This window comes from Solibacillus cecembensis (genome assembly GCF_050272495.1).
GTDB lineage: Bacteria > Bacillota > Bacilli > Bacillales_A > Planococcaceae > Solibacillus > Solibacillus cecembensis.
Window position 1 is genome coordinate 1 of the sequence record NZ_JBNNMF010000012.1, and the last position, 57,485, is coordinate 57,485.

The window sequence follows — 57,485 nt, forward strand, 5'->3', positions numbered from 1 at the left end:
GGCAAAATTAAAAGGCATGAGCCCGATACACTATCGAACTCATACCCAATTAGCTGCCTGAAATAACCGTGTCTAACTTTAAGGGGTCACTTCAAAAGTGTATCGGGAAGTGGTTTATCTATACTACTATAATTCATTAACGACAGAAGAAATCGCCAAAGTGTTAGATATTCCAGTGAATACAGTGAAAACTAGATTGAGAAGAGCAAAACAAAGGTTAGAGCCGATGATAAAGGAGGCAGAACTTGATGGAAGATAAGCGATTAAAAGATGCATTTTCTAATGAGTCGGACCAAGAACTACAATTTACGAAAGAGGATCGTCATAAAGTCTTTGAACAGATTCGTAAAATAGATAAGGAACCTCATAAACGAAAGCAGCAACTTATTTTTGTGAAAAAGCTGGCACCCGTAACCGTGTCTTTATTAATAGTAGGCTTATGTTTATTTTTGTTTATGCCATCCGTTCTCCCTGGAACCTTGAATAACGAACCGAACAGCGGTAATGCAAATGGACAAATAGTTGAAGAAGCTGATATTTCTACTACTTTAATTACGGTGAAGTCGAAGGAGATGGATGATCGAGCCTATCTAAATCTTCTACTTACTTATAGTAAAGATAAAAAGATAATGAAAGTTGCATCGCTCCCTAATGCCTCGTATGTGCCGGTAGCGGATAACGATGATGGGACTATTGAATACGATAAATTATTATTTGCATATAATTTTGGTGGTGCAGAAAGTGTAAGAACAGCCGTTTCAAAACTATTAGATTTGCCAATTGATTATTATACCGTGATCGATTTAGAAACCTTTTCAACGCTAATTGATTCGGTGAATGGGATTGAGTACGAATTGCCGGAAGATATGCGAGTAAGAGCGATAACACAAGTGGCATTTGATTTTGAAAAAGGGCAGAAACGTTTGAATGGCGAAGAAGTTGTGGCCTTAATGATGGCTGCTACAGTGAAAGAGGGAATCGGTTTGGATGAAGAGGACCTATTAAATTTAATGAATGCTGTTATGAATAAAACAAAAGATGAAATTTCACCAGGACAATTAAAAGAACTGTTTACTCAAATAGAAGCCAATGTATCGCTTGATTCGTTATTAGACAATCAAATCAAAATGGATTCTATCAAATCAGTTTCTTTAAGTGATGGAATGATAGCAGATCACATACCATTAAGTAGTACAACTGGCAAACACTTTTACCGATTTGAGGAGGATTTTTTAAATTCTGTTACAAAAGAGTTAACCACATTTAATTAAAATAAAATCATCTTTCCTAGGGATTTCTTAATGGAAAGATGATTTTTTGTTGTCTAGCATTATTGAAGTTGTGAAGAAATATACTAAAACTAGTGGCGCAAAATAGTTGAAGTAATCATTTGGTGATAAAATGAAAAAACGATAAGAAAATCAAATTTTTATCACAAACAAATGAAGGGAGAGTTTATATGGAAAATGATTGGGACAAAGCGATAGACTCTCTTTCAAAAATTAATGTTTCTTCAAATAAAAATAACAAGTCTGTAACGATAAGTGAAGTCCCTAATGATTTGAAGTGTATCGGTGTTGGGACAGATGCGGCTGTTTTTCAGTCTATTTCCACACCAGCATATGCGTTTAAAGTTTATGCCAAGGACAAAGTAAATAAAGTAAAAGTTGAAGCGAATGTTTATGAAATATTAGGGGTTTCACCTTTCTTTCCAACATGTTTTGCCTCATATGATGATTTCCTCGTATTAAGTTACGAAGAGGGAAAAACGCTCTTTGACTGCCTAGTACAAGGTATACACATTCCAGAAACAGTTGTAAATGAGGTGGAAGAAGCAAGGGAATATGCTCGGGAGAAGGGCTTAAACCCACGTGATATTCATTTGAAAAATATATTATTACAAAATGGCAGAGCCAAAATAATTGATGTCTCTGAATATGCACTTCCAGGTAATGATTTCAGGTGGGAGCATTTAAAAAAGGGATATGAGCAATACTATCATTTAATAGATGGAAATTCCGTTCCGTTGTGGTTAGTAGAAACGATTCGAAAGTTGTATAACGAGCAGGGGAAGCATTCTTCATATGAAGAATTTACAAAGAAGATTTCAAAGTTTTTTATTAAAAGCAATTGAATAAATCGGGACTTCGGAATTAAGTTATAGCCTCATGAAACGCTAAAAAAGAGCTCCAACCTTTGGCGAAATCAGGTTTACGTAACCTGGATCAACCAATGGAAGGAGCACGATGTTCATACCCATAAAATGTTTGGCCGTGCTGTACTTCAGTATGCGTAAAATATTTGTTATCAACTGCTTGTTTATCTACATTATCATTTGCCGCAAAAGCACCACCTACACCAACTGCTAAAAGACCTGCCGATAAAACCCCTGTAAATACCTTAGTCATCATCATAATAAATTACCTCCTTGTTTTTGTATCCTTAGATTACATGCGCATTGTGAAACGTATATGAAATGGCTTATTTCTTCAGAGTAATTTTAAAATCTTTTTTAAACATGACAAAATCGCGATTAGCGCTTCTTATTCTAAAGACCGTTTGTCAAATTAAGTGCAACAGTTCTTCCCGAAACGCCTCGTATGCAGTTTTCCAGCCAAGGCATTTCCTTGGCCGATTGTTAATGAAATGGAGTGCTTGGTTCATATCATCTAGTGTCACATGATCGAAATTTGTTTTCTTAGGGAAGAACTCGCGCAGTAAGCCGTTTCCGTTTTCATTACTTCCACGTTGCCAGGAAGAATAAGCATTCGCAAAATAGACTTGGATGTTTAGTTCTTTTTCAAGCACGTTGTAACAGCTAAATTCTTTTCCACGATCGGTTGTCGCCGTTTGGATTGCACCTTTGGGCAATTGTTGGTGTAACTGTTTGACGGCTGTTTCCATTGAGTTTGCGGAACGGTCTGGAATCAAAATACCTGTGTACCAGCGGGTTTTACGTTCAATAAATGTAGCCACGCAACCTTTAGCTTGTCCACGTCCAGAAACGACTGTATCTAACTCCCAATGTCCAAATTTTTCACGTTTACGGACTTCTTTTGGACGTTTTGAAATGGGCGTACCAATATTGAAACGCCCTCTTGTTTCACGAGGTTTCTGGCGTTTTCCTTTTTGGCGAAGAACTGTTAAAGGCATTTCTAATAAGCCGTTATAAATCCAACGGTAGATGCTTTTAAAGCTCAGTTTCCCCTGATACAAGCGGCCGACAATCTGTTCAGGTGACCACGTTTCGCCCAACTTTTTTTGAACAGCTTCTTTTAAATCTGGTGTTAGTTTTAGCTTCGCACCACAGTTCTTTTTATTCGTTTGATAGTGATTGTGTGCTACTTCGGCTGACCAATTTGTATGGCGATTCAGCTCTCTTGAAATGGTCGAGGGACTGCGTTTTAGCTGCTTCGCAATTTTTCGTTTGGAATAACCTAATTCAAGATAGGTTTCTATTTTAGCGCGTTCAGATATGGTAAGATGAGTATAGCTCATAACGATTTCTCCTTTAAATGTTGGTGTGGTAACTACATTTTATACGAGGTCGTTATGGGCTTCTTTTATTTTGTCTTCAAAGTGTTGCGCTTAATATTACAATTCATCTAAAAAAAAAAAGACGCCATCCAAAATACATTGGATAGCGTCTTGATATTTCGATTCGTTCTATGAAGGGTTTGTCGACCAAAGTCCCGCATGTTTTAATACAACACGTGGATGAAGTTTTAGCTGTGCAACCATTAAGTCTGCTAAATTTTCTGCTTGCATCACTTTTTCTGGATTGCCGTCTGTTAAATTGAGCTCGACAGCCATATCAGTTGCAACGGTACTCGGTGTTAATGTTGTAACGCGAATGTTTTTCTTACGTACTTCAAGCATTAATGACTCGCTTAGTCCGATAACTGCAGCTTTTGAAGCTGAGTATGCACTTGTAATTGGTGCACCTTTTTGACCAGCAGTTGATGAGATATTAATAATATCGCCTGTGTTACGCTCGATCATTTCCGGTAATACTGCACGTGTTGTGTAGTAAACCCCTTTTACGTTGACATCGATAATATTTGTCCATTCTTCAGGCGTTAAGTCCATGAAGCTACCGAATTTTGAAATGCCGGCATTATTTACTAAAATATCGATCGCACCAAGCTCGCCTCGGATTGATTCAACTGCTGCTGTGATAGAGTCTAAATCCGCTACATTTGCAGCCGCCATTGCTACCTTTACATTATACTGTTTAAGCTCCTCTGCAACTTGTTGTAAATTTTCAAACGTACGTCCAACAAGGCCTACGTGAACACCTTCTTGTGCAAAAGCTATTGCTGTTGCACACCCAATTCCACGCCCTGCTCCTGTAATTAATGCCACTTTTCCTGTAATTGTTTGCATATTTTTTGCTCCTTTAGATAAGATAGATTTATTATTATATGAAATAATGTGTAATAAACTAAAAAAATAATTGAGTAAGGTGCGTTTGATAAACCTGTTCTGATCACATAATTAATTACGCTGTTTTACTCCGAAATGATTCGTCTTTAAGACTAACTTCATTCTAGCTACAGTTTGCACTCTTGTGAAGAACGCACTTTTTTGTGCGGAGGTTACCAAATGGTTACTACTATAAGTAAAGGAGTAAATGTCCATGTCGGATACATTAAGAAAAGAGATTCAAGAAAGAATATTAAATCAAGATTATCATTGTGAAAAAGAACTTACCTTATCGATTATTAGTGGAAAATGGAAAGTTGTTATTTTGTGGCATTTAGGTGTAGAAGGGACGCATCGATTTAGCGAACTTCAAAAGCTTTTCCCGAAAATATCTCATAAAATATTATCAAATCAATTACGTGAACTGATTGAAGACGGGATTGTCCATAGAGAAGTGATTCCAGAAGTTCCTCCCAAAGTCGAATATTCAATGACTGAGCTTGGGATGACGTTATTACCAATCGTTGAGATGATGTATGAATGGGGGAAAAACCGAATAGATCAAATTAAACAAGAGAGATAGAACATCTAATTTAAAGGGTGGTATAAAATATGAAAATCCATAGAATAGATCATATAGGTATAACCGTCAATGATCTTCCTGCCGTGAAAGCATTTTTCCTTAATTTTGGTCTTGAAATACTAGGGCAAGGAAAAATTGAAGGCGAATGGGTGAAGCGGATGGAGCGGATAATCGGGCTTCAAGATGTTAAAGAGGAAGATGGACTGTTGCGAACGTCAGATATTGACGCAAATATAGAACTAGTAGTTTTGCGAACGCCAGATGGTAGCACAAATATAGAACTAGTTAAATTTCATACGCCTTCAAATGAAAATGGTATACAGCATCCTTTAGCAAATACTCTTGGAATTCGGCATATTGCTTTTGCCGTTGAAGATATTGAAGCCATTGTTACCAAAATGACAAAGAACGGTGCAGAGCTTATTGGTGAGATACAAAACTACGAAAATGTTCAGAAATTGTGCTTCGTTCGTGGCCCTGAAGGAATTATTTTGGAGCTGGCTGAGGAAATCAAATAAAGATATTAAGGAAACCTCGATCTATTGGACGTAGATCGAGGTTTTTCTTAATCAAAATATCGGTAGCAATAAAACACGAAATCCTTCTGTTAAGGGCAGAGTCAAATTTGATATACCTGTATAATTCTTTTATTTTACACCTCTTTATTTTGCTCTGAAAGCATTTCAAAAACTTGTTCAACGTCTTTATCCCCACGTCCCGATAAGTTGACGATTAGTATGTCGTCTTTCGATAATGTAGGGGCTAATTTCAATGTGTACGCAATGGCATGGGCGCTCTCAAGTGCTGGAATAATCCCTTCGCTTTGAGAAAGTACTTGGAAAGCAGCAAGTGTTTCAGCTCCTGTCACCGTTACATATTCTGCTCGACCAGTTACTTTTAAATGAGAATGTTCAGGACCAACCCCAGGATAATCCAACCCGGCTGCAATGGAATACGTTGGTTGGGGATTTCCTTCTTCATCTAAAAGCGTCAAACATTTAAAGCCATGAATGACCGCTGGAACACCTTCTGTTAATGAAGGAGCTTCTGCTGGCTCAACACCGATTAAGCGTATTTTTTCCTCTGCAAGGTAATGGGCAAACGCACCTATAGCATTACTTCCACCACCTGTACATGCAATCACTGCTGTTGGCAACTGGCCTTCCTTTTCGAGAATTTGGCGTTTTGATTCCTCACTAATGATAGATTGGAAATGCTTCACCATCGTTGGAAATGGGTGTGGTCCAACTACTGAACCCATTAAATAAAACGTATTTTCATAGTTTTCCACTAAGTCGTCTAAGGCTTCATCTACTGCATCTTTCAAGCGACCTTGCCCTTTATCAACTGCTACTACCGTTGCCCCTAACAACTCCATACGGAATACGTTTAAGGCTTGTCGTTCTGTATCTAATTTCCCCATATAAATCGTACAAGGGATACCGAATAATGCACATGCAGTCGCAGTCGCAACACCATGTTGTCCAGCCCCTGTCTCTGCAATAATACGCGTAGCTCCCATACGTTTTGCAAGTAAGATTTGTCCGATTACGTTATTGATTTTATGAGCGCCTGTATGGTTTAGATCCTCACGTTTTAAATAAATTTTTGCACCACCTAACTTTTCCGTTAAATTGGCCGCAAAAGTCAGTGGATTTTCTCGACCTACAAACTCTTTCAGATAATACTTGTATTCTGCTACAAATTCCTCGTCGTCTTTATAATGGTTGAATTGCTCCGTTAAGACATTTAATACGTTTTGTAATGCAGGAGGTACGAAACTACCACCGAACTCTCCAAAAAAACCCTCTTGTTGTTCTACTTTTTGTTCTAAACTCATACTAATCAAGTCTCCTTTTCTAATAAACGATATAGTGTATTTATATTCTTAAAAAGATTTCTATATTCTATATAGACAAAATTAGTTAAAATATTACATTTATACCGATTTTAAAATTCTCAATCCATGAAAAGTGGGTCGTTTTTTTATCTCAAATGTAGCAGTTGTTGAAGTTAGAAATCCTTTTATACGTATCAAGTTATTTAGTTATTTCATCTAATAGTTACTGGGTATTATACCCACCTAATTGATATTGACAATCATTCTCAGTTAGGATACGATATTTTAGGATATTAGAGGAGGAAAGAAATGAGTAAATATAAATTAATATTGCCTAGTATAGTAGGGATTGTGGCATTAAGTTTAGTCGGTTGCCAAAGTGCTGATGGTGACCAGAAGAGTAAGGAAAGTGAATCTGAAGGCAGTGCAGCAGTAACTATTGTTGACGGTAGGGGTAAAGACGTTGTTCTTGAGGACGGATATGCAAAAAATTTCGTGCTGTTTCCAAATGAGGGAACTGAGGTATTCTCAATAACTCAATCAACTGAGCCTTTCTTAGGTATGAGAAAAAGCGATCAAGATTCGAATATTGCAGGTGGTGTTGTTGCAAAATATTATCCTGAACTTTTAGAGGTGAATTCTAACATCGTTGATGCAGAAGGAGATATGCCAAATGTTGAGGAAGTTTTAACTATGGCTCCTGATGTTGTTTATCAATGGAAATCGAGAGAGGCTTCAATTAAACCACTTGAAGATGTTGGTATTGATGTTGTTGCTTTAAACTGGGGTACTTATGAAGATGATATTGAAAGATATACATTATATGGTGAGGCTCTAGGAATGCAAGATAGAGTAGAAACGGTTTTTGCACACCATGACAAAACAAAACAAGCTGTTCTTAAGGTAACTGAAAATCTAACAGAAGAAGAGCAACAAAATCACGTTTTTGTAAGTCATATGAATGAAAATCAAATCAATGTTTGGGGAACAGAACTCCCTCACACTGCTGTGCATAAAGTGGAAAATGTTGCCTATACAAAAGGTAATATCACTGACACAGGTGCTGATATAAATGCAGAGACCTTGCTTGAATGGAATCCAGATATGATCGTTATTGGAGAGTGGGCATCGGATATTACACCCGACTTTTTCTATAATCATCCTGTCCTTAAAAATTTGACAGCAGTTAAAGAAAAAAGAGTTTACAAAAGTCCTACAGCGTCATTACTTGATAATCCAGGAATTAGCTGGTACTTCTATGCTTCTTTAGCGAATCCCGACAAATTTAAAGATTTTGATATGCGTAAGCAAGTACGTGACGATTATAAACTGCTATATAATGTCGACGTAACTGAAGAAGATATTGATAAAATTTTAAATGTTGAGGAAAACAAAAATAGTAAATACTTTGAAATGTTCATGCAGTAAGGAGGGGCTATAATGGTAAAAGACAGACGAAAAATTCAAAAGAACTTTTACATATTATCCTCTATTACATTGACTGTATTAATGATAGCTGCGATTTGTATAGGAAGATATACAATTTCTCCATTAGATGTTTTTTATTCACTAATAAACCCAACGTCTTTCTCAGACGCTACGATTCCAGTAGTTGTACAAGAAGTTAGAATTCCTCGTGTACTATTAGCTGTAGTTGTAGGAGCGGGCATTGCAGCTGCTGGTGCTGCATTGCAGGCGATTTTTGGAAACCCGCTTGTAAGTGAACATATTTTAGGCGTCTCATCTGGAGCAAGCTTTGGAGCAGCACTAGGAATTTTAACAATCGGTACAACGTTTGGTATTCAGACTTTGGCCGTACTGTTTGGATTTTTAGCGATGTACCTTACGTATAAAATCGCAAGAAGACGTGGGCGTATTACAGTTCTTATGCTAGTTCTTGCGGGAGTTATAACAAGCTCCGTATTCGGTTCGGGAGTTTCCTTGTTAAAGTATTTTGCAGATGCAAGAAATGAACTTCCTGCTATCACCTTTTGGTTAATGGGATCGCTTGCTAGTCCGTCTAAGGAAACGATTATTAGAACTATGCCTAGTATTTTGATTTCTTTAATTTTCTTATATAAATACAGATGGCAGTTAAATCTACTTTCTTTAGATGAGGAAGAGGCAATTTCCTTAGGCGTAAATGTAAAAAGAATGCGTATAGTTATCATATTTTTCACAACGGTTATTGTTGCGGCAATCGTATCTATTGCGGGTGTTATTAGTTTTGTAGGGCTTATTATACCGCATTTTACTCGAATGATAGTAGGAACAGACAATAAGCATTTATTACCTGCCTCTATGATTATGGGAGCTATATTTATGCTGATTACAGATACACTCGCAAGGTCTCTAACAGGTTCAGAAATTCCACTATCTATTTTAAGCTCACTACTTGGTGTGCCGTTCTTTATATATCTGCTAAGAAGAACAGGAGGAATTTGGGATGATTAAAGTGGAAAACCTTAATTTTCAATACCCTAACTCAGATAGACAGATCTTTGAAGATTTATCCTTTAACGTAAAAAAAGGAGAAACATTGGCTATTTTAGGAGCAAACGGGATTGGAAAGACAACATTTGTAAAATGCTTATTGGGATTTTTAGAATATAAATCAGGGAATATTTTAATAAATGATGAATCTATTAAACAAATGTCTGCAAGTAAGTATTGGAAACTAGTAGCCTATGTTCCACAATCTAAAAGAATGGCATTTGGATTTACAGGGCTTGAAATGACCGTGATGGGTTTATCTCCACATGTAAAAATGGGGAAACTCCCTAAAAAGGAGGATTACGACAAAGCTTATGAGCAATTAAAAAAGTTAGGTATTGAGCATTTGAGTGAACAAAACTGCAACAAAATGAGCGGTGGCGAGCTACAAATGGTTTTAATAGCAAGAGCCCTTATCAAGAACCCTAAAATACTAATAATGGACGAGCCTGAGTCTCATCTAGACTTGCGAAATCAACTAAAAATATTGAATATTATCGAAGAGTTAAATGGACTAGGTGAATATTCTATTATAATAAATACACATTTCCCGCATCATGCTTTTCGTATAGCACAATCAACATTGCTTTTAGGTAAAGAGGGGTATATTTTCGATAAAACTGAAAATGTTGTTAACACAAAAAATTTAAGAGATTATTTTGGTATTAATTCTGAAATATTGTCGTATGAACATGCAGAGAAATCTTATTCAGCAATATTACCAATAGATCTACACAAATTTTAATGAGGTGAGGTGTAAAAATGAAAAAAATCGCTTATGTTACAACAGGAACAAGCGCGCAGTTAATAAGCTATTGGGATTATGCTCATTACATGGATCAATTAATTTATGCGGATGACCTTCCTAACTTTAACCTAGAAGAATTTGATGCAGTAATTCTTTCTTGTCATTGTCAAAGTGACCGCATTCTTCCGCATAAAAAACAACTTAACAATTATGTTAAAAATGGAGGCTTTCTCTTAATTTTTGCACTTAACCATGTTGATCAACTTTTAGATGTTGTAAATATAGAATGCGTCAATTCAAAAATAAAGGATTGGCTTTGGTGGACTAAGCCAGATGGTAAAATAGAGCTGTTTGTTCCGGAAAATACAAATCACTCCTTTTTTGAATATATGAAGCCTGAGCATTTACGATGGCACTGGCATGGGGCATTCAAGGGCAATCATAAAGGGACAACATTGCTTGCAGTAGAAGATACGGATGAGTCAGTTATCGTTGATTTTAAGGATTTAGAAGGTGGGGGTAGAGTTTTTATCACAACACTAGACCCACATAGTCATAACGGTCAACGATTTATGCCAGTAACTACGAAACTGCTTCAAGAGTTTTACCCTTGGATTAATAACGAGCTTGGTATTGATAGAAATAACATAAAACCGTTTAAAGTGGCTTATTTACAAACAACGGGGATAGACTCGGAGAATACTCGTCCATTCCTATCGAATACCTTTAAAGGTACTAACGGGCAAATAGACTACTTCGGTGTACGTCCTATTCCAGATGAAGTTTGGGAATGTGACATCATCTATATCCCTAGTATTTGTGACCAAATATTAATGCAACAATATTCGGATAAAATTATGGACTATGTTAAAAATGGCGGACAACTAATACTAAATATTGAAGTGGCTATATGCTGGCTTCCATTTTTAAAGCCATTCCGAACTGTACCTCCAGTGCCATATACTAATTTAAAAGTAAAGGTAGAAAATGATCCATTTGAATTTTTTAAGAATATGCCAGATGACTTTGATGGTTGGAGCGGTATAGTAGGTCAGTATTCAAGAGGATTTACTGAATTACCTGATTATGCTTTAGGTCTCACATCTATAGGGGCGGAAAATGCAAAATACTCATCGGATTATATATGGCAATATCCTTCATTAGATGGTAGTGGTGGAAAGGTGTTCGTACATAACGGTGATAATATGGTGCGTTATCCTGATCATGGAGAACATAAAGAATGCCTTGTTCGTGACATTTGTGTAGGGCTAATGAAATATCGCAAAGCAGTTGTGCCATTTGCTGGAGTGCAAGTACAAGGATAATTTATACATTTAACTTTTTTAGGCGTTTTTTATCTATTAGCAATCTATTTAGAATTCTACATGAATTATCAGGACTTAACCCACGAATTTTGATCAATCTTTGTTCAAAATACGCGGGTTTTTTCTATTGTGAAATCAATGTTCTTTTATCGAATTTTATTCAAAATAAAATTAGATTGTAAAGCTTACTTGACATGGGAATTGATGTAAAGTAAGCTTTACTTATTAAGGAATGTACAGTTTACTTTACATTAAGTTAGGAGGAACTATGAAAAACCGAATTCGTGAATTAAGGAAAGTGAAGCAGATTACACAGGAAGAATTGTCTAAACAAGTTGGTGTTTCAAGGCAGTCGATCATTGCAATTGAATCGGGGAAATTCAATCCATCTATTGAGCTTGCATACAACATTTCCAAGGTTTTCAACTGCACGATTGAAGAAGTGTTTATATTCGAAGAGGAGGGAATGTAATTATGGAAATTTCTATCGGTGGCATGATTGGATTATACGGAGGGATGCTTTGCGGGCTTCTTGGCTGGTGGTTTGGACGAAAAAAGGCTAGAGAGAACAGAGGGTTAGATGAGTTATATTATCATATTTGGCAAAGGGCAAGATCGTATGCATGGTATGCGACATTAGGAGCAATTTATATTTTCTTTTCACTCATCATGTTTGGGGTTGAATTAAGCGCGGCAATGGTTTTAGCTCTTATTTTATTAATACACTTAGGCAGTTGGGCAATAATCGGGATGATTTTGACAATCAATATGACCGTTTCCCCATCTAAACAACTTTCTCGTGTGGCAATTGCCTGGATTGTCGTTGCTTGTTCATTTACTTTATTTACAGTCCTCTCTATTGTGACAGGTAACTGGCTATTTTTATTGTGGAGTATTTTGCCTAATGTAGTTGCACTGACTACTGTTGCACTGGCTACTAGAATAAAACCGGTACAAAAGAATATTGAATAAACTTCTATTAAAGAGGTTGTCCCTGAAATGTTGAAAACAATTTTAGGAACAACCTCTTTAAAATTTTACTGTGAAAATGCGTCTGAATAATGGACGACACCTTGTACATTTTTAAGCGAGTTTTCAGCTAATTCTAAAGACATAAAAACTTCAGAAGGTACTTCAAATGGCGCCCGTATATTCCAGCTACTAGCTTGTTTAAAGCCGAACTTTGGATAGTAATCTTTATGTCCTAAAACAATGACCGATTGATAACCAAGCTCTTTTGCCATCTTTAATGCTTCCTGAATTAATTGGCTGCCAATACCTTTTTTCTGATGCTCAGGTGCAACACAAACTGGGGCAAGTGCTAAAGAATCTGCAATGTTTTCTCCATTTACAATTGTAATTTTAGATAAAAGAATGTGACCAATGATTTCATTGTCTTGATCTATTGCTACTAATGAAAGTTCAGGAATAAATGCATCTGATTGTCTAATTCGATTTACGAGTAGGTGTTCTTTTTGATCGCTATATTCTTCATCTAAGAAAGCTTTTCTAATAACTTCTTCAGTCGTGCTATACTCTTCCGTGCGCTCTGACCTAATTAAAATTTCCATGTGTAGTCTCCAATTATTTTAATAAATTTCTTTATATTTATTTTTTAAATCATACTTACCATATTGCATTATCCACTTTCTTAATTCAACTTTCAACCTTTAAATCATACGTTTTAATACATCCGCATAAGCCTATCATTTTATTTTAACTTTCCTTTATTACGGCAAATACGCCTGTGGTTAAAGTACATTTCATTACAAACCTTATAGTGAACGTAGCATAAATAACCACATATGAAGCAAGAGATGCCTCTTATCTAATTAAAAAAACCTCTTGTCACAGAATTTACATTGTTAGGAAATGGATATGGTAAAGTTATGGTAATGGGGGAATGCTCGGATGAAAATTCACTTAGTAATTAACAATGAGCTTGAAGAAACTGAAATTCATATTCATGCAAAAGAATACAATGAGCAAATTGAGCAATTGATGAGGCAATTACGATCAACACAAGTTTCAAAGATGATTGACGGTTATTTAAAACAAGAAATCCACATGCTCAAGATCGATGAAATTTATTCAATCTATGCGGATGGACCCAAAGTTTACTTACAAACAGAGGAGCAGGAGTTTGAGGCAAAGAAGAAATTGTATGAGCTTGAAGAACAATTTGCGAAGGATTTTGTTCGTGTGAATAAATCGACATTGATTAACCTGAATAAAATTGCCTCAATTCAATTAGCGACGATTGGAACGACACAAGTTCTTTTAGATAATGGTGTTTCAATCCATATTAGCCGGAAATATTTAAAAGAATTGAAAGTACAATTAGGAATTGGAAGGGGGTACTAACATGCGATATTTTCGTATTTTAATAATTAGTGTACTCATTTCACTAAGTTGCTCTTATATCATCATGTCATTAAGTATTTTCGCATCTAATGAAGTCATGACTGGACAGCAATTAGTAGAAGAAGTCATTATCGCAATCGTATTGGGGATAGCAATTAGCGTTATATCGCAAATTTTCGAAGTTGAACGAATTCCATTTATAGGTCAATTATTAGTGCACATTTTAGGGATTTTATTTTGTGTATTCACTGCGGGGTATTTTGGAAATTGGTATGATGTTTCGAATGTATCGACAATTATAGTTGTACTGATCGCTACAATTATCATTTACATTGGTACTTGGTGGGTTATACAAAACTTAATAAAAAAAGATATAGATGAACTGAATCAAACGATTAAAAAGAGACGTGGTGAACTGAAATGAAGAGCATTATACAGGTGGAAAATTTGCACAAAGCATATGGTCAGCATAAAGCTGTAAAAGGAATTTCATTTACAGTTGAAGAAGGTACGCTCTTTGCATTTTTAGGAACAAACGGTGCTGGTAAATCTACTACGATCGAAATTTTATGTACATTATTGCAAAAAACGAGTGGTACGGTTCGTATTAATGGCTATGATGTAGATGAAAATAATCAGGCGAACATTCGAAAGTCAATCGGCGTTGTTTTTCAACAAAGCTTGTTAGATGATAAATTAACTGTTCAGGAAAATATTTTACATCGAGGGAAAATGTATAGTTTATCGAAAGATCAATTACAGCAAAACTATCAATTTGTTTCTACCTATTTACAATTGGCTGATATTGAACAGAAAAAATACAGTGCATTATCAGGTGGTCAAAGGAGACGGGCTGATATTGCAAGAGCATTAATTCATCGCCCCGGGATTTTATTTTTAGATGAGCCCACTACTGGGTTAGATCCTCAAACGCGCCAATTTGTTTGGCAGGCCATAAAAAGATTGCAACAGGAGACAAATATGACGGTGTTTTTAACAACACATTATATGGAGGAAGCAGCCGTTGCAAATCAGATTGTTATTTTAAAAAATGGAGAAATTGTTGCTGAAGGGACACCGGATGCATTAAAAACAAAGTATGCCTATGACCAGCTAGAAGTTGTTTTTCAAAATATAGCTGAAGGGGAAAAGTGGCTACAACAAAATGAGTTAACCTTTACTGTGCGAAACGGTATTTATTCGATTCGAGTTACTTCTACTATGCATGCTTTGACAGTATTAAAACAAGTTGAACCATTGCTCGCATCATTTGAGGTAATTAAAGGCACGATGGATGACGTATTTATTCATATTATGCATGTAGGAGAGGCGGTTTAATGGAAGCATTAATTAGTTTAGTAGCTAGGAATAATAAAATGTTTCGCAGAGATAAAACACAAGTATTCTTTTCATTATTATCTATCATCATTGTGATTGCTTTATACGGTATCTTTCTACAAAAGATGCAAGTTGATGCCATCGAACAGGTGACAAAAGCTACTCCAGAAACAATAACAATGGTAAATGAATGGTTAGTTGCGGGTTTATTATCAATGATTGCTGTTACAACGACACTTGGTGCATTTGGAATCGCTATACAGGATCTTGAATCTAAATCCGCAGCCGATTTTTTGACTGCACCTATTTCTAGAGCAAAAATTCAACTTAGTTATGTATTAAATGCTTTTATCATCGGATTTATCCTTTCATTCATAGCCTTTATTGCATGCGAAGTTTTTATTGTTGCAACAGGTGGTCAGCTATTAAATGTTACGGAAATGATGAAAGTAATAGGACTATTAATATTATCTGTCTTACTAGCAAGTACATTGAATATGTTTCTTGTATTATTTGTTCACTCGCAAAATGCGTATTCGACATTAACTACATTTGTTGGAACATTAATAGGCTTTCTCTGTGGTGTGTATGTTCCTTTTGGTGTATTGCCTAGTTTTGCACAAAATCTAATTATGTATTTTCCTATCAGTCACACAACAGTTCTTTTACGCGAGGCATTTATGCAAAATTCGATTCAAACGGTTTTTGCGGGTGCTCCAAACAAACTAGTAGAAGAATATAAAATCAACTTTGGCGTCGTTTATGAAATGAATGGCAATTTACTAGCTTCTTCAACGAGTTTACTTATTATAGTAGGAACAACAATCGTACTTGCAGCGTTATCCATCCTTCTATTTAAAAAGAGAAAATATAAATAATTATATATAAAAAATAAGGTCGCTCTGTGATGGGCGGTCTTATTTTGTATATAAACGGTTATCTAAATAATGACTTTCATCCACAGTATTTCCCTATATTTAAAAAATAGTGAACCTTTTCCAAGAGTCACTTGTTTATAATGTATAACGTGAAGAAAGGGGTGCCTCGAATTGACCGAACGAGAATTATTCGATGCATATAACAAAGACGTATACCGCACCTGCTATTACATGCTGCGGAACAAACAAGATGCAGAGGATATTTGCCATGACGTGTTTATCACGATTTTTCGTCAAGATTGGAAAGATGTTGAGCATACACGGGCATGGATTATGCGCATTGCGATGAATCATTGCTTAAATTTACTGAAAAAGAATCAAACCCAGCGTGAAAAACAGGAGCAGATTCAATGGTCCCATGAACAAACTACGGCAACAATTAAATCGGTAGACACAATCCTATTAGAGAAGACTGTTGCAGCGGAATGGGAGGAACTTTTGAAGCAACTTCCAGATAAATTAATGGCCGTTGTTACCCTCCGCTATATCGGTGAGTTATCGATGGTGGAAATCGCTGAAATTTTAACAATACCTGTAGGCACAGTGAAGTCGAGGCTTCATAAGGCATTGAAGATTTTGCGTAAAAAGCTTGAATCGAATAACAACTCATGGTTGAAGGGGGAGAATCAATTTGGAACGCTTTGAAAAGAAGATTAAAAATGAAATGAAGAACTCGGATAATATATCTTATCCAGATTTTGATCAAATGTGGAACGATATTCAGCAGGATGAATTGAAAACAAATGGAGGCAAACCAGTTGTAATTGTTCCTCGAAAACGAAAACGATTTGCTTTAATAGCGGGTTTAACCGTTGCATTATTGGCGACACCTGTTTATGGAGCACTAACTTATGACTGGTCCAACATACTTTCCTATAGAGAAGGGATTCAGACAGCATTAGAACAAGGATTTGGACAAACAATCGAGCAATCCATAACAAAGAACGATATTACGCTAACCGTGCATACAGCATCTATAGATGATAATCGAACGTTTTTATTGTATAGCATAAAACCTAATGCGTCATGGAGTGGAAAGGGTATTAGATTTGAACAAATTGGATTGAAAGATCAAAATGGTAATTTAATTGAAGGGAATTATGTGCACGAGTGGAACGATGAACTCGGTGTGTTCCAAGGTTTTTTTGAAACGGACTGGATAGCGAAAGAGAAGACTACGAATGTTGAGTTTGTGATAGAGAATATTAAGTTCATAGGCGATACAAGTCGACCAATTAACTATGATCCTAACAATTCCGATACGCAGTTTTTCAAAATTCAGCAGGATGGAATTGATAGTGTGACATTGCAAGCTTTTGAGCAACCTGAAGAAAAAACACTCCTTCGAACATCCATCATGTTTACAGATAATAAAATGGCAAGTGAAAGTTGGACCCATATTGAAGTAATGGATGACATGAATCAACCGATTGAAAAAGCTGGAATCTCCATTTCTGGAACCCCTGGAGCAAAAGGAGAATACTTAACCCAGCAAGTATTTAAAACGGACAGCTTACGTGCAGAAAATGCTAAATTTCAGTTAACTTATGATCAAACACTAGAAACTACTAATGGCATTTGGAATATAAATTTAAATTTAGAAAAAAACCAATTGAAAAATGCATCATTTAAAGAAGTATTAAATATTCCAATGGACAATATGCCGATGGAAAGAAAAATTCGCGAGATGACGGTAACACCAACTCAAGTTCGCCTCATCATTGAAGGTAGAGGTAGATATTACACTTTCCCTTACACAGATTATCAACTGGATATAGGGGGAACTCTGTTACCTGGGTATATGCTAGATCTAGATAAAAGGATGGGTCCTAACGAGATGGAACTACGCTTTGAAATTGCTGGGATTGATGCGATGTCCTTAGCAAATCAACCGATGACGTTTATCGCCAAGCACCGTATCAATGAAGCTGAAGGCGACAACAATCCGATACGTTTGACGGATATATCAGCGGAACCTCAAAGTTTAACAACCCATATTGCGGGATATCCGATTTCATGGACTTATTATATGAAGGATAATAACCTCTATGTGGAATCTTTAAGTTCAGACACAATATTCGGTGGAGTTGTTCAAACCTATTATCTCGACGGTAGAGAGCGACAATATGGAATGCCCGCTATTCAGGGGATATTTGGCAGTGAGAATAATAAAAGAATGGACGTGTATGAGAATTTTGACAAGACCGAGCTCGACATTTTCATTTCGAATTATACAACCCATGATCACGATGATGTACTACGAGTTCCGCTTAAGGCTGTGCTTGAGTAAAGAGTCGGCAATGTAATAGATTTTCATTTCTGATTACGATGAAGAACCAATTGAATAGTTGCTGAAATATTTTTACAACTCGAATCCGTTTGCTTATAATCGAAATAAGCGAACGGATGTTTTTGTTCACGGGATGTTATTCTTAAAATTAAATGTAAGTAAAAAGTAGATAGCTTATTTACTATTGGGGGAAACGCATTTGAAACAAATTATTTACTTATTTAGACATGGAGAAACTGAATTAAATTTAAAAGGGCGTTATCAAGGAGAAATTGATTCAGCTTTAACACCAGATGGTATTGAACAAGTAACGAAGAATGCAAAGTTATTAAAAATGCTTATAGAAAAACCTGAAGAATGGACGTTTATTTCTAGTCCTTTAGGAAGAGCCGAACAAAGTATGAATATACTATGTGATGTTTTAGGTATCGACAAAAGCAAAGTGATAAAGGATGACCGATTAAAAGAAGTTTCTGTTGGTAAATGGGCGGGTTTAACGATAAAAGAAATCGAAATGTCTTGGCCAGAACTTCTGGAAAATACTAATAGCTTCAATTGGTATTTTAATTCTCCTAATGGTGAGAGCTATGACTCAGTTGTCGAGAGAGTATCTGATTGGTTACAATCTATTCGAAATAAAGAAAAAGTAATCGTGATGTCTCATGGACTTACGGGAAGAATAATAAGAGGCGTATTTCAAGATTTAGCACAGGATCAAGCGTTAGTTCTGGAAGTATCTCAAAATACATTTTTTAAACTAACAGATAAGCAAATAGAAAGATATTGTTCGGAGTATGATGAGTTTTATTGAAGAATAGTTAAGAACAAAAGAATATGTTACCAACGACTGCTCTCTGTAAGGGATGAATATATATCATTCGTAAGGATAACTTATAAGTAGGAGGTGTGATAAATGGCAATTCGGATTTTATTATTACTACTATTTATGAGCTTTAGTTTTTCAATAGGTGCATCTGCTGAAGTTCCACTTAAAGCTGCCTTTATACGAGATCATCAGCTGTGGATGAAGGATGGTGATAAAGAAACACAGCTTACAAAAGGTACGTATGTTTCTAATCCACAGTGGTCAAAAGATGGTCAATTTATTGCGTATACTGCAGGTGACAAAAGTGGCAAAAACGAGAACTTGTTTATTTATGACTTAAAGAAAAAAGAAAACTATTTGCCATATATCTCAATTGAAACAAGCGATTATAAATGGTCGCCAACATCCAATCAACTCGCATACAATTCGGGTGGTGTCTTAAATGTTACAAAAACAAAGAATGGGCGTCCACACGGTTTTGAAAATGTATCTTTAGGTGTGAGTGATTTTGAATGGTTCCCGAACGGAAAAGAGTTTATCGTTTCATCGGAATCCAATTTGCTTCCTACTGGATGGGAACCAGTACGTCTATTTACAGTGCCCGTAGATGCAAATCTTGATTCGAGTAAAATAAAGCCTTTTTACACCGTCCAAACAAACACCAATGACTTGTTTGCGATCGATGCACAATATTTTAAGTGGAGTCCGGATGGCAAATGGGTTAGTTTCTTATTAACACCAACTGCATCTTGGTCCGCTGATAGCAATACACTATCTGTCCTTTCTTCAGTAGGTACTGATTTTCAGGTTATAGGAAAAATGCTTGGGAATGAAAATTGGATCAAGTGGTCTCCTACAAAAAATCAACTAGCATTCATATCGGGGGAAGGGAGATTTTATGTTGAAAACAAAAATGTAGCTGTTGCAGATATTCCTTTACCAAATAAACCTAAAGAATACACACCAAAAGGATATGTTGACCTTGATTTAGAATGGCTTTCTCCAGATGAAATAATTGTTGCGCGGGCAAAAGAAAACAAAGCGTGGAATGAGGGACCAGTTCCAAGTATGAATACAGCGCTCTATTTAATTAATATTAATACAGGAGAACAAAAGCAGCTTACCTTTCCAAAGAACAATAAAATAGATAATTTTCCTCAAGTGATTGGTTCAACGATTACATGGTATCGAACATCTGATAAAGAAAACACGGGGGATGTTTGGGTTAAAGATAATATAGGTGGCCAAGAACATCGATGGTTAAAAAATGTAGACATGGCACCGACGTTTTTCTATAAAAAATAACGAGAACAATCTCGGAGTATATATATAATTAATGCATGAGGGGGGCTGTAATTACAGTTCCTTTTTTTGCAATTAAAGATGTTGTTATAGTTTTTTGTATATATAATACCTAAATATGGTAAAATAGCAAAAATAGATTATAACTAAAGGGGAAACGTAAATTGATAAAGAAATGAAAGGAGAATGAAAAGTGAACATGCCAGCAAAGTTAAAACAAGGTGATGAAATTCGAGTGATAGCACCGAGTCGCAGTTTGAAAATATTATCGGATGAAGGGATTCAACTCGCAAAAAGTCGACTAGAGGATTTAGGTTTTAAAGTAACGTTTGGGAAGTATGTAGGGGTTTGTGATTTACAAAGTTCCTCTTCGATTGAACAACGAGTTGAAGATTTGCATGAAGCTTTTGCAGATAAAAATGTAAAAGGAATTTTGACGGTCATTGGTGGGTTTAACAGTAACGAGCTGCTCCCTTATATCGATTATGAATTAGTAAGGGCAAACCCAAAAATTTTATGTGGGTTTAGTGATATAACAGCACTTACCACAGCTATTACTGCTAAGTGTGATTTCATTACATATTCAGGACCACATTTTTCGAGTTTTCAAATGACAGGAATGCAAGATTATCAAACAACTCACTTTAAAAAATGTTTGATGAATGAAGAGGCTTATGAAGTAGTGCCTTCATCTAAATGGAGCGATGATTTATGGTTTTTAGATCAAGACAATCGACTGTACGAAGAATCAAAATGGAAAGTCTATTCGGAAGGCGAGGCGACAGGTGAACTTTTTGGCGGAAATTTATGTACATTGAATCTTTTGCAGGGCACGGAATATATGCCCGAATTAAATAATTGTATTTTATTTGTAGAAGATGATGAATTAATAACGCCAGAATTGTTTGCAAGAGATTTAACTTCCTTGTTACAAGTGACAAAAGGGTTAAGGGGATTATTAATTGGCCGATTCCAACGAGTATCAAAGGTGACAGAAGAACAAATTCATTTTATTTTAGATAAGCATCCACAACTAAAAGACATTCCTGTATTTTACGATATCGATTTTGGTCATACACAACCGATTGCAACGCTGCCTATTGGTGGAACAGTTCGTATCGATTCAAATGGAATGAAGTTTGAAATGATTAAGTTTTAATGTAAATTCGACTAGGTCGTCACTATATTCGAAATTATGGTAGACCGCCATTATTGAAAGGGGATAACAATTTGAATCAGTCTTTATTAATTATTGATGCACAACAAGAACTAATTGATGGAAATGAACAGGAGAGCCCTATTTATAATAAGGGGCAGTTAATTAAAATTATTAATGATGTCATTGGGCAAGCAGTTAAATCTAATATAGAAATAATATTTGTTAGAGATTTAGATGTTGCTGAAGGGAAAGGGAGCGGTTTTGAAATACATAATGAAATCATAATTCCTGTAGGCTCAAAGTTTTTTAATAAGTCAGCGACAAATTCGTTTTATGGTACGGGTCTTTTAGAACATTTGAAGAATCAAAATATAAACCACATAGTCATTTCAGGTTGTGAAACGCAGCATTGTATAGATAGTGCTGTTAGAACGGCAACTATTAATGGAATTGATGTGACGCTAGTATCTGATGGACATTCCACTAAAGGGAATAACGTGTTAGAACCAAAGCAAATTATAGATCATCACAATGTTACTTTACATGGTCATTATAACGTCGACAATTTTTCGATTGTTAGAGGTTCTAAGGAAGATTTGTTTAATCCGACACACGATACTTATAGGTGAAAGAACGTTTAAGAGAGAACACTTCTTAGGTTTTTCACTCGGTATAGAATATTAATAGGAAAATCAAATAGCGATGCATCCGCAGTTTTTGCAGAAGCATCGCTATTTTTTAGTAAACCCGAATTCCTAAAACTCAAAGCGGCAAATCCTTTCGTTTAAACACTTCCAAACTCGCAATATAAAGCACAATGCCAATACCTAAAAGAATGCCAAACTTCCACCAATAATTTTCACCTTCTAAAATAGCCGCAGTATCAAATAATGCATTCATTGTGAAATAGCGAAGTACATCAAGACTGTTATCAACAGAACTTAGTAGCTGAAATAAGAAAAAGGCGAGAGGAATACCAGCGCCAAAAGCTAGCGAGTTTTTCGATAAATTGCAAAGGCTTGAGAAAAAGAACGAAATGCCGCTAATGGCAAACATTAATAAAAATAAACCGACATTTAGCATCATATAGTCAGCAACCGCAACGTCCACATCTGATTGGAAAACTTGAAGTGTTAAAAAGCCTGCCGCTGTTTCGATACAGAACATCACAACTAAGGCGATAATTAAGTAAGTAGCTTGCGTTACAATAATTGTCGAACGTTTTGTTGGTGTGGACAATAAGTAAGCCATAGAGCCGCGATCAACTTGAGCAGCAATTAAACTATTTGCTGTCATAATGATATAAATGATTGGAAAAATAACACCATGGATTGCATAAAATGTTGAAGCGAGCATGCTTAGTAATGTCGTTTGCCCAAAAAAAACAGCGAGCGGTGTGCCTTCCACCATATGACCAATGTCTGTTATCATACGATCATCGAATACAGAAACCATAACGACTTGTAATAAAGTTAAAACAAGTGTGAAAATGAACCAAAGCTTTATATTCGCACGCAACGTTTGTTTGAAAATCGTACCATTAATCATGGGAAGGACCTCCTGCATATAATTGATAGAAATATTCTTGAAGCGTATGTTTTTGTTCGGTTAAATTATTGAACGAATACATAGATAAAATCGTTAAAAATTCATTCAATGTATTATTTTCGACAGTGACGGAAGCCGTTGCAAGGTTCACACGGATAGAAGGGAACTTTTCCTGCATAAAGCGGGTACAGTCCTGTTCATTGCTAAATTCGATAATAAACTGCTGTGTTTTATTTGCTGTAATTGTTGAAATAGGTGTGATCGTATGAATTTTGCCGTCCTTAATCATCGCCACATTATCACAAGTTTCCTCGATTTCCTCAAACATATGGCTCGACATAAAAATCGTTTTGCCCTTTGCTTTTTCCTCTTTTATAATTTGTATAAACTCCGCACGCATTAGAGGATCCAGTCCAGTTGTTGGCTCATCTAAAATTAGAATGGGCAAGTCAGCCATCAACGCGACAACAATGGCTGTTTTTTGTTTCATTCCCTTTGACATCCGTTTAATATTTGCGGACGGGTCAAGCTGAAGCCGATTTACCAATTCATTTGCATAGCTTAAATCTGTTAGCTGTAAAAGCGCGGCTTGTTGGTGAATGAAATTCCAACCAGTGGAGACATCCGGAAATGCGATTTCTCCAGGGATGTAGCCAACCGACTGCTTAATTTCAGCAGCATTTTTCCACGCATCCAAGTTATTAATTTTTACTGTGCCGGTGTGCGGTTTTAAAAACCCCATCAAATGGCGTATTGTCGTTGTCTTCCCTGCCCCGTTCGTACCGATAAACCCAAATGCTTCACCAGGTTTAATAGAAAGATTGATTGTAAAAATGCCTCGATTATTTCCGTAATCTTTTGTGACATTTTGTAGTTCGATTATTGCCATGGTAATTCCCCTCCCACACGTCGATCATAAAATTCCATGAAGTGTTTTTCCAAACTAAATGGCACTTCGCTGAAACTTAATAGAGGAAAGTCAGCTATTCGTTTGATGAGCTTAGATAAATCACTTGGATAACAGCTAATTTGCAGTTCATTTATTTGTTCATTTTTTGAGATAAGTTGGAAAGTTATATCCGATTCAATCATCTGTATGAGCTGCGTATAATCTTTCGTGTTTTCGACTGTGAGATGAAAGACTTTTTCCGTCATGTTTAGTAACTCTTGTTTGTTAAATGAAGAAATGATATGGCCTTCTTTAATAATCGAAATTTCATCACAAGTAGCATCAACTTCAGTAAAAATGTGACTGGAAAGTAAAATGGTTTTGCCACGCCTCTTTTCATCCTTTATGAAATCGATAAAACGTTGCTGCATAATTGGGTCCAAACCGCTTGTTGGCTCATCGAGAACGAGGATATCCGGGTCATGCATGAATGCCGTCACAATTGCTAATTTTCTTTTCATACCAAGTGACATACGCTTTACCTTGCCCGAAGCATCCAGCTCAAAGAAATCCATTAATTTTTTACAATGTGTATCATCTTTTATTTTTCTTAAATCCATCATCATTTGAATGAATTGCTCACCAGTTAAATGTTCTGGCAATGCGACTTCACCGGGTAAATAGCCGAGCGTTTCTTGGATCGTGCTTGCATTATTCCAGCTATCGAGCCCATTAACAGTTACGACGCCTTGTTGCGGTTTTGAAAAGCCCATAATGTGACGAATAGCCGTCGTTTTCCCAGCCCCATTTGGACCCAGAAAGCCATATACAATCCCTTTCTTAACATGAAATGAAACATCAAAAATTCCTCGCCCATGCCCATAATCTTTTGTGACATGCTGTATTGAAATGACTGTCATTTAATCACTCCTTTCAATGCCTACGTACCCGGTTTTATAACAATTAATTCTTTCTGAACACTGTGTTGTATAAATTTTAATTAGAGTATAAAATATTTGAAATGATTATGCTATGTGCAAATTGATTTGATGTGTTGATTAATCAACAGTTAATCTTCATCTGTTGAATAACTAGGAGGAGACTATGGATCGACGTGTTGTGAAAACAAGAAAAGAAATACGAAATGCACTCCTTTCACTGATAGAAGAGAAAGATTTTGAAGTAATCACCGTTTTAGATATTACCAAACGGGCAAATATTAATCGTGGAACTTTTTATCTACATTATTTAGATAAATACGACATGCTCGAAAAGTATGAACAAGAGCTTTTTGAAAAGCTTGAATCTGTTGCATTGGCGTATTTAAAGGATATTGATACAGTGGATAAATTTCTCCAAACGCGATATCCAACAGTTGTTCATTTATTATATTGTTTGCAAGAAGAAAAGGAATTACTTTCTATTTTATTAAAGACGAGAGGATTCTTTTCCTTCCAAGATCGCTTAAAAAATACATTTGCTTATATGTTCAAAAATAATGCACCATCTATCGTATCGGATCATCAATTTTTATATCCTGTTGATTTTATTCCTGTGTTTGCAAGTTCTACAGTTATTAGTGTCATTCAATACTGGCTTCAATCTGATATGGAACAAACGCCGGAACAATTAGCTCAAATGGTCATTGATATTTTTTTCAAAGGACCGTTAAAGGCATTTGGTATACCTCACTCCTTCAATTAACTAAGTAAAAATGGCCTCCTACATTTAATGAGGTAGGGGCCATTTCAATTTGGTATTATTCAATATTTTCCGTAATTTCTTCTTCTGCTACAGCTGTTTTTCCAATAAGCTGCTTAATCCATAGTAAAACAAACGAAATTACGGCAATCCATGATAAAACAACCCCATTCCCATTAAATACCCCTCGATCGAAGTATAAAATATCTTTCAATCCATTAATTAAAAACTTCATCGGTAACCATGGCAAAATATAATCTTGATAAAAGGCTGGTAACATTTCTGGTGCCAATTGAATTAAGGGTAAGCCAAAGAACATAAGTAAAATGTAGATAATTAAGCTAGGTAAACGTAACCAAGTAATTGTCGCAAGTATTAGAAATACGAAGCCTAAACATGCAAGTGAACTAAATAAAGCGACTTTATTGAAATCGTCAAAAGAGAATCCGAGTATCCATGTTGATGACCACGTTACAAAGTAGCCTGCAAAGAATGCGTAGATAATCGCAATAATGGATTGCAATGCAAGGAATTTTACCTTTTGTTGCTTTGAGATAATAGAAGTTTTCATTTGGGCTAAATAAAATAGCACTGCGCCAATAATACTCGCAAACCAAAGTGGCTGGAAAAATGCAGTTGGTGCTGATCCTAAATCTCCAACAGCGTTTACAATAATCGTTTCAGATAGAATAGGTGCAACGAATGTTGGAACTTGGCTTGCTTGTATTGGTATGTTTGCTTGCTCGATTTGTTGAAGCAATTGTGTACTCATTGCGGTATTCAGTTGCTTGACAACATTATCTAAAGCGGCAGTTAACATTGTCGCCACCGCTGTATTGGTGCCTTGATTAATATAAATTTGCATCGTCGGATTTTCAGGCGTAGGTGATTGCAACGAAGCAAATTGCGCCGTGAAATTCTCAGGCACTACTAATCCTCCGTATACTTCTTGGTTCGTCATTGCTTTTTCCATTAATTGAATGGAGTCATAAACCGTAAATTGAATCGTATCCATTCCAGTAGCCGCTAATTGATCTTGCAAGTTCTGCAATAGGGTATTTCCCATTTCCCCAGCATCCTCAGACACAAGAGCAGCAGGTAAATTTTTTGGACTCATTTTAACAGCCGGTATTTGTGTTGATAAAAAAATAATGCCCAACACAATGACTGCAATAAATGGTAATACTAAAAATTTGTTCTTCATTAGTTCTCCTCCAATTAATGAACATGTTGTTGTTTAACTATATTCAATATATAAGAAGAAATGCTTGAAAACTATCGGCAAAAGAATGTGAAACGTTGAGTAATGAACATTCACAGTTGAAATGTTTATTAAGTTACACGTATTCTGTGGCGAAGATTTATTTTGACTTCAAATCTAATGTAAAAACTAAAAGAGATCGTGCCATTAATAAAGGTATTATTCTATTTATTGTGGAAACTAGTGTTAGAAAGAGGTAATGCTGCAGTAGTTTGCCGCTAAAAAGGGGGGAGGCTGGTTGAAAAAAATGATTTTATTTTTATCTCTATTACTTGTTCTGTTAGTAACTTCAGGTTGTTTGGGTGAAGTGGCTGTACAAAAAATAATAGGGCAAAAAATAACTGTGCAGAAACGTATGGGTGAAGAAAATAGCTTTGAAGACTTTAAAGAAATTACTCAAAGGAAACAGGTAGAGATAGCAATACATATCATTAAAAATGCGGATTGGGTAAATGCAAAAGTAGAAATGAGTCGCTATGCTGATTACCAATTTCAATTTCCGTCTAAAGGTAGTAGTGAAAATAAAATTGCCTCTTATCAACTTTGGGTTACCCCAAATGGCGAAAATCTAGAGATTGTTACGGATAGTTATAAACATGTGAAATTAACAAAGCAAGATTCCGCTAGTTTGTATGAAATATTAACGGGGGAAGAATTGTATAGTCACAAATATAGGGGGAATGAAGAGTGAAACTTGGTTTGCAAAATGATGAAGTTTTACTTGTACCTCATGATGAGGCTTGGAAAGTTGAATTTAAACGTATTCAAGAAGAGCTTTTAAGTTGTGCAAAATTAACCAATATTCAAATTGAGCATATTGGAAGTACATCAATTGAAGGGATACGAGCAAAGCCAATTATTGATATTTTAGTTGGGGTAGAAAATTTAGATACACTTGAAAAACCCTTCTTCAAAGAATTAGAGAAAGCGGGCTTTTATAGGTTGAGCGTCGTGCGTCCAAATGAAATTGTTTGCGCCAAGTTTGTGGATGACAGGTTTCAAGTGAAAACGCATTTTATCCATATAGTTCAGTATAAAGGTTTGAAATGGTAGCAATTAGTATTCTTCAGAGATTACTTAAGAACAAATGAAGATGCTAAAAAGCAGTATGAGCAATTATAAGAATCATTCTTCCAGACTAATTTAAGTGGCATCAATTCTTATACAGATTATAAAGAGCAATTTGTTCAATCTATATTTGATAAGATGAAGCTATGAATATGTGTGGTCATTTATCCGTAGAATTAAGTATCCACAATTGCATAATCATTAATCTACGGAAATCCTAAAGGAGTTGATGAATTGATGCCCACTTTAGAAAATATACAAGGAATAGCCCTATTAATAATTGTCATGTCCAGCGCTGTTTATCGCAGGCAACTAAAACTGACTAGGTGGAAAAGGAAGCTTACTAAAGGCGAAATGACCATGTATATTCTTACTTCAATCGCACTTCCAATATACGCGATTCTTTATATGGCTTTTATATTGGAGGATTAATAAATATTGTAATAATTGGGTTGGAATTGTAAAATGGGTTCAGTATGGATAAATAACCCAATGTAGACGGGGGGCGCATGGAATTTATTAAAACGAATAATCCGAATGAAAAGGATATTATTGAAATTAGAAATAAATTAATAGATTTTAATCTATCTCATATTGAATTAAAGGAAACGAGTCCAATTGCTATTTTTGTTCACAATGAGGCTGGGGAAAAAATAGCGGGAATCTCAGGTGAAACGCACGGAAACTGGTTGGAAATTTCGTTTTTATGAATTGATGAAACGCTAAGGGGTTAGAATATTGGCACTAAATTGATGGAAGCTGCTGAATTAGAAGCGATTCAAAGAGGTTGTAAAAGTTCTTTTCTCGATACATTTAGTTTCCAAGCAAGAGATTTCTACATAAAGTTAGGCTATGAAGAGGTTTTTGTGCTCGATGAATATCCACTTACAAGTAAGCGCCATTATTTTGTAAAGAAATTAAAGTGTACAGACTAAAGTTAACTAAGTTTTTATAACACGGATTCAACAGGATGATCCTTTCACACAAGGGATTGTCTTTTTTATTTATACAAGGCAATGGTACTCAATGAAGATTCGAATGGTGCTAAGTCTAATCTTGTTTGATAAGCTTCAATCTTTAAAATTTACACAATTTCAATTGTACGTTCATGGTGAAAATCTATCGGGAGAAATTCATTAATTTAATGTTTCTAGCAAATAATAGTACCTATCAAACAAGAGCCAATCAATCCGATATACATACCAAATGTACTTATTTATTTGTATGATGAAAGAATAGTATCATAATTGCACCTGTTCGTATAATTGCCAGAATGGATTTATATATAGAAGGGAATCGAACTTTAAGGAAAGGGGGGGCGATGTGAAAAAGAGAATAATCTGTTTATACATAGTTTGCTTGAATTTCATATTGATGAATGTAGTACCTGTTCAAGCAGCGAGCATTCCTGAACAAAATTTCTCGTCAGAAGATAGTACCTTATATGAACTATTAAAGGGAAAATGGCTTTACTTTGATGAGCAACTATATGACGGTAACGATGTTCAAAAATATTGGAATCAGGCTACCGAAGTAAATGTACCCGTAGAATTTGACGAATTGAGAAAATCAGCTAGTGGTTTCGGAACCTTTGCGCTACAAGTACGTGTACCAGAACGTTATGTTGGCCAAGTATTAGCGATTCGTTCTCCATATGAATATAGTGCAGTTAAAATTTATGTCGATGGCCAGAAAATTTTAGAGAGTGGTAAAGTTGGTACTCATAGCGAGGCACATGAAACGATGCTGGAGTCGAAAATAGGCCATTTTGAAGTAGAACAAACACAATTTACGATAGCGGTTCAAATTTCAAGTTTTGAACATATTAGGGGCGGTTTTGCGAATCCACTAATTTTCGGTGAAGCAGAAAAGGTAGTATCTACATTTAACAACCAGCTATATCCACTTCTTTTCTTCATTGGTGTTTTAGTCATTAGTGGTATTTTAACGTTATTTATAGGTTTGTTACGTAAAGAGGAAAAGGCATTTTTAGCATTTGGTTTGTTTTGCTTTATTGTGGCGATCCGGACAATGTTTACGGTACCGTTTATTTACCGTATCATGCCGATGAACATATCATTCGTGAATGCTACCCGAATTGAATATATAACGACCATTCTTGTTGCATTATTTTATATACTGTTTATTTATTATTTATATAAAGAAATCTTTTCTAAAAAAATATTAGTAGCGAATAATATTTTACTTTTGTTTTTAGTAACATTGACAATTTTCACACAACCAATTGTTTTTCAAAAGGTATTCTTTTTATTAATGTTGGCTGATGTTTTAGTCATGATTTACTCCGTTTATGTTTTATATAAAGCTTCTAAGCAGCAAAGAAAGCTAGCATTACCCACTTTAATCGGGATTACGATTACTTTTGCAGGAATGTCTTTAGATTATTTATCGGGACTAGGTTTTATTAATATTTTCCCACTGACGCTATTTTGTATAACAATTTTAGTGATGATTTTAGTCATGACGATTGCCTTCCAATATTCAAATAAATTTAAAGAAACGGAAAAGCTGAATTGTGAGCTTTTTCAAGTGAATGCCTCTTTAGATGAGCTTGTTCATGAACGAACAGAGGAGCTATATAAAGCGAATAGTAAACTGAAATGGCAAGCTACTCATGACGGTTTAACAGGTATTTATAATCGTCAACATTTCAATGATTCCTTATCAAAGCATTTTAAATTGGCACAACAAGGACATCAAAGTTTGTCAGTTATTATGTTCGATTTAGATGAGTTCAAAAAATACAATGACTATTACGGGCATGTGATGGGCGATGAAATTTTATTTAATGTAGTAACTACGGTAAAAGGAGTTTTAACAAAAGACGCTATTTTTGCCAGATACGGTGGAGAAGAATTTGCAATAATATTGCCAAAATACACGTCCACTGAAGCAGAAAAACTGGCTGGAAATGTCCAAAAAGCTGTAGAAGATGCGCAATTTGAACATAAAGGTCGTGCAGAAGGTCAAATGACAATTAGTGTGGGCGGTGCAACGATGGATAGACCATCAACATTTACAACAGAAGGAAAACTATTAGATGCAGCGGATAAACAGTTATATAAATCTAAGCATCAAGGGCGCAATCAAGTGCATTTTGATTGTTGAATAAGTAAGTTAGGTAGGTGTTGAGAATCATGCTTTTAGAAAAGGAATCAGTAATTGCGCATTTAGAAAACTCTATTGATTGGGTAGAAAGCTTAATTGAATTAAATGAAGTTGATTGGCGAAAACCTGTCGAACCGGGCAAATGGTCGGTTGCAGAAGTAATTGGGCATTTTAAAGCATGGGATGATTTTGTAATCAATCAACGCGTATCTTATTTATTTCAGCAAACAAGTTTACCAAAAGCGCCAGATGCAAATAGTTTAAACAATGAATCGGCTAAAAATGCTAGGGAAAATACAAAGGCATTCATTATTGAGGAATTTGTGAATGCTCGGAAAAGGCTAATAAAAACTTTGTCTGAGTTGAAGGATGAGTTATGGGAAGATGAATTTATGCTAGGCTCGTCCAAATTAACGTTATCAAGTTATTTTCACGGGTTAAAGGAGCATGATTTAAAGCACTTTTTACAAATTGCAAAAGCAGTAGATGCTGAATGGTTGAAAAATGAGCTAAATAAAATGATTTTGAGAAGTGGCGTGAAAATAATATAGCGATTTAATGGACGGTATGAATAATTATTTTCATTTCGTCTTTTTTTCGTCTTTTATTTACCTTGCATCGTTTATGTATAGAGAGGAGGGTGCGAGCTTGAATCAGTCAGAATTAGTTGAAAAAGCAATGTATGAACATACGGATTTATTGTTCCGCATTGCCTATTACTACGTGAAAGATAAACATTTGGCTGAAGACCTTGTGCAAGATGTGTTTTTGAAATTATATTGTTCGAATTATAGAGAGCAGGGTGAGCTAAGGGCTTATTTATCCAAGTTAACGGCGAATGCGAGTAAAGATTATTTGAAAAGCTGGGCGTATAGGAAAGTGCAGTTAACGATGAAATTAATGCCGAAAGAAAAAATGGTACATAAAGATGCCCTTGTCGAAAGGGAGGAACTGAGCGTACTGGATGCAGCGATATTATCATTACCACTAAAGCAGCGTGAAACGATTGTTTATTACTATTTAGAAGGTTTGTCCATTAAGGAAATTGCTGAGCTATTAAATCGACCCGAAAGTACAGTGAAATCAAGATTGAAAAGTGCTAAAGAACAGTTAAAACTAAAGCTTAGAAAAGAAGAATGGGAGGTGCTGTTACATGACTAATTACCGACTTACTCCTTTAAAAAATACAGAAGAAAATAGACAGCGAATCATCGAGAAAACGAGCGGGAATATGCAAAAACCACCGAAAAAAAAGGCGAGTAAAGCGTGGGCGCCAGTTATCATTACTACTATAGCTCTTTTTATGGCTGTATTTTTGGCAGTTCCATATGTGCAACAAGCTTTCTTTGATGAGCAAAGTTTTACTGTTGAAAAAGTTGTTATCCCGAACGTACCATATGATTCACTTATAGCATCGACTTATCTTGATGAAACGAATGAATTTATTTACAACACAGAGAATGGAATCTATGCATTTGATGTGAAAAAGAACGAAAAAACGTTGCTAGTGGATGCTCCTCAAGTTTTTCGTGATTATGCAGTATCAAAGGATTGGCTAGTTTGGGCTCAGCCTGTGAATGATGAGAATAAGATTCATGTATTAAATCGTGAGACGCATAAAGTGAACGTCGTTGAAGCGGATTACTTTTATGGCGTATACTTGCAAGGGGATACATTTATTTATACAGGTTTACAAGATAAGCAGCCAAACTACTTTACATTAAATTTAAAAGATGGGACAACTCAAATTTTACGTGAAATTGATAGAGATGGGGATGGTAGTCATAGTCGCCTAGTTATTGAAGGAAATCTAGTTGTGTTTTCAGAAGTTTTTAAGATAGAGGGCAGAAAAGATACAGTTGTGACAGTGCATGATTTTGAAACGAAACAAAATTTAGAAAGTTATATATTTCCGTATGAATTTGCAGAAAACATTTTGCTAAAGGGAGATAAAATTTACAGTTCTTTACGAAAAGATAATGAACCAGCTGTTATTGGCTTTATTGATAGGACAACAGGTGAATTTCAGGTCGTTGAAACATCTGTCGGTATACATGATTATGCAACGGATGGCGAACATTTTGCTATTGCCGTTCAAAAAGGTGACAGCAATACAGTACAGCTTTTTAAGTTGCAGGATGGTGAACTAAAACCTCTATCTAAACTACCTTCCATTAGAGAACGGCTTGTACTACCTCGTTTTACGGAGCAAGGTACGCTCGTTGTAAATGGGGAAGGGAAAGATAAAGCGGTGTATTTGATTCGATTTGATAAGAAAAAATAAAATAACTTCATAAATTTGTACGGTTAAGGGCTTTTCCACTTTATTTTCCGCCAGTGCTCAATCACATTTAAAGCACAACATAGCGCCTAAAATTAGAAATTCTACACGAACATCCGTATAATTTACGTAACGACGTTTTGAAATGGAGTTTAGTATATGAAAACATTTAGCTTTAAGTTATTTGGTGGTTACAATATAGACATCGATCAAAAAGAGATGAAGATTGACTATTTAGGTGAGAAGTGGTGGATACTTACTAAGGCAAAGCCACGCACGAAAATTATTCCGTTTGGAGAAATTTCACGCGTAGATTATAAAGAGGCAGGCATGACATTCGGTTATGTGCGTCTAATTACGAACGAAAATGAAGAGTATCCAAGTAGCACTTCTGTAGCCCAGCATGATGAAAATGCATTTATGGTCGAAAAGGATGAGCTGGCCAAGTTGCATGAAGTGTTGAATTTGCTGAAGAAATATAATAAAAAAATTGAGTTTGCCCAATTAAAAGCTTAGCCCGATGCTAGGTTTTTTATTTCCCTTAATTAAAAGCTATAACATAAAAAAATACCTAGAACATTGTCATATCAACGTTCTAGGTGGTTCCTTTTGAAAGTTGTGCTTGTTTTATAGAGGTTTAAATATTTGAAGTTTATAGATTGCCAGTTTATTTAAATTTTACTTTCACCATATAACCAAGATTGCCAAAGAAACCTTCAAGTACTTTCTCCGCGCTTTTTTCTGCTGATTGTAATAAACCGATTTCAATGGCCTCATCTTTAATATCCTCTTGTGCTACTGCTGCTAGGTTAAAACCTTCATCCCATTTCACTTTCCCACGAAATAGTCCTTCGTCTGAGAAAGTTTGGACACGATCCATCTGAATTGTGGGATCTTGTATAAGCGTTGCCCGTGGAAGGGTAATTTCTAACTTCTTTTTATCCTCATTCACCTTTATATCAGCCTGAGTGACCCCTTTAAGATCCACACCAGCAATGACTGTGGCAGGAACAACTAATAAAACCTCTCTCTTTGTACCTGGAAAATTAACCGGAATATCATTTCCAAACAGCTTATTATCCTCTTCCTTAATAATTACTTTTACATGTGCTTCAGCCGTAGCAAGCGTTGCTAAATCTTGAATGTGTTCTATAAATGTTGTACTTTCCTGTTTATATGTACTCCCAGAAAATAACCACCAAAAACCGCCAAATGTAATAGCTATAAGAAGCGATGCAATTAATAAAATCTTTACGCCCCAAAATTTAAAAACAATTTTAAATAATGCTCCTGAGATATTAGGGTTCCCTCTACTCGGTCCTATAACGCTAGTAGCGGCACTTTCTTCTTCGCCTTTTTTTAGTTCCATCAATACATGTTCGAGTTGCGCTAATGCTTCATCTTTTTTCTTCATAGTAATTCCCCTCGCTTCTTCCCATCTTAAAAGCATCCTTTTTAAGAGCTTAATTCTATTATCTTAGTTTCCACGAAAAGTGCAATTAAAGTAGTTTACTATTGGGGAAAGGGCTCCTATAAAACATAAAAAGGGAGCCTCTTCCTGCATACTCGCATAAAAGAGACTCCCTTCATCGTTGGACGATTACATATTAGTATTAAAACCTTTGATCATTTGTTCAATCATTTGGCTCGCGTTTTCAGCTGCTACTTCGACAAAATCTACATAGGTAACATTTGATTCACCATTAGCATCATCTGAAATGGCACGAATAATTACAAATGGAATGTTATTTAATTGCGCAACATGTGCAATCGCTGCACCTTCCATTTCTACCGCATATGGAGCGAATGTTTGTGCAATTGTTTCTCGCTGTTCATTACTTGCGATAAATTGGTCCCCACTAGCGATTCGGCCTTTGAAAACATGAATATCTTCAGATAACGCTTTTGCTGATTCTTCTGCTAGTTGAATTAATTTTTCGTCAGCTGTAAATACACTTGTTTCCATTCGAGAAATAACACCTGGCTCTTCCCCTAATGCAGTAATATCTACATCATGTTGGACAGCATCAGTAGAAATTACGATATCTCCTACTTTCACATCTGGGTTTAATCCACCGGCAACACCTGAGTTAATTAAGTAATCTACACCAAAATGATCCGCTAAAATTTGTGCACATGCCGCTGCATTAACTTTACCGACACCTGATTGCACGAGTACGATATTTTCCCCATCTAATGTACCTTGATAAAATTCCATTCCTGCGATTTCTTTAGTATTTTCAATTTCCATTTTTTCGCGAAGAATTTCTACCTCTTCACTCATCGCACCAATAATACCAATTACTTTTTCATTCGTTTGTTTATTTTCACCTGTAGTTGTATCTTTATCTTTTTCGTTATCCTGCGCATTGTCTGAACAACCGACCAACATTAAAACTAACATTAAAAGAGTGACAACATATTTAGCGTATGATTTCTTATTCATTAAACTTCATTCCTCCTAATATACCTTAAACACGAACGTTTTGTATACTTGTTGTTATTAATGTTCGTGTTGACTTTGATAGTATATAACAGCAATCGAATAGTTGCAATAGATTATTACTATAAAACTACTTAAATTTATTAATTTTTCCTTACAGAAATTTGCTGCTTTGCAAAGCACATTATTACTTATAATATTGTAGATAAAGTAAGATGCACGTCTTTTTGGTGGCTACTGTTAGAAATAAGCATAAATAGGAAGACCCTTATCTATGAAAGGGTTTGCCGATGCGAAAGTTGCTCCCAATCCAATGCATGTAATTAAAATCTAATCTAAGGAGCTAAAACAGTGGAAATAAAACAAATTATAGAAAATAAAAAGCAGTTTTTAGAATTATTGCTATTAGCAGATGAGCAAGAAAGTATGATTGATCGTTATTTGGATAGAGGGGAAATGTTTGTTTTAGAAGAGGATGGCGTGAAAGCTGTATGTGTTGTAACTGATGAAGGGGATGGTCATTTTGAAATCAAAAATCTTGCTACAGACCCTTTGTATCAAAGAAAAGGTTATGGTAGAAAAATGATTCAAGCTATGTTCGCTCAATATCAACACAAGGGGCATACGATGCTTGTCGGAACAGGGGACAGTCCTTTGACAATTCCATTTTATGAATCGTTCGGTTTTGTGATTTCTCATCAAATCGAAAACTTCTTCATTGAAAATTATGATTATCCTATTTTTGAAAATGGCAAGCAATTAAAGAATATGATTATGCTAAAAAAGAATTTATAGCACATATTTAAAATAGCCCCTTATCTTTCCAATAATTTGTATAATAGTAGAGGAATATTAGTATATTCAAACTATTAAAAGCATCTAGAAAATTGCTTAGTGGGAGAGAGAAAATGATTCGTAAGTTGATGGTTTCAATCGTTGTGTTAAGTTTATTTTTTACAGGGTCTATGGCAAATGTGCAAGCGCAACTTTTTACAGATGTACCGGATAGTTCACAGCAGAAGGCAGAGTTTGAGTTTTTAATTTCATACGGTATTATTGATGCGGAGCCGACGGGAGCTTTTCGCATAAAGGATACGATTACACGCTATGAGGCGGCAGAAATGCTTGTACGCGCATTGCAATTAGATACTGAGTTAAGTGAGATTCCTACCTATTCAGATGTTGCGGCAGATGATCCACGAATGCCGATTATTGCAGCAATAACAGAGTATGGGGCTATGGCGGGGAACAATGGACAGTTTAATCCAGATCAAAATTTAACGCGTGCACAGGCTGCGGCAATTTTAGTTCAAGCGTTTCCTTTAACAGGCGCTATAGAGAATAGTAGTTTTCCAGATGTGCCAGCTACATATTGGGCAGCAGATTCAATCAATGTATTAGTGGCCAATCAAATAACGATAGGCTTTGAAGATGGGAAATTTTATCCAGAGACATCGTTAACACGTGGGAGCTTTGCGGTATTTTTGGCGCGTGTTTTAGAGCCATCATTCCGACTTGAAAAAACAGTCGTTCAGTATCCACAAGAACCACAAGAGCCGATCGTGACTGAAAAGCCACAGGAGCAATTAAGTTGTGCGCGTGAAACAGATACAACTACATATAAGGTGGATGTGGCGGTAACGAATTTGTGGAAACACCGCAACAAATCTCGCTCAGTAGACACACCATCGACGAAAAATCCGGTTGAAATGCAGCAATGGATTGCTTCGATGTCATTAGCACAAAAAAAATGGCTAGTTGATCGCACAGATACCCAAGCATTGTACGGAGATGAAGTAACGGTACTAGAAACGAATGGTAACTGGATGCGTGTTGCAGCGAATGATCAGTACGTTCCTTATCAAAAAGAGGGCTATCCAGGTTGGGTATCGAAATCACATATCGTTTCGACAAAGATGAATTATGATGATTGTGCCATTGCTATTGTTACAGCAAAAAAAGCTCCATTATATAATTCAGACGCTTCAAAGCATTTAGATATTAGTTATGCAACGATTTTACCTGTTATTAAAGAAGACGCGAATTACTATTTCGTGCAAACACCGAGCAAAGGTATCAAGCTATTAAAAAAGACAGATGCGAAGTCTTTCCAAAATTATAGTGATGTACCAAAGCCGTCAGTAGATACGATTATTAAGGAAGCAAAACGCTTTATGGACTTACCGTATTTATGGGCAGGTACGTCTTCATGGGGCTATGATTGCTCTGGTATTTTATATGCGGTATTCCGCGCGCATGGCATTATGATTCCCCGTGACTCATTTTATCAAGCAACAGGAGGAACTAAAGTAGCCAAAAAAGATTTGAAACCAGGTGACTTTGTATTCTTTGCTTATAATGGAGGCAAAGGTAAGGTATATCACGTTGGGATGTATTTAGGCAACGGTCAAATGCTACATGCACCACACTATGCATCTAAAGTAAAAATCGAATCAATGAACCAAGGTGCTTACCAACGAAACTATTCAGGCGCACGTCGTTATTTATAATGTGAATAAATTAGTAAGTTCCAGGGGATATGTAATAAAATAAAAGAAAATACAAACTGAATGGGAGGCGTTTTAATGAATGTGTGGCTTCTAGCGACAGTCATTGTTCTAATCGTGGCGGTCGTTATATTTGTAGGATGTATCGCCGTTGTTATTTTTCCATTAAAAAATGTAATTACCGTTATTTTAGCGCATATGCAAGGACTTCAAAAGCAACTAGAAGGAATTCAAACACAAGCTATCGCATTAACTGCAACGATAGATAAAATGAAAACGGATATAGACTATAAAAAGCAATCGTTTCAAACTGTTGTCCAATCAGTAAAAGATGTAGGGACGGCATTGAATGAGCTGAACGATTCTTCACAAAAGGCAACGTCAGCTATTGTGAAGCAATTTCAAAATGATGAAGAAAAGCAAGCACAAGTAGAACGATGGACGAATACAGCAGTAAGCTTTTTAAATCGCAAGGCAAACTAAAAGATTGAATAGGAAACCCCACATCAAGTGTAAAAATTTGATGTGGTTTTTTGTTTTTTAAATTTGCATTTCAAGTTGGAGAGGACGTAAATTTACACTGTACTAAACTGATGAAACCCTTTTCATTCTGTACTAGAACAGAACTAGCTCTTTCGGGAGATATTTTACTAAAAATGCGCATTATACCTTGAAAACACTGATGTCACAAAGTGTTCAAAGAAAGCGCCATAATTATGAATACATTGTGAAAAGGTAAACAAATGGCTTTCATTTTTATTAAATCGGAGTAGAATAGGAATCAAGAAGTATGTTATACAACAATTTTCAAAGACCGTTAAAATTTAATGGTTGTTATAGTACACAATATGCATTTTAAAGGAGAAATGAATGATGTGGGTAGTAACAGTATTTAATAATCAAAACGATATTCGTATGTTCGAATACACAAGCAAAAATGAGGCAGCACAAGAATTAGCAAAATATACAAACGCAGTATTATCATATACAAACTAAAAGGAGCGAATACACATGTGGGTAGTAACGGTATTTAATAATCAAAACGATATTCGTATGTTCGAATACACAAGCAAAAACGAAGCAGCACAAACATTAGCAAAATACTCAAACGCAGTATTATCATTTACAAACTAATTATGAGAAAGACCTAAGTTCGAAATTTCGAACTCAGGTCTTTTTTAGATTGATTATGAAAGCAAAGCAAGACGATTGAATGGCTCGAAAGGATAAGGCTGTTTTGTATGTGGCAAATGCCCGAGTATTTTGTGTATCAATTCTGCCATATGCAAATCCATATCTTGCTCATACGTTTGGATTGCGCTATCGAATTTTTTCATTTCCGTTTCATTATTCAAAATGCTGTATACATCAAATAAAGGTTGGTCGCAGTCGGTAATTTGAAAAACGAGCCGTGCAGGAACTAAATAGTCCATATTAATTTGCTCCTGACCAGGTAATACGGATTCGATAAAAATCGGGATTTTTTTTGAAAGAGCTTCTGCTATGGTTACACCACCAGGCTTTGAAATAATGGCGTCGACCTGATCATAAAGGGCATTCATCTGTTTGCGGCTCGTTATATAAGGGAGCGGTGTCACGTTAGGAAGCGAAAGATATTGAAGCTCCTGTAATAATTTGGCGTTGTTGCCGCATAATACAGTAAATTGAGTGTTGCTTAGCCCACGGCATTGGTTGACGAGCGATTTAATATTGCCTAATCCACTATTTCCGCCCGCTATTAAAATATGTAACGGGTGATTTACTTGGCGTTTTGTAACAGGGCGAATTTCCGGATGAATGGGAATGCCTGAAATGACGATTTTTTCTTCCGCCACAAGAAATTGCTCCTTTAAATGTGTGGCCACATGTGTAGAAGGAGCTAAATGTAAATCAACACAATCCTTTGCCCAAACACCGCCAGTAAAGAAATCTGTATAGGCATTAATAATCGGAACTTGGATTTTTCCCGCCTGTTTTAGTCGACTGGCGGCATGTGATGGAAAGCTATGTGTACAAATGATTGCCTCTGGTTGTTTCTCCAAAATGATTTTCTCAAGTGCCTGCTCCATCATATATTCAAATGGTTGAAATAACCGAACTTGATAGTCCTTTGCATTAAAATTCTTTTTATAAAAACGACTATAGGATTTAGGATATTGCTGAATCCATGTTAAATAACATTTAGAAACAACGTGTTCTAATCTTGGCAGTGTGTGATGAAAAATATCAATTTTTTCTACGCTAACATTTGGATCTTGCTGATGAATATGCGCTTCCAATGCGTCCGCCACTTGATGATGCCCAGATTTCATTTGCATAAAGGGTAGAATTAGAATCATCTTTTTTCACGTCCTTTTACGAATTATGAGTTTTCTTTTAATAAGATAGTAGAGTCCGAACAGTAGCGCAATCCCAAGGCCGATAAGTGGTAAATATTGAAATGGAATATGAAATAAATTGCCAGACACGTAGCCCAATGTAATAAATGGTACTGTCCAAACAAGCGTCCCAATGAAACTATAAAATAGATAGGAAAGCAAAGGAACGTGAGATAACCCAGCAATATAAGGGTTCATCTGTCTCGCTCCGGGAATAAAAAAGCCAACGACTAATGCTTTTTTATAATTGCTTTGATATTTTTCTTGCCATGCCAGTACTTGTGAGGTATTGAGTTTTAGCCATTTTACTACTTTTTGAAATACGGGAGCACCTGCATAATGCCCGATGCCATATGCAACAGTCATGCCGATAAATGCTCCTAAAATGGCGCTCATCACCGAGGTTACCCCATTCAATTTTTGTGAGTGAATGAAAATCCCAATAATGAATAGCAGTGTTTCTTCAGGTGCAGGGATACCAACAATTCCAAAAAACAAACAAATAAAGATGATAATTGCACCGTACTGCTGTATAAGATTCAGTACATTATCAACTGTGAACATACTGCTTCGTCCAATCATGCGGATTTGTAAAAACCTGCCCATCATGTGTAGCTTGCTCTAAAAAGTGATGTAATGTTTGAAGCATATGAACAGGCGCGTCATGATCCGCTCCAAAAGTTTGCCCGCAGTCATGTAAAACATAAATCGCTCCATCGCATCTTGCCTGATGAAGTTGCTGAAGTAATGTAGTTTTACACGTTTGCACTTTCCAATCCCCGAAAATAGAAGTCCACATCATAATTTGAAAGTTGTTTGCGATTTTGAGTGTTGCCGCATTAAAATGCCCCCAAGGTGGACGATAAAGTGTGATAGGCCCGTTTGTAATGCTTTCAAGAATTTGTTTGCTCTTTAATAATTGTCTTTTTAGCATGGCGGGTGTCATGACAAAACTTGACTGATGCGTGTAGTGATGGATGCCGATAACATGCCCTTCTGCCTGCATGCGTCTAATGAGCTCTGGGTGTTGTGAAGCTTTTTTTGCAACAACAAAAAATACCGCATTGATTTTATACGTTTTTAGTAAATCTAGTAGTAGCGGTGTATATTGTGGGTTTGGACCATCATCAAACGTTAATAATAGGCCTTTTTGTGCTGTGGATTTCACAATTCTTTTCGAAAAATTTCGAATGAAAATGGTTGGTAAAATGGTGTAGCAAGCAGCACTAGCGAATGCACCTAGCCCTAGTATGATTTTTTTCATTTGTACCCCCTGAATTTCTGTACCCGTTACAAGTGAAAGTATAAGTAGAGTTGAAAATTTCAATTTGAAATAATGAACTAATAATTTGTTTATATGTAAAAAAATAAAAGAAAATTCTAAATTTAACACGTAATTGTGCAAAGTTATGTTACAATTTCTATTAACTTAAGTCAAGTGTAAAATTATGGGAGGGATTTGGATGTTTACATATAAAATAGATGAGGAGCTCGCATTAAAGCTCGTAACCATTCAGGATGCACCGAGGATTTTTGAATTAACGGACGGATCACGCACTTATTTAAAGCAGTGGCTACCATGGCTTGATACAACGAAAACGGTACAAGATACGGAAAGCTACATCAAGTTCACGCTTCAAATGTTTGCGAATAATAAAGGGTTAAATACAGCGATTGTCTATAAAGGTGAAATCGTTGGTATTGCTGGATTTAACGACATCAATTGGTCAAATCGTACAGCGTATATCGGCTATTGGTTAGGGGAGTCTTATCAAGGATATGGCATTATGACACGTGTTGCGAAAGCATTAACAGAGTATGCATTTGCTGAGTTGAAATTGAATAAAGTTGAAATTCGCGCGGCACAAGGTAATCGTAAAAGTCGAAGTATTCCTGAACGTTTAGGTTATGTAAATGAGGGCTGTATCCGGAATGCAGAATGGCTATATGATCAATATGTCGATCATGTCATATATGGTATGTTGGCGAGTGAATGGAAAAGCAAATAAATTTAGACAGTTTCTAGACAAAAAATGTTAACAAAAAATTTTCTAGTTTTTAACCCAGTTTTAACCTTTCCTATTTATAATGCGATTCGGGGGAAGGTGTGGATTGTTTGATCAAAAAAGTCCTTATAAAATAGAAGGAAAACATCTGTATATTTGTTGGAATGTTGTTAAATCAGCGTTGCCACAGCAAATACAGGTGTTTTTTTATTGGTGAAAAATAGAAACTCAAAATAAATCGATAATAATTGGCTTTAATGAGCATTCACTTTAAGCGAAAATTCTCCAAATTTCATACTTCTGAAGAGAAAACTTCACAATAAGTACATAGAAAATTCTGTAAATTCCTGCTATGCTTTTATTGAAGTCATAAAAATAAATGGCAGCGTAGCCCTAGATTATGGTGAAGAAATTATTCCATACATATGATATGCATTGTGAAATTATTAAGTAGAGGAGGTTGAAATTTGTCTATTAAGTTAAAGATTATTGGATTTTTTATATTATTTGCGATTGTTTTGGGTGGTACAACAGGAACAATCCTATTTATCGAAAAAAGTAGTTTAAATAAGCAGTCAGAGGAAACGATGGATACGCTGACTGCACAGGCAACAGAGACGGTGGAAAAAGATTTGCAGCGTTTAACTTCGCTCATTGGTGAGCAAGTTATTACGATGGAAAAGGAAATTGACCGTGCGATGTATAATGCCGCTTTAATTTTGCAAGAAATGGATCGAAACAATGACGTTTCATTAGCACAATTAGAGCAACTAAAAACGACAACAGGTATGGGTGACTATTATATTGCAGATACCAATGGTGTTTTCACACTTTCAACTGAAGCAGGAGCACCCGGTTTAAGTTTATATGATATTTGGGATGGCTACCGTATGCTCATGACTGGTGAAGCAACGGAACTCCCATCCGCGATGAAGATGAAAGTAGAAACAGGCGAAATTTTTAAATTTACAGCGATTCCACGGGCAAACGGGAAAGGCATTGTGCAATCATCACTAGCGGTAGATGGCGTTGAAGAAATGTTAACAACGTTTTTTGAGCAAGATTACGGGTTACAAAGCTTAAATTTATTTGACAACAATCATCTCGTATTAACAGAAAATAATGTATCCGGTGCGAAATCAACGTTTAAACAAGGGCAACAAACAACGGATGAGGAAGTCGCAGCTATTTTCTCAGGTAAAGAGGCATCAGTGAAAATTGATGGCAATATTGCAGAGGTGTATGCGCCTATTTATTATGATGGCGAGGTGCGATATGCGCTTTATGCGTCGATTGATACACAGCCGTATTTTGCGGCGACAAATTACACGAGCAAAGCTTTAAAAGATGTCAATACAGCGATTAGTAGCTCAATCGTTCAAACGATTCTCATTAGTATTGTAATTAGTATTGTATTGCTTGTTATTTTATCTGGTGTTATTACAAAACAATTGAAACCACTTGGACTGTTTGCGAAAAACTTGCGTGAACTTGGCTCGAATCAGGAAATAAGTGAAGTGAAGGACGCGGAATTAAAGGAAATTCAAAGTGCAATTGAAGAAGTAAAACAGCATTACAAAACGATATTAACTTCTGTACATGACAATACACAAGCAGTTTCACAGGCACAAGGTGAATATTCATCTGAAATGCGAACGACAACGGAAACATTATATGAAGTAACAGAAGCCGTTCGCTCTACTGCATACAATACCCAGCAGCAGGCGGAACAAGTAATGCAGGCTGAGCAAAATATTGAAAACAAATCAATTATGTTACAGCAAGTATCAGGCGAAACAGAAGAGCTTGCAAAATTGTCTCATGATACAAAATCTGCAACATTAAACAGTATTCAGGGAATGGAATTATTATCGAAAACGATTGATATGATGGCGGAAGAAGTCCATTATAATGGCGATCGTATGAATGGTTTACTTGATAACTCTGATCAAATTGGCGACATTATCCAACTAATCGAAAACATTGCAAATAATACGAACTTATTAGCGTTGAATGCTTCCATCGAGGCAGCAAGAGCAGGGGAGCAAGGGAAAGGCTTTGCAGTTGTTGCGGATGAGGTGCGCAAATTAGCAGAGCAAAGTGCGGGTGCTACTAGGAAAATTAGTAGCATTTTATTAGATCTTCAGCGAGAAATTCAATTAGCGAAAACGAGTAATGATCAGCAAATTACGACGATTGAATCGAGCAAAGTTGAAATGACAGATGCGCGATATTTAATCGAACAACTAATCGAGAGTACGGAATTATCTCGTCATAAAATTTCAGCACTAGATAAGCTAGTAGAAGATCTAGAACGCTCAGGGCAAGATGAGAATAGAATCTTTAAATCGCTGTATACGAGCATCCAATCAAATGCTACAAATAGTGAAGAGCTATTATCAATGATTGAAGGTGTATCGTTATCCGTTCAACGTTTAAATGGACTTCTTGACGCATTAGTGAGCCACACAGAGGAACTACAGCACGCGTTATAAAATAAGAATGTATTTTCAAGAACACCAATCGTAAGTGAGAATGAAGAAGGATTTGTTCTATATTTATATAGAGCGGTCCTTTTTTATTGAGCAAAATAATCGAAAAGGAAGTAATTTGTTGTGCGAAAACAAGAAAGTGTATTTTATTACGATAATTTAACTTTTTCTAGAATATTATTGCTTATTTAGAATTTCAATGTACGATTCTCAATTAGAGGGATGTATAAAAAAAGTGCTGTTGTCACAGTTTATTCTTATATAATCAATGATTTCAGTGTTTTAAACGCTGAAGGTTGACGAATAATCGATAATATAAGATAATCGTAAACAGTAATGATAATTATTTTATAATAATTATAAATATGATAAACTTTTCTACTACTAGGAGGAAATAACACATGGCTTTAATCGGTAAAGAAATTCAAGAATTCTCAGCAAAGGCTTTCCAAAAAGGCGAATTCATCGACGTATCATCAGAAAACTTCAAAGGACAATGGTCAGTAGTATGCTTCTACCCAGCAGACTTTACTTTCGTTTGCCCAACTGAATTAGGTGACTTACAAAATGAATACGCTACATTAAAATCATTAGGCGTTGAAGTATACTCAGTTTCTACTGATACGCACTTCACACACAAAGCATGGCATGACACTTCTGATGTAATCGGTACAATTGAATACATCATGATTGGTGACCCATCACACACAATTTCTAAAGGCTTCGACGTATTAAACGAAGAAGACGGCTTAGCAGAGCGCGGTACATTCATCATCGATCCAGATGGCGTTGTACAAGCAGTAGAAATTAACGCTGGTGGTATTGGCCGTGATGCTTCAACTTTAGTAAACAAAATTAAAGCAGCTCAGTATGTGCGTAACAATCCAGGTGAAGTTTGCCCAGCTAAATGGGAAGAAGGCAGCGCAACATTAACTCCAAGCTTAGACTTAGTAGGTAAAATCTAAGTTCTTTCGCTAAAAATATATAGTATGTAGCAGTACGTTCGCTACAAACAAAGCAGGCGGCAAAGAGCAATCACTGTGATTGATTTTTGTCGCTCTGTTTTTAGATAGCTAAAACTTTGTATTACTTTGTGCGAGGTAAACCATTCTAATTCATAACAATAGAACGTTTAACTTGCTTCAGCAGAAAACCTCTACTCCTATAAGTGGGGGATGAATGTTAAATAAGCTCTAAGTTCAGTTGTAGTTTAAACCCCGGCTGAATCAAGTTAAAGCCCCGGCGGATGTCACAGATTTTTAGAGGTGTTTTTCGAGCGAGCTCGAAAAAATCTGGACGCAATTACGCCTAGGCGTAATTGATGGCAGTACTCTCTGCCTTTATTTTAAAAGGAAATGAGGTGGAAAGCTGACTGTATAGAGAGTGAGGTACGACCGATTTTTTTAACTGGCCCGATTGAAAGGGGCAAGAAAATAAAACAGTCGGTGGGAATCATGCAGCAGCGTAAACATGTTAGATAATCAAATTAAAGCGCAATTACAACAATATTTAACAATGCTTGAAGGCGACTTAGTATTAAAAGTAAGTGCTGGAGATGATAAAGTTTCAAAAGATTTACTTGAGTTAGTAACAGAAATCGAAAAAATGTCTCCACGCATTGCACTAGAGCACACAATTTTAGAACGTACACCAAGTTTTAGTGTAAATAAAAAAGGTGAAGCAGATTCAGGTATTGCATTTGCAGGTTTACCACTTGGTCATGAATTTACGTCATTAGTATTAGCATTACTACAAGTTTCAGGCCGTGCGCCGAAAGTTGACGAGTCGGTTATTAAACGTGTACAAGCGATTAAAGAGCCGATCCAATTTGAATCGTTTGTTAGTTTAACTTGCCACAACTGCCCAGATGTTGTACAAGCATTAAATATTATGGCGGTATTAAATCCGAATATTTCGCATGTAATGGTCGAAGGTGGCGCGTTCCAACACGAAGTAACAGAGCGGGACATTATGGCTGTACCAACTGTGTTTGCAAATGGTAAAAATTTTGCAGGTGGTCGTATGGACATTGATGATATTTTAAACCTAATCGGCAGTAAGTCAGATGGTTCTGAATTTGAAAATGTTGAACCGTTTGATGTATTAGTTGTTGGTGGTGGTCCTGCAGGTGCAGCAGCGGCAATTTACTCAGCGCGTAAAGGTATTCGCACAGGTATCGTAGCAGAGCGTTTTGGCGGACAAGTAAATGATACATTATCAATTGAAAACATTATTGGAACGAGTGCAACAGAAGGTCCGAAATTTGTTTCAAGCCTAGAAAGTCATGTTGCCGATTATGCGGTCGATGTCATGAAATCTCAGCGTGCAGCGAAAATCGAGAAAAAAGACTTTGTCGAAGTAACATTAGAAAATGGCGCGGTATTAAAAGGGAAAACAGTCATCCTATCTACGGGTGCTCGTTACCGCCAACTTGGTGTACCTGGTGAGCAAGAGTTTAAAAATAAAGGTGTTGCATACTGTCCACACTGTGATGGTCCTATTTTTAAAGGGAAAAATATTGCAGTTGTTGGTGGCGGTAACTCGGGTGTTGAAGCGGCAATCGACTTAGCGGGTATTGTTAACCACGTTACATTAATGCAAGGTGCATCAGAACTTACAGCGGATAAAGTTTTACAAGAACGTGTACGCAGCTTGAAAAACGTAACAGTTATTACGGATGCTTTCACAAAAGAAATTACTGGTACGAATAAAGTGGATGGTTTAACGTATTTAGACAATGTTTCAGGTGAAGAACGCCATATTGAGCTAGAAGGCCTTTTCGTTCAAATTGGTTTACTACCAAATACAGAATTTTTACAAGGTGCAATTACGATGAATGCACATGGTGAAATTATTGTAGATAAGCACGGCGCAACAAATATGCTAGGTGTCTTTGCAGCAGGTGACTGTACAGATGCAGCATATAAACAAATCATTATTTCAATGGGGTCTGGTGCTACAGCAGCACTTGGCGCATTTGATTATATGATTCGTAATACATCAGGTGAACGTGAGTCACTTAACGTATAAATGAATAGAAATAGAGGGAGTCTTCGTAAAGAGGGCTTCTTTTTTTATGCAGATTATTTAGCCGTTTGATATGATTGTTATAACAGTAAAATAAAAAAGTTGAGGTGACCATAATGGTGAACTCCGAAAAAACAGCAAGAACTTGCTCACAAGGACATACTTATTATAAAAGTAGTGATTGCCCGACATGCCCTGTTTGTGAAGCGGCAAAAAAGCCAACAGCAGGATTTTTTGCAACACTTTCAGCACCTGCGAGACGAGCTTTGGAGCATGAAGGAATTACGACGTTAGAACGCTTAGCAGAGTTTTCGGAAAAGGATATTTTGAAATTACATGGTGTTGGGCCTGCAACAATGCCAAAGTTAAGACAAGCACTCCGAGATGCCCAACTTACCTTTTGGAGTAAAAAGTAGAGGTTTTCCGAGGAACCGATAAAAAAGCAGAACGTCATATGAAGGTCGGATCAATAGTAAGTTCACCAATTTTCCACACCAATTAAAGACAATTTGATTTACAATGAGTTGGATAAGGCTAGAGAGGGGATATTTATTATGAAGATTAAATTATTATCAGTAGCATTACTTGCGGTAGGTATACTTGCAGCATGTGGTGATGAAAAAGGAACGGATGGAGGACAATCTCCAGAACAACCGGGACAAACACAACCTGAAACGAAAGAACCTACAACAACACAAGGGCAAACAGATGATATTAAAGCATTAGTAGAAAGCTATAGCTCAAACAAAACAACAGATGAGCAAGCATCGATTACATCAACACAATTAATCGTAACGGATAAAGATAGTAATGAAACGATATATGATTTACCAGAGGAAGAATTTTTCGTTTCAATCGCACCATTCATTACTCAAACACACCCATGTACAAACCATAGCTTAACAGGCTGCCAAGGTGAATTAGTGAGCCAGGAATTTGATGTGTTTATTGAAAATGAAAAGGGAGAAGTTATTGTAGATGAGAAGATTACGACATTAGAAAATGGTTTCTTCGACTTATGGCTACCTCGTAACCAAGCATACATTATCCAAATCGAGCAAGACGGTAAAAAAGTAGAAGGCGGCATTACAACGTTTGAAGAAGATGGTACATGCATTACGACATTACAACTGAAATAGCAAGCAAAAAAACGCTCGGATGAATGAATCCAAGCGTTTTTTGTTAATTTATTTAATTGTAATCCCAGACTGCATTTCATAATTTCGTACGAGCATGCCGTTTGATTTTATCATGCCGAAGTTTTCGTAGTAAGGAATTAAGTCATCATCACAGCACAGATCAATCATATAAATATCATCTAGTTGTTGTAACATACGTTTTACTAATTCCTTGCCAATGCCTTTGTTTTTATACGCTGGCAAAACTTCAAGGAACGGAATGTAGGCTGAAACGACACCATCACTAATTGCTGTTATAAATCCAACTACTTGATTTGTATTTTCATCTAACGCAATGATCACTTTACTGCTATTTTTCAATAGTTTTAAATGTGTTTGTAGATTTGGGGGATTTGGCCAATCCACGAAAAAACCGTTCAACATAGTAGATGAAATGCCATCAATATTATTTTTATATACTATGATATATATCAACTCCTAATTATTAATTGATTAGATAGATGATATATCTCAAAAGTATAGTAACAAAACCATAACCTCCGAATATTTATTTAGGCTGCATTCTAAAATTCAAAAGCCCTATTTATGAAAGCGCCCCCGATTGTAAACGATACATCAGCTCGTATTTCCCACCAAGTGCAACGAGTTCATCATGCGAACCTTGCTCAACAATTTCACCGCGATCTAACACTAAAATCTTATCGGCATTTTTAATCGTAGAAAGTCGGTGTGCAATGATGAATGTTGTACGCCCTTGCTTTAAAACATCCATCGCATGCTGAATAATTTCCTCTGTTTCAGAGTCAATATTTGACGTTGCTTCATCCAAAATTAAAATTGCTGGGTCAAAGGCAAGTGCACGTGCGAATGAAATAAGCTGACGCTGCCCAGAAGAAAGTGTGCTTCCTTTTTCGATAACGGGTTCATCAATACCTTGTTCCAGTTTTGCTAGAACACGATCGCCGCCAACTGCAGCAAGCGCTTTTTCCACCGTTTCACGCGATATGCGTTTATCATTTAAGCTAACATTCGTTTCGATTGTACCTGTAAACAAGTAAGGGTCTTGTAAAACGATTCCCATATGCTGGCGAACCGCTTGACGAGGGAGTTTCGTAATATCTTGCCCGTCAATAACGATACGACCCTTTTGTGGATCATAGAAACGGAATAATAAATTCATAATCGAGCTTTTCCCCGATCCTGTATGCCCAACGAGTGCAATTGTTTCCCCTTGTTTTGCCTCGAAATCAATGTTCTTTAATACGTACTCATCATTTTTGTAAGCAAAAGATACGTTTTCGAACACAACATTACCCGTATAGCGGTCAATCCGTGCTTCACTTACATTTTCCCCAGGTTGCTCTAACAGCTCAAATACACGAGAAGCCGCAACAAGTGAACGTTCAAGCTGTGAAAATTGATTGACCAAGTTTGTGATTGGATTAAAAAGACGTGTAATGTAATCAACAAAAGCATAAAGTGTTCCGGCAGAAACAGCTTCCGGTAATGTCATTGATTGTGTACCAAAGTAAAATACAAATACAGCGAACATCGCTAAGCGTAAAATATTGACTAAGTTATGTGAAGTAGCAGAATCTAGAACAAGTAATTTACGATGGTATTCGTAATGTTCATTGTTCATTTCATCAAATTCATGCTTCATTTGATCTTCACGACGGAATGCTTGAATAATCGTCATACCGTTAATCGATTCATTAATCATGGCGTTAATATCCGCAATTTTTGTACGGATTACATGATTGTATTGAGAGGCATATTTACGGTATAAAATCATCCAAGTATACACAATCGGAATTAGAATAAGGGCAACAAGTGCCATTTTCCAGTTTAAGATAAACAGCGCAATATAAACTCCTGCAATTGTAATGAAGCTTGTAGCAAACTGCGAAAGTACCGTCACATAAAGATTACGGATTGCTTCTGTATCGTTCGTAACACGGGCAACAACTTTCCCAGCAGGCAAGTTGTCGAAGTATTCTATAGGAAGCTTTTGAATATGCCCAAAAACATCTTTCCGCAATTGCTGTACGACACGGTTCGCCCCGCGCTGTAAGTAGATGTTCATAAAATAACGGAACACCGCTGTTATGATAGAAAGTAGTAAAAATACAGAAAGTAGCCAAATGATCGGTTCAGCCTGTATGCTACCAGGTGCCATATAGTGGTCAATAATATATTTCGCAATGAACGGACCTGTAATATCCGCTACGACTGCAATTGTTAATAATATTAAACCGATTAGTATCGGTGATTTAAATTTTAAAGCGTATAAATACAGTCTTTTTGACGTACTCATTCGGGCACCTCCTCTAGCTGCTGGCGATCAAATTGCTCTTTATACCAACCACCTAAAGTAAGGAGCTGTTCATGTGTACCACGTTCTACAATCATGCCATCATCTAGCACAATTACCTCGTCGGCATGTTGAATACCTGACAGACGGTGTGTGGAAATAATCGTTGTTTTACCAGCACGCTCTGTTTGAATGTTATCGATAATTTTTGATTCGGTTTTCGCATCAACAGCCGATAATGAATCATCAAAAATTAAAATTTCTGGGTCTTTAATTAAGGCACGAGCGATGGAAACACGCTGTTTTTGCCCGCCTGATAAGGAAACTCCTTTTTCACCAACAAGCGTTTCAATGCCCATTGGTAAATTTGTTAAATCCTTTTCAAAGTCAGCAAGTCGGATGGCTTCATTAATTTCCTCAGACGTTGCATCTTCCTTACCGAACAAAATATTTTCACGAATAGTACGTGAGAAGAGCGTGTGATCTTGTGGCACATAGCCGATCCAGTCTAAAATTTGTTCTTTCGTCATATTAGCAAGGTTTGTATCGTTAATAACAATCTTGCCATCACCAAGTGGATACTCACGCAATAATTGGCGAATGAATGTCGTTTTCCCCGCACCTGTTTTTCCTACAATGCCAAGCGTTTGCCCCTTTTGTAAGTTCAGTGAAATTTGCTGTAAATTTTTCATCTGAGACAGTGGATATTGGAATGTGAAGTTATCAAAGCCAATTGAATTTGGTACCGCATATGATTTTGGTGATGCTGGATTTTGAACATCTGCCTCATATTCAAGTGTATCTTGCACACGGTCTAAAGAAGCACTCCCTTGCTGCATGACGTTAATAAGCTCACCAATTGCAAACATCGGCCATACCGCTAAACCTAAATAGACATTAAATGAAACAAGCTGACCTACTGAAAGCTCCCCGCGAGAAACAAGTACAGCCCCGTAGCCAAGCGCAATCACATAACAAATGCCTGTTCCAATTTTCGTTATTGGCATAAACATCCCGTTAATATAAGCAACTTGCATGTTTTTATTGAAAACATCCTCACTCATATCAGCGAAACGTTGTTCATCCTTTTGTTCTTGAACATAGGCACGTATAACGCGAGTACCTGCAACGGATTCTAGAACATTATCGTTCATCTCTCCGAATGCATGTTGTGCGGTCATATAACGTTCATGCACAATCTTCCCTAAATATTGAATGATGATGGCCATAATCGGAATTGGCAACATCGCAAAAAATGTTAGCTTCCAAGAAATAAAGAAGCCCATTGCTAAAATAATCAGCCCCATATAAACAGTGGAATCAATCAGCGTCATAATCCCGAAACCAGCTGTTAAAGTAACTGAGTTTAAATCATTTGTTGCTTTGGCCATTAAGTCACCAGTACGATTTTTTTCATAAAACGTCGGTGTCATATTTAAAAATTGTTGCATCAACCGTTTACGTAAAATTCGATCAAGTGTAATGGAACCTCCAAATAATTGATATTGCCATACATAGTTCAGCCCATAGCTAATTAAAGCCGCTACTAAGATGAACGTCATGTATTTAGTTAACAGTTCACTGGTCATTGTACCGTCTGTCATGGCATCAATTGCCTCACCTAAAATCCATGGTGGCAATACTTCAACCACACTTGCAAGCATTAGCAAGGTAATGGCAATTGTATATTGCTTGCGATATTGCTTGAAAAACCATTTTAATTTAAAAAGTACACTAAACATTATTTAACCTTCTTTCCTCGTAGTCGTAAATAAGCTACCCATCATCTGTTCGATCGTTTCTTAATAGTTTTCTTTGCGTAAAATTGTTCATAGTAAAGCCCTCCTAAAGTGTTTTTTCACTAAAAAAGCGTCACGTAGTTTATTGGAATCGTAATTTATCCAACAAAAAAGACACCAATCCGATTTTTCGAATAGGTGTCAAAACGAAAAAGGGCACAGGTAAGTCCATACCTGTGCTACTTTTTGATTACGTGCTTATGCATAACATAATAAGTAGTGTTGGCTTGGACGATATGAAATTGTATTATTGTGTTGCGGTTTAACAATTACTGTATTCATCATCGTCATAGCCTCCTCTTCTTTTTACATTATTTAGTGTCCCTTAATATTAGTTGAATGAATTATGGCTGTCAATATTTTTTGAAAATATTTTATATTCTGTCTTAATTTTTAATTTTTCTGAAACGTTTTTTTGTAAACAGATTAGTCCAACTTTTAATTCATCCTCACTAGCGTAGGCATAGGAAAGTCGAATATGAAAGGTATCCTTTGGTTCGTAAATATAGCCAGGATTGATGAGTATCTTTTGCTTAAGTAACTTATAAAATAATTCAGATGTCACGATGGGCTGGTGGAATTTTAGCCAAATATAGAAGCCACCCTTTGATTTTTCCCAACTTGCGATGTCAGAGAAATGTTGTATCAGTAATTTTTCCATATAGAGCGCTCTTTTTTGCAATTCGGATTTTAAAGTAATGATATGTTCCTCATAAAGTCCGTTTGTCAGCCAATGCGTTACAATTTCCTGAGAAAAAGCACTAGAGCCATAATCCATTTGCATTTTTATGTCGGCGATTCGTTTAATGACAGGTATTGGTGCTACTACCCAGCCAATGCGTAAACCGGGACTGAGCGTTTTAGATACACTTCCTAAATAAACAACCTGTCCAGCGGAATCAATTGCCTTTAATGGCGGTGAGAGTTTTTCAAATGCTAGTTCAAAATAAACATCATCTTCAATGATTGGCAAATTAGCTGCTAAACACTGTTCATAAAATTGTTCCTTTCTTTGTTGAGACCATATAGCACCTGTTGGGTTATGGAGCGTTGGAATGGCATAGTAAATATTTTGACCGCTCAACTTTTTTTGTATGACCATTTGCTCAGTGCTTGATGAGATACTATGTAAATTCATCCCATACGATTGAAACGGATGGACGGAATTAAGATAAGAATACTCTTCTTGTAACACTGTTGAGCCGGGCTCTAGTAAGCCAACAGCAATTAATTGCAATGCTTGTAAGCCACCAGAAACAATACATATATTACCTACTGTTGTTTCGATATTTCGCTTTTTTAAATAATGAACAAGTGCTTGACGAAGGGCTAAACTTCCTTGAGGTGAAGAATAGCCAATTGCTTTTCCGTCTAATTTTAAATGTTGTAATGAATGTTGGATTTTTTCAGTAGGTAATAGACTCGGAGAAAGCTCACCGGTACTTAGACGAATAATGGATTCATCTTGCTCAAATTCATTGATTAGTTGAATTGTTTGATAGTTCGCTTTATGAATGCTTGTTTCGATATATTTTTGCCAATTGGGCTGTTTTTGTTTAACGAGAATATTCCATGAATCATTTGAAACAAAAGTGCTTGAACCAATTTTAGAACATAAAATACCATCTGCTTTTAATTCGTCAATTGCTTCTTGTAACGTGCTTCGATTTACGCCGAGTGATAACGCGAGTTGCCGTTGCGCGGGCAATTTTGTTCCATTTGGCCAATGCCCATTTAAAATTTGTTCGGTTATCCAATGCACGATTTGATTCGCTAAACTAATGGATAATGTTCTATCAGGCTTCCAATTCATAAATCAGGCAACTCCTTCTACAATCAATTACGCCTCGGCGTAATTGCGTCCAAATTTCGAATTGCGCTCGCGCAATTAACTCCTTTCGAAATTTGAGACATCCGCCGGGGGCTTAGGCCAACACTATGTTGGTCACTCAGGCGTTGCCACACGATGTGGCGTTCTTAGCCTGAGTTCCTCTATTCAGCTTGGGTTTGAACCCCTGCTGAATTAAGTGAAATTGGGTGGATAAAAAACCAACCAATTGGACCTGTTTTTATAGTTATAACATAAGTAATATTGTTTCGTAGAGGGGTGAATTTCTTGGAACCAATATTTCATGGGATTATTTTAGCATTTGGATTAATTTTGCCGTTAGGTGTACAAAATGTATTCGTTTTTACGCAAGGTGTGATGCAACCGTCACTTTTACGCGCATTACCTGCAGCTGTTACAGCGGCTATTAGTGACACGCTATTAATTGTATTAGCAAGTTTAGGCGTCTCTTTAATTGTGATGCAAGTCGAATGGTTACGTCTTATTTTATTAATTGGCGGTATTTTATTTTTAGGCTATATGGGATTTGTTATTTGGCGTTCTGATGCCGCAAAGATGGAAAATCAGCAGGCGATGCCGATGAAAAAACAAGTGCTTTTTGCATTGTCTGTGTCATTATTAAATCCACATGCATTATTAGATGCAATCGGAGTAATTGGTACGAATGCTGTGAAATACAGTGGCAATGAGCAATGGCAATTTATTTTGGCTTGTGTGCTCGTTTCATGGCTGTGGTTTTTAGGGTTAATGTCTACAGGGGCGCTGCTAAAAAAGATGAAAATTTCTCCGACTGTTTTTTCCTTATTTAATAAAGTTTCTGCGCTATTTATTTGGGGAACAGCGATTTATCTTTTAAGTAGTTTGTTGTAAGTGTGTATTTGAAAAAATTCGTGTATTTCGCTATTCTTAATAGTAGAAAGTATAAGAAAAAAGGAGCTGAGCAGCATGAAAAAGCTAGTAATGTTAATGATGGTTATATTGTTATTGGCGGCTTGTGGGACGGAAACATCGCAGCCAAAAGAAAACACGCAAGGTAGTGCTAAAGAAAAAACGATTGTACTATACAAATCGGATGCCAATGCCGAGTTTACGATGCCGTTTGAAGAAAAATATCCAAGCAAAAATGAAGATTTAGTAAAGTTTATATTTGCAAAAGTAAATGAGCATGAGGTAGCGCTTCTTGATTATGAATTTGAACAAGAGGATAAAAGTTTAGTATTAAATTTAGGTGATGATGTTTACACAATTCAAGGCTCAGCAGGGGCAGCGATGTTTGTAGAAACATTAGTGAAATCATATTTTGAAAACTTCCCGAAACTACAGGAAGTTACATTTATTCATAAAGGCTCTTATGAATCGATTTTAGACCATATGATGATCGGTGAACCATATAAACGAGAAAACTTCAAAATGAAGTAAGGGGATTAAGAATATGACCCAGATTTGGACAAATGGCATCATTTATACAATGGAAAATGAATTTTCAACAGTAGAGGCTGTCCTTGTAGAAGAAGGGGGAATTCGAGCTGTTGGGACATTTGAAGCTTTGAAAAATCAAGCAGATGAAGTGATTGATTTACAAGGTGCGACGATGTATCCAGGATTTGTGGATAGCCATTTGCATATGGTTGCTCATGGCGAAAAGTTACAGCGTTTAGATTTAACGCATGCAACATCTGCTGAGCAAATACTAGCACTTGTCAGTCAAGCTGCCGCAACATTAGAAGCTGGTCAATGGCTATTTGGTGAAGGGTGGAGTGAACATAACTTTCAGGATGGGCGTATTCCTACAAAAGAAGAGTTAGATCAAATTTCAGAAGCACCTATACTATTGACGCGTGTTTGTCATCATGTTGTGCTAGCGAATTCAGCGGCACTAGCAACAGGCCATATTACCATGCAAACGGAAGATCCTCCAGGTGGGAAAATCGGACGTCATGCAGATGGGCATTTGAATGGTTTACTGTATGAACTTGCGATTAATTTAGTAACGGATGAGATTCCAAAAGAAGGAGAAGCGTAT

At 36.3% G+C, this 57,485-nt stretch carries 62 protein-coding genes and 1 pseudogene (1 of these 63 running past the window's edge); 45 read left to right on the forward strand and 18 right to left on the reverse strand.

Annotation, left to right across the window (positions count from 1 at the left end):
- Positions 1-94: 94 nt before the first annotated feature.
- The 3 genes and pseudogenes from ACQKIH_RS11800 to ACQKIH_RS11810 all read left to right on the forward strand — a co-directional run.
- Positions 95-259: pseudogene (locus ACQKIH_RS11800) on the forward strand (sigma factor-like helix-turn-helix DNA-binding protein); the annotation flags it as partial.
- Positions 249-1,271: an LCP family protein gene (locus ACQKIH_RS11805; protein WP_427766186.1), complete on the forward strand. Its 1,023-nt coding sequence runs from the start codon at positions 249-251 to the stop codon at positions 1,269-1,271. The pseudogene ACQKIH_RS11800 and the gene ACQKIH_RS11805, both read left to right, overlap by 11 nt.
- A gap of 188 nt (positions 1,272-1,459) precedes the next feature.
- Positions 1,460-2,134 carry a hypothetical protein gene (locus ACQKIH_RS11810; protein ID WP_057986173.1) on the forward strand — a complete coding sequence of 225 codons (675 nt, stop codon included), beginning with the start codon at positions 1,460-1,462 and terminating at the stop codon, positions 2,132-2,134.
- Positions 2,135-2,225: 91 nt separating this feature from the next.
- On the opposite strand, the gene ACQKIH_RS11815 is transcribed toward ACQKIH_RS11810, so the two are convergent.
- The 3 genes from ACQKIH_RS11815 to ACQKIH_RS11825 form a co-directional block, all read right to left on the reverse strand.
- On the reverse strand, positions 2,226-2,414 hold the full coding sequence (locus ACQKIH_RS11815; protein ID WP_427766188.1) for a hypothetical protein: 189 nt from the start codon (positions 2,412-2,414) through the stop codon (positions 2,226-2,228).
- 148 nt (positions 2,415-2,562) lie between these two features.
- Entirely contained in the window at positions 2,563-3,498 is a 936-nt protein-coding gene (locus tag ACQKIH_RS11820; RefSeq protein ID WP_427766191.1) for an IS30 family transposase, read from the reverse strand.
- A 168-nt stretch (positions 3,499-3,666) separates the two neighbouring features.
- Positions 3,667-4,386 carry a 3-ketoacyl-ACP reductase gene (locus tag ACQKIH_RS11825; RefSeq protein WP_427766194.1) on the reverse strand — a complete coding sequence of 240 codons (720 nt, stop codon included), beginning with the start codon at positions 4,384-4,386 and terminating at the stop codon, positions 3,667-3,669.
- A gap of 253 nt (positions 4,387-4,639) precedes the next feature.
- Here ACQKIH_RS11825 and ACQKIH_RS11830 point away from each other — a divergent pair, with 253 nt between their 5' ends.
- Together ACQKIH_RS11830 and ACQKIH_RS11835 are read left to right on the forward strand one after the other, a co-directional pair.
- On the forward strand, positions 4,640-5,008 hold the full coding sequence (locus tag ACQKIH_RS11830) for a winged helix-turn-helix transcriptional regulator (protein ID WP_427766196.1): 369 nt from the start codon (positions 4,640-4,642) through the stop codon (positions 5,006-5,008).
- A gap of 29 nt (positions 5,009-5,037) precedes the next feature.
- Positions 5,038-5,526, forward strand: coding sequence for a VOC family protein (locus tag ACQKIH_RS11835; protein WP_427766199.1), 489 nt, complete (start codon positions 5,038-5,040; stop codon positions 5,524-5,526).
- A 134-nt stretch (positions 5,527-5,660) separates the two neighbouring features.
- On the opposite strand, the gene trpB is transcribed toward ACQKIH_RS11835, so the two are convergent.
- Positions 5,661-6,848, reverse strand: coding sequence for a tryptophan synthase subunit beta (gene trpB, locus ACQKIH_RS11840; RefSeq protein WP_427766202.1), 1,188 nt, complete (start codon positions 6,846-6,848; stop codon positions 5,661-5,663).
- A gap of 309 nt (positions 6,849-7,157) precedes the next feature.
- On the opposite strand from trpB, the gene ACQKIH_RS11845 reads away from it, so the two are divergent.
- The 6 genes from ACQKIH_RS11845 (at position 7,158) to ACQKIH_RS11870 (ending at position 12,386) form a co-directional block, all read left to right on the forward strand.
- A complete protein-coding gene (locus ACQKIH_RS11845; RefSeq protein ID WP_427766205.1) occupies positions 7,158-8,276 on the forward strand; it encodes an ABC transporter substrate-binding protein in 1,119 nt (372 codons plus the stop codon).
- 12 nt (positions 8,277-8,288) lie between these two features.
- Positions 8,289-9,302, forward strand: coding sequence for a FecCD family ABC transporter permease (locus tag ACQKIH_RS11850; RefSeq protein WP_427766208.1), 1,014 nt, complete (start codon positions 8,289-8,291; stop codon positions 9,300-9,302).
- Positions 9,295-10,086, forward strand: a complete 792-nt coding sequence (locus tag ACQKIH_RS11855) for an ABC transporter ATP-binding protein (RefSeq protein WP_057986157.1) — start codon at positions 9,295-9,297, stop codon at positions 10,084-10,086. The genes ACQKIH_RS11850 and ACQKIH_RS11855 overlap by 8 nt, the downstream gene beginning before the upstream one ends.
- 17 nt (positions 10,087-10,103) lie before the next feature.
- Complete coding sequence (locus tag ACQKIH_RS11860; protein ID WP_427766212.1) at positions 10,104-11,414, forward strand: hypothetical protein; 1,311 nt, start codon at positions 10,104-10,106, stop codon at positions 11,412-11,414.
- 268 nt (positions 11,415-11,682) lie between these two features.
- Entirely contained in the window at positions 11,683-11,886 is a 204-nt protein-coding gene (locus ACQKIH_RS11865) for a helix-turn-helix transcriptional regulator (protein ID WP_057986153.1), read from the forward strand.
- A gap of 2 nt (positions 11,887-11,888) precedes the next feature.
- Positions 11,889-12,386, forward strand: coding sequence for a hypothetical protein (locus ACQKIH_RS11870; protein ID WP_057986152.1), 498 nt, complete (start codon positions 11,889-11,891; stop codon positions 12,384-12,386).
- A gap of 65 nt (positions 12,387-12,451) precedes the next feature.
- Here ACQKIH_RS11870 and ACQKIH_RS11875 read toward each other — a convergent pair whose 3' ends face one another.
- Entirely contained in the window at positions 12,452-12,985 is a 534-nt protein-coding gene (locus tag ACQKIH_RS11875; protein WP_427766215.1) for a GNAT family N-acetyltransferase, read from the reverse strand.
- Between the two features lie 340 nt (positions 12,986-13,325).
- On the opposite strand from ACQKIH_RS11875, the gene ACQKIH_RS11880 reads away from it, so the two are divergent.
- From ACQKIH_RS11880 to ACQKIH_RS11925, 10 genes are all read left to right on the forward strand, one after another.
- Positions 13,326-13,778 carry a LytTR family DNA-binding domain-containing protein gene (locus tag ACQKIH_RS11880; protein WP_057986148.1) on the forward strand — a complete coding sequence of 151 codons (453 nt, stop codon included), beginning with the start codon at positions 13,326-13,328 and terminating at the stop codon, positions 13,776-13,778.
- A 1-nt stretch (position 13,779) separates the two neighbouring features.
- Positions 13,780-14,202 carry a DUF3021 domain-containing protein gene (locus ACQKIH_RS11885; RefSeq protein ID WP_057986147.1) on the forward strand — a complete coding sequence of 141 codons (423 nt, stop codon included), beginning with the start codon at positions 13,780-13,782 and terminating at the stop codon, positions 14,200-14,202.
- Positions 14,199-15,116: an ABC transporter ATP-binding protein gene (locus ACQKIH_RS11890; protein ID WP_427766220.1), complete on the forward strand. Its 918-nt coding sequence runs from the start codon at positions 14,199-14,201 to the stop codon at positions 15,114-15,116. The genes ACQKIH_RS11885 and ACQKIH_RS11890 overlap by 4 nt, the downstream gene beginning before the upstream one ends.
- On the forward strand, positions 15,116-15,994 hold the full coding sequence (locus ACQKIH_RS11895; RefSeq protein WP_427766222.1) for an ABC transporter permease: 879 nt from the start codon (positions 15,116-15,118) through the stop codon (positions 15,992-15,994). Before ACQKIH_RS11890 ends, ACQKIH_RS11895 begins: the two co-directional genes overlap by 1 nt.
- A 171-nt stretch (positions 15,995-16,165) precedes the next feature.
- A complete protein-coding gene (locus tag ACQKIH_RS11900) occupies positions 16,166-16,699 on the forward strand; it encodes an RNA polymerase sigma factor (RefSeq protein ID WP_427766224.1) in 534 nt (177 codons plus the stop codon).
- Positions 16,686-18,344 (forward strand): DUF4179 domain-containing protein, encoded by a 1,659-nt coding sequence (locus tag ACQKIH_RS11905; RefSeq protein ID WP_427766226.1) that lies wholly within the window; start codon positions 16,686-16,688, stop codon positions 18,342-18,344. Before ACQKIH_RS11900 ends, ACQKIH_RS11905 begins: the two co-directional genes overlap by 14 nt.
- A gap of 199 nt (positions 18,345-18,543) precedes the next feature.
- Entirely contained in the window at positions 18,544-19,155 is a 612-nt protein-coding gene (locus ACQKIH_RS11910; protein ID WP_427766228.1) for a histidine phosphatase family protein, read from the forward strand.
- A 102-nt stretch (positions 19,156-19,257) separates the two neighbouring features.
- Positions 19,258-20,475: a translocation protein TolB gene (locus ACQKIH_RS11915; protein ID WP_427766231.1), complete on the forward strand. Its 1,218-nt coding sequence runs from the start codon at positions 19,258-19,260 to the stop codon at positions 20,473-20,475.
- 190 nt (positions 20,476-20,665) lie between these two features.
- Positions 20,666-21,631, forward strand: a complete 966-nt coding sequence (locus ACQKIH_RS11920) for a S66 family peptidase (protein WP_427766234.1) — start codon at positions 20,666-20,668, stop codon at positions 21,629-21,631.
- 71 nt (positions 21,632-21,702) lie between these two features.
- Entirely contained in the window at positions 21,703-22,260 is a 558-nt protein-coding gene (locus ACQKIH_RS11925) for a cysteine hydrolase family protein (RefSeq protein ID WP_427766237.1), read from the forward strand.
- A 133-nt stretch (positions 22,261-22,393) separates the two neighbouring features.
- Here the strand turns inward: ACQKIH_RS11925 and ACQKIH_RS11930 are convergent, their stop codons facing one another.
- Genes ACQKIH_RS11930 through ACQKIH_RS11940 form a run of 3 tightly spaced genes read right to left on the reverse strand, consistent with a single transcriptional unit; the run spans position 22,394 to position 24,988 of the window.
- The gene (locus tag ACQKIH_RS11930; RefSeq protein WP_427766240.1) at positions 22,394-23,179 is read right to left on the reverse strand and encodes an ABC transporter permease subunit; all 786 of its coding nucleotides are present in this window, start codon (positions 23,177-23,179) and stop codon (positions 22,394-22,396) included.
- Entirely contained in the window at positions 23,172-24,068 is an 897-nt protein-coding gene (locus ACQKIH_RS11935) for an ABC transporter ATP-binding protein (protein WP_427766243.1), read from the reverse strand. Before ACQKIH_RS11935 ends, ACQKIH_RS11930 begins: the two co-directional genes overlap by 8 nt.
- Entirely contained in the window at positions 24,059-24,988 is a 930-nt protein-coding gene (locus ACQKIH_RS11940) for an ABC transporter ATP-binding protein (protein WP_427766245.1), read from the reverse strand. Before ACQKIH_RS11940 ends, ACQKIH_RS11935 begins: the two co-directional genes overlap by 10 nt.
- A gap of 184 nt (positions 24,989-25,172) precedes the next feature.
- Between ACQKIH_RS11940 and ACQKIH_RS11945 the strand changes: the two genes are divergently transcribed.
- Complete coding sequence (locus ACQKIH_RS11945; protein ID WP_427766248.1) at positions 25,173-25,772, forward strand: TetR/AcrR family transcriptional regulator C-terminal domain-containing protein; 600 nt, start codon at positions 25,173-25,175, stop codon at positions 25,770-25,772.
- A 55-nt stretch (positions 25,773-25,827) separates the two neighbouring features.
- Here the strand turns inward: ACQKIH_RS11945 and ACQKIH_RS11950 are convergent, their stop codons facing one another.
- The gene (locus tag ACQKIH_RS11950) at positions 25,828-26,973 is read right to left on the reverse strand and encodes a YhgE/Pip domain-containing protein (protein WP_427766250.1); all 1,146 of its coding nucleotides are present in this window, start codon (positions 26,971-26,973) and stop codon (positions 25,828-25,830) included.
- A gap of 295 nt (positions 26,974-27,268) precedes the next feature.
- Here ACQKIH_RS11950 and ACQKIH_RS11955 point away from each other — a divergent pair, with 295 nt between their 5' ends.
- From ACQKIH_RS11955 to ACQKIH_RS11995, 9 genes are all read left to right on the forward strand, one after another.
- Positions 27,269-27,721: a hypothetical protein gene (locus tag ACQKIH_RS11955; protein ID WP_427766253.1), complete on the forward strand. Its 453-nt coding sequence runs from the start codon at positions 27,269-27,271 to the stop codon at positions 27,719-27,721.
- Positions 27,718-28,083: a GrpB family protein gene (locus tag ACQKIH_RS11960; RefSeq protein WP_427766255.1), complete on the forward strand. Its 366-nt coding sequence runs from the start codon at positions 27,718-27,720 to the stop codon at positions 28,081-28,083. Before ACQKIH_RS11955 ends, ACQKIH_RS11960 begins: the two co-directional genes overlap by 4 nt.
- Before the next feature lie 524 nt (positions 28,084-28,607).
- Positions 28,608-28,808 (forward strand): hypothetical protein, encoded by a 201-nt coding sequence (locus ACQKIH_RS11965; protein WP_427766258.1) that lies wholly within the window; start codon positions 28,608-28,610, stop codon positions 28,806-28,808.
- 39 nt (positions 28,809-28,847) lie between these two features.
- Positions 28,848-29,033, forward strand: coding sequence for a GNAT family N-acetyltransferase (locus ACQKIH_RS11970; RefSeq protein ID WP_427766260.1), 186 nt, complete (start codon positions 28,848-28,850; stop codon positions 29,031-29,033).
- Positions 29,034-29,421: 388 nt separating this feature from the next.
- Positions 29,422-31,227: a sensor domain-containing diguanylate cyclase gene (locus ACQKIH_RS11975; protein ID WP_427766263.1), complete on the forward strand. Its 1,806-nt coding sequence runs from the start codon at positions 29,422-29,424 to the stop codon at positions 31,225-31,227.
- 29 nt (positions 31,228-31,256) lie between these two features.
- Positions 31,257-31,778, forward strand: a complete 522-nt coding sequence (locus tag ACQKIH_RS11980) for a DinB family protein (RefSeq protein WP_427766266.1) — start codon at positions 31,257-31,259, stop codon at positions 31,776-31,778.
- A gap of 97 nt (positions 31,779-31,875) precedes the next feature.
- A complete protein-coding gene (locus ACQKIH_RS11985; protein ID WP_427766269.1) occupies positions 31,876-32,388 on the forward strand; it encodes an RNA polymerase sigma factor in 513 nt (170 codons plus the stop codon).
- Entirely contained in the window at positions 32,381-33,511 is a 1,131-nt protein-coding gene (locus ACQKIH_RS11990) for a hypothetical protein (protein ID WP_427766271.1), read from the forward strand. The genes ACQKIH_RS11985 and ACQKIH_RS11990 overlap by 8 nt, the downstream gene beginning before the upstream one ends.
- Positions 33,512-33,667: 156 nt before the next feature.
- Positions 33,668-34,024, forward strand: coding sequence for a hypothetical protein (locus ACQKIH_RS11995; protein ID WP_427766274.1), 357 nt, complete (start codon positions 33,668-33,670; stop codon positions 34,022-34,024).
- 151 nt (positions 34,025-34,175) lie between these two features.
- Here ACQKIH_RS11995 and ACQKIH_RS12000 read toward each other — a convergent pair whose 3' ends face one another.
- Positions 34,176-34,922 carry a DUF4230 domain-containing protein gene (locus ACQKIH_RS12000; RefSeq protein WP_427766276.1) on the reverse strand — a complete coding sequence of 249 codons (747 nt, stop codon included), beginning with the start codon at positions 34,920-34,922 and terminating at the stop codon, positions 34,176-34,178.
- Between the two features lie 186 nt (positions 34,923-35,108).
- A complete protein-coding gene (locus ACQKIH_RS12005; RefSeq protein ID WP_427766279.1) occupies positions 35,109-35,954 on the reverse strand; it encodes a 5'-methylthioadenosine/adenosylhomocysteine nucleosidase in 846 nt (281 codons plus the stop codon).
- Positions 35,955-36,302: 348 nt separating this feature from the next.
- Between ACQKIH_RS12005 and ACQKIH_RS12010 the strand changes: the two genes are divergently transcribed.
- From ACQKIH_RS12010 to ACQKIH_RS12030, 5 genes are all read left to right on the forward strand, one after another.
- Positions 36,303-36,746 (forward strand): GNAT family N-acetyltransferase, encoded by a 444-nt coding sequence (locus tag ACQKIH_RS12010; protein ID WP_427766282.1) that lies wholly within the window; start codon positions 36,303-36,305, stop codon positions 36,744-36,746.
- Positions 36,747-36,859: 113 nt separating this feature from the next.
- Positions 36,860-38,461, forward strand: a complete 1,602-nt coding sequence (locus tag ACQKIH_RS12015; protein WP_427766284.1) for an NlpC/P60 family protein — start codon at positions 36,860-36,862, stop codon at positions 38,459-38,461.
- A 75-nt stretch (positions 38,462-38,536) separates the two neighbouring features.
- The gene (locus ACQKIH_RS12020) at positions 38,537-38,941 is read left to right on the forward strand and encodes a DUF948 domain-containing protein (RefSeq protein ID WP_057986093.1); all 405 of its coding nucleotides are present in this window, start codon (positions 38,537-38,539) and stop codon (positions 38,939-38,941) included.
- Positions 38,942-39,331: 390 nt separating this feature from the next.
- Positions 39,332-39,454: a hypothetical protein gene (locus tag ACQKIH_RS12025; RefSeq protein ID WP_269084208.1), complete on the forward strand. Its 123-nt coding sequence runs from the start codon at positions 39,332-39,334 to the stop codon at positions 39,452-39,454.
- 15 nt (positions 39,455-39,469) lie between these two features.
- The gene (locus ACQKIH_RS12030) at positions 39,470-39,592 is read left to right on the forward strand and encodes a hypothetical protein (protein WP_427766287.1); all 123 of its coding nucleotides are present in this window, start codon (positions 39,470-39,472) and stop codon (positions 39,590-39,592) included.
- 53 nt (positions 39,593-39,645) lie between these two features.
- Here the strand turns inward: ACQKIH_RS12030 and ACQKIH_RS12035 are convergent, their stop codons facing one another.
- Genes ACQKIH_RS12035 through ACQKIH_RS12045 form a run of 3 tightly spaced genes read right to left on the reverse strand, consistent with a single transcriptional unit; the run spans position 39,646 to position 42,100 of the window.
- Positions 39,646-40,797, reverse strand: a complete 1,152-nt coding sequence (locus ACQKIH_RS12035; RefSeq protein WP_427766290.1) for an MGDG synthase family glycosyltransferase — start codon at positions 40,795-40,797, stop codon at positions 39,646-39,648.
- Positions 40,798-40,803: 6 nt separating this feature from the next.
- The gene (locus ACQKIH_RS12040) at positions 40,804-41,400 is read right to left on the reverse strand and encodes a DedA family protein (protein ID WP_427766292.1); all 597 of its coding nucleotides are present in this window, start codon (positions 41,398-41,400) and stop codon (positions 40,804-40,806) included.
- Positions 41,387-42,100 (reverse strand): polysaccharide deacetylase family protein, encoded by a 714-nt coding sequence (locus ACQKIH_RS12045; RefSeq protein ID WP_427766295.1) that lies wholly within the window; start codon positions 42,098-42,100, stop codon positions 41,387-41,389. The genes ACQKIH_RS12040 and ACQKIH_RS12045 overlap by 14 nt, the downstream gene beginning before the upstream one ends.
- A gap of 199 nt (positions 42,101-42,299) precedes the next feature.
- On the opposite strand from ACQKIH_RS12045, the gene ACQKIH_RS12050 reads away from it, so the two are divergent.
- From ACQKIH_RS12050 to ACQKIH_RS12075, 6 genes are all read left to right on the forward strand, one after another.
- A complete protein-coding gene (locus ACQKIH_RS12050; protein ID WP_427766298.1) occupies positions 42,300-42,845 on the forward strand; it encodes a GNAT family N-acetyltransferase in 546 nt (181 codons plus the stop codon).
- Between the two features lie 464 nt (positions 42,846-43,309).
- Entirely contained in the window at positions 43,310-45,337 is a 2,028-nt protein-coding gene (locus tag ACQKIH_RS12055; protein WP_427766301.1) for a methyl-accepting chemotaxis protein, read from the forward strand.
- Positions 45,338-45,735: 398 nt separating this feature from the next.
- Positions 45,736-46,299: an alkyl hydroperoxide reductase subunit C gene (gene ahpC, locus ACQKIH_RS12060; protein WP_057986083.1), complete on the forward strand. Its 564-nt coding sequence runs from the start codon at positions 45,736-45,738 to the stop codon at positions 46,297-46,299.
- A gap of 505 nt (positions 46,300-46,804) precedes the next feature.
- Positions 46,805-48,364 (forward strand): alkyl hydroperoxide reductase subunit F, encoded by a 1,560-nt coding sequence (gene ahpF / locus ACQKIH_RS12065; RefSeq protein ID WP_427766304.1) that lies wholly within the window; start codon positions 46,805-46,807, stop codon positions 48,362-48,364.
- A 113-nt stretch (positions 48,365-48,477) separates the two neighbouring features.
- Entirely contained in the window at positions 48,478-48,777 is a 300-nt protein-coding gene (locus tag ACQKIH_RS12070; RefSeq protein WP_427766307.1) for an RNA polymerase alpha subunit C-terminal domain-containing protein, read from the forward strand.
- Positions 48,778-48,915: 138 nt separating this feature from the next.
- A complete protein-coding gene (locus ACQKIH_RS12075) occupies positions 48,916-49,500 on the forward strand; it encodes a CueP family metal-binding protein (protein WP_427766310.1) in 585 nt (194 codons plus the stop codon).
- Positions 49,501-49,548: 48 nt separating this feature from the next.
- Here ACQKIH_RS12075 and ACQKIH_RS12080 read toward each other — a convergent pair whose 3' ends face one another.
- From ACQKIH_RS12080 to ACQKIH_RS12095, 4 genes are all read right to left on the reverse strand, one after another.
- Positions 49,549-49,962: a GNAT family N-acetyltransferase gene (locus ACQKIH_RS12080; RefSeq protein ID WP_427766468.1), complete on the reverse strand. Its 414-nt coding sequence runs from the start codon at positions 49,960-49,962 to the stop codon at positions 49,549-49,551.
- A 121-nt stretch (positions 49,963-50,083) separates the two neighbouring features.
- The gene (locus tag ACQKIH_RS12085; protein ID WP_427766313.1) at positions 50,084-51,817 is read right to left on the reverse strand and encodes an ABC transporter ATP-binding protein; all 1,734 of its coding nucleotides are present in this window, start codon (positions 51,815-51,817) and stop codon (positions 50,084-50,086) included.
- The gene (locus tag ACQKIH_RS12090) at positions 51,814-53,556 is read right to left on the reverse strand and encodes an ABC transporter ATP-binding protein (protein WP_427766316.1); all 1,743 of its coding nucleotides are present in this window, start codon (positions 53,554-53,556) and stop codon (positions 51,814-51,816) included. The genes ACQKIH_RS12085 and ACQKIH_RS12090 overlap by 4 nt, the downstream gene beginning before the upstream one ends.
- 388 nt (positions 53,557-53,944) lie before the next feature.
- Complete coding sequence (locus ACQKIH_RS12095) at positions 53,945-55,426, reverse strand: aminotransferase-like domain-containing protein (RefSeq protein ID WP_427766318.1); 1,482 nt, start codon at positions 55,424-55,426, stop codon at positions 53,945-53,947.
- 303 nt (positions 55,427-55,729) lie between these two features.
- On the opposite strand from ACQKIH_RS12095, the gene ACQKIH_RS12100 reads away from it, so the two are divergent.
- From ACQKIH_RS12100 to ACQKIH_RS12110, 3 genes are all read left to right on the forward strand, one after another.
- The gene (locus tag ACQKIH_RS12100) at positions 55,730-56,332 is read left to right on the forward strand and encodes a LysE/ArgO family amino acid transporter (RefSeq protein ID WP_427766321.1); all 603 of its coding nucleotides are present in this window, start codon (positions 55,730-55,732) and stop codon (positions 56,330-56,332) included.
- Between the two features lie 75 nt (positions 56,333-56,407).
- Positions 56,408-56,881, forward strand: a complete 474-nt coding sequence (locus ACQKIH_RS12105; RefSeq protein WP_057986070.1) for a hypothetical protein — start codon at positions 56,408-56,410, stop codon at positions 56,879-56,881.
- Positions 56,882-56,894: 13 nt separating this feature from the next.
- Positions 56,895-57,485: the beginning of an amidohydrolase gene (locus ACQKIH_RS12110; RefSeq protein WP_427766324.1), read on the forward strand. The gene runs 999 nt beyond the window's last position; the window shows 591 of its 1,590 coding nt (coding positions 1-591); the start codon lies at positions 56,895-56,897; the stop codon falls past the right edge of the window.

What these genes read in the sequence shown, in the direction of transcription:
- ACQKIH_RS11805 (WP_427766186.1), top strand. Translation starts at nt 249, where the DNA reads ATGGAAGATAAGCGATTAAAAGATGCATTTTCTAATGAGTCGGACCAA.
- ACQKIH_RS11810 (WP_057986173.1), top strand. Translation starts at nt 1,460, where the DNA reads ATGGAAAATGATTGGGACAAAGCGATAGACTCTCTTTCAAAAATTAAT.
- ACQKIH_RS11815 (WP_427766188.1), bottom strand. Translation starts at nt 2,414, where the DNA reads ATGATGATGACTAAGGTATTTACAGGGGTTTTATCGGCAGGTCTTTTA.
- ACQKIH_RS11820 (WP_427766191.1), bottom strand. Translation starts at nt 3,498, where the DNA reads ATGAGCTATACTCATCTTACCATATCTGAACGCGCTAAAATAGAAACC.
- ACQKIH_RS11825 (WP_427766194.1), bottom strand. Translation starts at nt 4,386, where the DNA reads ATGCAAACAATTACAGGAAAAGTGGCATTAATTACAGGAGCAGGGCGT.
- ACQKIH_RS11830 (WP_427766196.1), top strand. Translation starts at nt 4,640, where the DNA reads ATGTCGGATACATTAAGAAAAGAGATTCAAGAAAGAATATTAAATCAA.
- ACQKIH_RS11835 (WP_427766199.1), top strand. Translation starts at nt 5,038, where the DNA reads ATGAAAATCCATAGAATAGATCATATAGGTATAACCGTCAATGATCTT.
- trpB (WP_427766202.1), bottom strand. Translation starts at nt 6,848, where the DNA reads ATGAGTTTAGAACAAAAAGTAGAACAACAAGAGGGTTTTTTTGGAGAG.
- ACQKIH_RS11845 (WP_427766205.1), top strand. Translation starts at nt 7,158, where the DNA reads ATGAGTAAATATAAATTAATATTGCCTAGTATAGTAGGGATTGTGGCA.
- ACQKIH_RS11850 (WP_427766208.1), top strand. Translation starts at nt 8,289, where the DNA reads ATGGTAAAAGACAGACGAAAAATTCAAAAGAACTTTTACATATTATCC.
- ACQKIH_RS11855 (WP_057986157.1), top strand. Translation starts at nt 9,295, where the DNA reads ATGATTAAAGTGGAAAACCTTAATTTTCAATACCCTAACTCAGATAGA.
- ACQKIH_RS11860 (WP_427766212.1), top strand. Translation starts at nt 10,104, where the DNA reads ATGAAAAAAATCGCTTATGTTACAACAGGAACAAGCGCGCAGTTAATA.
- ACQKIH_RS11865 (WP_057986153.1), top strand. Translation starts at nt 11,683, where the DNA reads ATGAAAAACCGAATTCGTGAATTAAGGAAAGTGAAGCAGATTACACAG.
- ACQKIH_RS11870 (WP_057986152.1), top strand. Translation starts at nt 11,889, where the DNA reads ATGGAAATTTCTATCGGTGGCATGATTGGATTATACGGAGGGATGCTT.
- ACQKIH_RS11875 (WP_427766215.1), bottom strand. Translation starts at nt 12,985, where the DNA reads ATGGAAATTTTAATTAGGTCAGAGCGCACGGAAGAGTATAGCACGACT.
- ACQKIH_RS11880 (WP_057986148.1), top strand. Translation starts at nt 13,326, where the DNA reads ATGAAAATTCACTTAGTAATTAACAATGAGCTTGAAGAAACTGAAATT.
- ACQKIH_RS11885 (WP_057986147.1), top strand. Translation starts at nt 13,780, where the DNA reads ATGCGATATTTTCGTATTTTAATAATTAGTGTACTCATTTCACTAAGT.
- ACQKIH_RS11890 (WP_427766220.1), top strand. Translation starts at nt 14,199, where the DNA reads ATGAAGAGCATTATACAGGTGGAAAATTTGCACAAAGCATATGGTCAG.
- ACQKIH_RS11895 (WP_427766222.1), top strand. Translation starts at nt 15,116, where the DNA reads ATGGAAGCATTAATTAGTTTAGTAGCTAGGAATAATAAAATGTTTCGC.
- ACQKIH_RS11915 (WP_427766231.1), top strand. Translation starts at nt 19,258, where the DNA reads ATGGCAATTCGGATTTTATTATTACTACTATTTATGAGCTTTAGTTTT.
- ACQKIH_RS11930 (WP_427766240.1), bottom strand. Translation starts at nt 23,179, where the DNA reads ATGATTAATGGTACGATTTTCAAACAAACGTTGCGTGCGAATATAAAG.
- ACQKIH_RS11935 (WP_427766243.1), bottom strand. Translation starts at nt 24,068, where the DNA reads ATGGCAATAATCGAACTACAAAATGTCACAAAAGATTACGGAAATAAT.
- ACQKIH_RS11940 (WP_427766245.1), bottom strand. Translation starts at nt 24,988, where the DNA reads ATGACAGTCATTTCAATACAGCATGTCACAAAAGATTATGGGCATGGG.
- ACQKIH_RS11945 (WP_427766248.1), top strand. Translation starts at nt 25,173, where the DNA reads ATGGATCGACGTGTTGTGAAAACAAGAAAAGAAATACGAAATGCACTC.
- ACQKIH_RS11950 (WP_427766250.1), bottom strand. Translation starts at nt 26,973, where the DNA reads ATGAAGAACAAATTTTTAGTATTACCATTTATTGCAGTCATTGTGTTG.
- ACQKIH_RS11965 (WP_427766258.1), top strand. Translation starts at nt 28,608, where the DNA reads ATGGAATTTATTAAAACGAATAATCCGAATGAAAAGGATATTATTGAA.
- ACQKIH_RS11980 (WP_427766266.1), top strand. Translation starts at nt 31,257, where the DNA reads ATGCTTTTAGAAAAGGAATCAGTAATTGCGCATTTAGAAAACTCTATT.
- ACQKIH_RS11990 (WP_427766271.1), top strand. Translation starts at nt 32,381, where the DNA reads ATGACTAATTACCGACTTACTCCTTTAAAAAATACAGAAGAAAATAGA.
- ACQKIH_RS11995 (WP_427766274.1), top strand. Translation starts at nt 33,668, where the DNA reads ATGAAAACATTTAGCTTTAAGTTATTTGGTGGTTACAATATAGACATC.
- ACQKIH_RS12000 (WP_427766276.1), bottom strand. Translation starts at nt 34,922, where the DNA reads ATGAAGAAAAAAGATGAAGCATTAGCGCAACTCGAACATGTATTGATG.
- ACQKIH_RS12005 (WP_427766279.1), bottom strand. Translation starts at nt 35,954, where the DNA reads ATGAATAAGAAATCATACGCTAAATATGTTGTCACTCTTTTAATGTTA.
- ACQKIH_RS12015 (WP_427766284.1), top strand. Translation starts at nt 36,860, where the DNA reads ATGATTCGTAAGTTGATGGTTTCAATCGTTGTGTTAAGTTTATTTTTT.
- ACQKIH_RS12020 (WP_057986093.1), top strand. Translation starts at nt 38,537, where the DNA reads ATGAATGTGTGGCTTCTAGCGACAGTCATTGTTCTAATCGTGGCGGTC.
- ACQKIH_RS12025 (WP_269084208.1), top strand. Translation starts at nt 39,332, where the DNA reads ATGTGGGTAGTAACAGTATTTAATAATCAAAACGATATTCGTATGTTC.
- ACQKIH_RS12030 (WP_427766287.1), top strand. Translation starts at nt 39,470, where the DNA reads ATGTGGGTAGTAACGGTATTTAATAATCAAAACGATATTCGTATGTTC.
- ACQKIH_RS12035 (WP_427766290.1), bottom strand. Translation starts at nt 40,797, where the DNA reads ATGATTCTAATTCTACCCTTTATGCAAATGAAATCTGGGCATCATCAA.
- ACQKIH_RS12040 (WP_427766292.1), bottom strand. Translation starts at nt 41,400, where the DNA reads ATGTTCACAGTTGATAATGTACTGAATCTTATACAGCAGTACGGTGCA.
- ACQKIH_RS12045 (WP_427766295.1), bottom strand. Translation starts at nt 42,100, where the DNA reads ATGAAAAAAATCATACTAGGGCTAGGTGCATTCGCTAGTGCTGCTTGC.
- ACQKIH_RS12050 (WP_427766298.1), top strand. Translation starts at nt 42,300, where the DNA reads ATGTTTACATATAAAATAGATGAGGAGCTCGCATTAAAGCTCGTAACC.
- ahpC (WP_057986083.1), top strand. Translation starts at nt 45,736, where the DNA reads ATGGCTTTAATCGGTAAAGAAATTCAAGAATTCTCAGCAAAGGCTTTC.
- ahpF (WP_427766304.1), top strand. Translation starts at nt 46,805, where the DNA reads ATGTTAGATAATCAAATTAAAGCGCAATTACAACAATATTTAACAATG.
- ACQKIH_RS12070 (WP_427766307.1), top strand. Translation starts at nt 48,478, where the DNA reads ATGGTGAACTCCGAAAAAACAGCAAGAACTTGCTCACAAGGACATACT.
- ACQKIH_RS12075 (WP_427766310.1), top strand. Translation starts at nt 48,916, where the DNA reads ATGAAGATTAAATTATTATCAGTAGCATTACTTGCGGTAGGTATACTT.
- ACQKIH_RS12085 (WP_427766313.1), bottom strand. Translation starts at nt 51,817, where the DNA reads ATGAGTACGTCAAAAAGACTGTATTTATACGCTTTAAAATTTAAATCA.
- ACQKIH_RS12090 (WP_427766316.1), bottom strand. Translation starts at nt 53,556, where the DNA reads ATGTTTAGTGTACTTTTTAAATTAAAATGGTTTTTCAAGCAATATCGC.
- ACQKIH_RS12095 (WP_427766318.1), bottom strand. Translation starts at nt 55,426, where the DNA reads ATGAATTGGAAGCCTGATAGAACATTATCCATTAGTTTAGCGAATCAA.
- ACQKIH_RS12105 (WP_057986070.1), top strand. Translation starts at nt 56,408, where the DNA reads ATGAAAAAGCTAGTAATGTTAATGATGGTTATATTGTTATTGGCGGCT.